Source organism: Streptomyces sp. NPDC085931 (assembly GCF_044540565.1).
GTDB lineage: Bacteria > Actinomycetota > Actinomycetes > Streptomycetales > Streptomycetaceae > Streptomyces.
In genome coordinates this window covers 1-54,407 of record NZ_JBITSK010000007.1, presented here as the reverse complement: position 1 = coordinate 54,407, position 54,407 = coordinate 1, and the positions used below count along the sequence as shown (strand labels likewise).

At 71.9% G+C, this 54,407-nt stretch carries 59 protein-coding genes and 1 rRNA gene (1 of these 60 running past the window's edge); 31 read left to right on the top strand and 29 right to left on the bottom strand.

Annotated features, from left to right (window positions below; all coding sequences use genetic code 11):
• The 3 genes in view from ACIGAN_RS16025 to ACIGAN_RS16015 are tightly spaced (at most 16 nt apart) and all read right to left on the bottom strand, a layout consistent with a single transcriptional unit that may run on beyond the window.
• Positions 1-871: the 5' portion of a CAF17-like 4Fe-4S cluster assembly/insertion protein YgfZ gene (locus tag ACIGAN_RS16025; protein ID WP_399857988.1), read on the bottom strand. The gene continues 95 nt to the left of window position 1, outside the view; only the first 871 of its 966 coding nucleotides appear in the window; its start codon is at positions 869-871; its stop codon lies beyond the left edge, outside the window.
• 10 nt (positions 872-881) lie between these two features.
• On the bottom strand, positions 882-1,319 hold the full coding sequence (locus tag ACIGAN_RS16020; RefSeq protein ID WP_399857986.1) for a Fur family transcriptional regulator: 438 nt from the start codon (positions 1,317-1,319) through the stop codon (positions 882-884).
• A 16-nt stretch (positions 1,320-1,335) separates the two neighbouring features.
• On the bottom strand, positions 1,336-1,911 hold the full coding sequence (locus ACIGAN_RS16015) for an FABP family protein (protein ID WP_309097649.1): 576 nt from the start codon (positions 1,909-1,911) through the stop codon (positions 1,336-1,338).
• Between the two features lie 203 nt (positions 1,912-2,114).
• On the opposite strand from ACIGAN_RS16015, the gene ACIGAN_RS16010 reads away from it, so the two are divergent.
• Positions 2,115-2,477 (top strand): DsrE family protein, encoded by a 363-nt coding sequence (locus tag ACIGAN_RS16010; RefSeq protein WP_309097648.1) that lies wholly within the window; start codon positions 2,115-2,117, stop codon positions 2,475-2,477.
• On the opposite strand, the gene ACIGAN_RS16005 is transcribed toward ACIGAN_RS16010, so the two are convergent.
• The 9 genes from ACIGAN_RS16005 to ACIGAN_RS15965 form a co-directional block, all read right to left on the bottom strand.
• Positions 2,471-2,857: a VOC family protein gene (locus tag ACIGAN_RS16005; RefSeq protein ID WP_365738031.1), complete on the bottom strand. Its 387-nt coding sequence runs from the start codon at positions 2,855-2,857 to the stop codon at positions 2,471-2,473. The two genes, ACIGAN_RS16010 and ACIGAN_RS16005, sit on opposite strands and share 7 nt — an antisense overlap.
• A gap of 35 nt (positions 2,858-2,892) precedes the next feature.
• Positions 2,893-3,192, bottom strand: a complete 300-nt coding sequence (locus tag ACIGAN_RS16000) for a DUF3099 domain-containing protein (RefSeq protein WP_365738028.1) — start codon at positions 3,190-3,192, stop codon at positions 2,893-2,895.
• Positions 3,193-3,279: 87 nt separating this feature from the next.
• Entirely contained in the window at positions 3,280-3,567 is a 288-nt protein-coding gene (locus ACIGAN_RS15995; RefSeq protein ID WP_003991226.1) for a DUF1416 domain-containing protein, read from the bottom strand.
• Positions 3,568-3,610: 43 nt separating this feature from the next.
• Positions 3,611-4,456: a sulfurtransferase gene (locus ACIGAN_RS15990; RefSeq protein ID WP_365090016.1), complete on the bottom strand. Its 846-nt coding sequence runs from the start codon at positions 4,454-4,456 to the stop codon at positions 3,611-3,613.
• Between the two features lie 137 nt (positions 4,457-4,593).
• Entirely contained in the window at positions 4,594-4,674 is an 81-nt protein-coding gene (locus ACIGAN_RS15985) for an Ms5788A family Cys-rich leader peptide (protein WP_350751515.1), read from the bottom strand.
• Positions 4,675-4,874: 200 nt separating this feature from the next.
• Complete coding sequence (locus ACIGAN_RS15980; protein WP_365738026.1) at positions 4,875-5,615, bottom strand: LmeA family phospholipid-binding protein; 741 nt, start codon at positions 5,613-5,615, stop codon at positions 4,875-4,877.
• A 140-nt stretch (positions 5,616-5,755) separates the two neighbouring features.
• The gene (locus ACIGAN_RS15975) at positions 5,756-6,865 is read right to left on the bottom strand and encodes a hypothetical protein (protein ID WP_399857981.1); all 1,110 of its coding nucleotides are present in this window, start codon (positions 6,863-6,865) and stop codon (positions 5,756-5,758) included.
• A gap of 3 nt (positions 6,866-6,868) precedes the next feature.
• Positions 6,869-7,123: a MoaD/ThiS family protein gene (locus ACIGAN_RS15970; protein ID WP_365090024.1), complete on the bottom strand. Its 255-nt coding sequence runs from the start codon at positions 7,121-7,123 to the stop codon at positions 6,869-6,871.
• Between the two features lie 89 nt (positions 7,124-7,212).
• Positions 7,213-8,064 (bottom strand): alpha/beta hydrolase family protein, encoded by an 852-nt coding sequence (locus ACIGAN_RS15965; RefSeq protein ID WP_365738022.1) that lies wholly within the window; start codon positions 8,062-8,064, stop codon positions 7,213-7,215.
• A 172-nt stretch (positions 8,065-8,236) separates the two neighbouring features.
• Between ACIGAN_RS15965 and ACIGAN_RS15960 the strand changes: the two genes are divergently transcribed.
• The 6 genes from ACIGAN_RS15960 (at position 8,237) to ACIGAN_RS15935 (ending at position 13,925) form a co-directional block, all read left to right on the top strand.
• The gene (locus ACIGAN_RS15960; protein ID WP_365090030.1) at positions 8,237-9,025 is read left to right on the top strand and encodes a response regulator transcription factor; all 789 of its coding nucleotides are present in this window, start codon (positions 8,237-8,239) and stop codon (positions 9,023-9,025) included.
• A 128-nt stretch (positions 9,026-9,153) separates the two neighbouring features.
• A complete protein-coding gene (locus tag ACIGAN_RS15955) occupies positions 9,154-10,176 on the top strand; it encodes a LacI family DNA-binding transcriptional regulator (protein ID WP_365090032.1) in 1,023 nt (340 codons plus the stop codon).
• A 111-nt stretch (positions 10,177-10,287) separates the two neighbouring features.
• Positions 10,288-11,289, top strand: coding sequence for a S1C family serine protease (locus ACIGAN_RS15950; protein WP_399857976.1), 1,002 nt, complete (start codon positions 10,288-10,290; stop codon positions 11,287-11,289).
• A gap of 32 nt (positions 11,290-11,321) precedes the next feature.
• A complete protein-coding gene (locus tag ACIGAN_RS15945; RefSeq protein ID WP_399857974.1) occupies positions 11,322-11,501 on the top strand; it encodes a hypothetical protein in 180 nt (59 codons plus the stop codon).
• A 217-nt stretch (positions 11,502-11,718) separates the two neighbouring features.
• Positions 11,719-12,456, top strand: coding sequence for a response regulator transcription factor (locus ACIGAN_RS15940; protein ID WP_365090040.1), 738 nt, complete (start codon positions 11,719-11,721; stop codon positions 12,454-12,456).
• Positions 12,453-13,925 carry a sensor histidine kinase gene (locus ACIGAN_RS15935; protein ID WP_399857971.1) on the top strand — a complete coding sequence of 491 codons (1,473 nt, stop codon included), beginning with the start codon at positions 12,453-12,455 and terminating at the stop codon, positions 13,923-13,925. The genes ACIGAN_RS15940 and ACIGAN_RS15935 overlap by 4 nt, the downstream gene beginning before the upstream one ends.
• Here the strand turns inward: ACIGAN_RS15935 and ACIGAN_RS15930 are convergent.
• Positions 13,915-14,112: a DUF397 domain-containing protein gene (locus tag ACIGAN_RS15930; protein WP_399857969.1), complete on the bottom strand. Its 198-nt coding sequence runs from the start codon at positions 14,110-14,112 to the stop codon at positions 13,915-13,917. The genes ACIGAN_RS15935 and ACIGAN_RS15930 overlap by 11 nt on opposite strands.
• Positions 14,109-14,927, bottom strand: coding sequence for a helix-turn-helix domain-containing protein (locus ACIGAN_RS15925; protein WP_399857967.1), 819 nt, complete (start codon positions 14,925-14,927; stop codon positions 14,109-14,111). The genes ACIGAN_RS15930 and ACIGAN_RS15925 overlap by 4 nt, the downstream gene beginning before the upstream one ends.
• Positions 14,928-15,072: 145 nt before the next feature.
• Between ACIGAN_RS15925 and ACIGAN_RS15920 the strand changes: the two genes are divergently transcribed.
• From ACIGAN_RS15920 to ACIGAN_RS15910, 3 genes are all read left to right on the top strand, one after another.
• On the top strand, positions 15,073-15,282 hold the full coding sequence (locus ACIGAN_RS15920; RefSeq protein ID WP_365090050.1) for a hypothetical protein: 210 nt from the start codon (positions 15,073-15,075) through the stop codon (positions 15,280-15,282).
• On the top strand, positions 15,279-15,539 hold the full coding sequence (locus tag ACIGAN_RS15915) for a hypothetical protein (RefSeq protein ID WP_399857965.1): 261 nt from the start codon (positions 15,279-15,281) through the stop codon (positions 15,537-15,539). Before ACIGAN_RS15920 ends, ACIGAN_RS15915 begins: the two co-directional genes overlap by 4 nt.
• A gap of 161 nt (positions 15,540-15,700) precedes the next feature.
• Positions 15,701-17,767: a pectinesterase family protein gene (locus ACIGAN_RS15910; protein ID WP_399857962.1), complete on the top strand. Its 2,067-nt coding sequence runs from the start codon at positions 15,701-15,703 to the stop codon at positions 17,765-17,767.
• Positions 17,768-17,873: 106 nt separating this feature from the next.
• Here the strand turns inward: ACIGAN_RS15910 and ACIGAN_RS15905 are convergent, their stop codons facing one another.
• Positions 17,874-19,691 carry a bifunctional metallophosphatase/5'-nucleotidase gene (locus ACIGAN_RS15905; RefSeq protein WP_399857959.1) on the bottom strand — a complete coding sequence of 606 codons (1,818 nt, stop codon included), beginning with the start codon at positions 19,689-19,691 and terminating at the stop codon, positions 17,874-17,876.
• A 145-nt stretch (positions 19,692-19,836) separates the two neighbouring features.
• Between ACIGAN_RS15905 and mshD the strand changes: the two genes are divergently transcribed.
• Complete coding sequence (gene mshD / locus ACIGAN_RS15900) at positions 19,837-20,763, top strand: mycothiol synthase (protein WP_399857956.1); 927 nt, start codon at positions 19,837-19,839, stop codon at positions 20,761-20,763.
• 25 nt (positions 20,764-20,788) lie between these two features.
• On the opposite strand, the gene ACIGAN_RS15895 is transcribed toward mshD, so the two are convergent.
• The 6 genes from ACIGAN_RS15895 to ACIGAN_RS15870 form a co-directional block, all read right to left on the bottom strand.
• Positions 20,789-21,766, bottom strand: coding sequence for a LysR family transcriptional regulator (locus ACIGAN_RS15895; RefSeq protein ID WP_399857953.1), 978 nt, complete (start codon positions 21,764-21,766; stop codon positions 20,789-20,791).
• A 77-nt stretch (positions 21,767-21,843) separates the two neighbouring features.
• Positions 21,844-22,512: an ABC transporter gene (locus ACIGAN_RS15890; RefSeq protein ID WP_399857951.1), complete on the bottom strand. Its 669-nt coding sequence runs from the start codon at positions 22,510-22,512 to the stop codon at positions 21,844-21,846.
• Positions 22,509-24,023, bottom strand: coding sequence for an ABC transporter permease (locus ACIGAN_RS15885; RefSeq protein WP_399857948.1), 1,515 nt, complete (start codon positions 24,021-24,023; stop codon positions 22,509-22,511). Before ACIGAN_RS15885 ends, ACIGAN_RS15890 begins: the two co-directional genes overlap by 4 nt.
• Positions 24,020-24,880, bottom strand: coding sequence for an ABC transporter ATP-binding protein (locus ACIGAN_RS15880; protein ID WP_399857945.1), 861 nt, complete (start codon positions 24,878-24,880; stop codon positions 24,020-24,022). The genes ACIGAN_RS15885 and ACIGAN_RS15880 overlap by 4 nt, the downstream gene beginning before the upstream one ends.
• A complete protein-coding gene (locus tag ACIGAN_RS15875; RefSeq protein WP_399857943.1) occupies positions 24,877-25,713 on the bottom strand; it encodes a zf-HC2 domain-containing protein in 837 nt (278 codons plus the stop codon). The genes ACIGAN_RS15880 and ACIGAN_RS15875 overlap by 4 nt, the downstream gene beginning before the upstream one ends.
• On the bottom strand, positions 25,710-26,261 hold the full coding sequence (locus ACIGAN_RS15870) for an RNA polymerase sigma factor (protein ID WP_399857941.1): 552 nt from the start codon (positions 26,259-26,261) through the stop codon (positions 25,710-25,712). The genes ACIGAN_RS15875 and ACIGAN_RS15870 overlap by 4 nt, the downstream gene beginning before the upstream one ends.
• Before the next feature lie 307 nt (positions 26,262-26,568).
• Here ACIGAN_RS15870 and ACIGAN_RS15865 point away from each other — a divergent pair, with 307 nt between their 5' ends.
• The 7 genes from ACIGAN_RS15865 to pstB all read left to right on the top strand — a co-directional run bounded on the left by ACIGAN_RS15865 (position 26,569) and on the right by pstB (position 34,705).
• The gene (locus ACIGAN_RS15865) at positions 26,569-28,800 is read left to right on the top strand and encodes an RNA degradosome polyphosphate kinase (protein ID WP_365737987.1); all 2,232 of its coding nucleotides are present in this window, start codon (positions 26,569-26,571) and stop codon (positions 28,798-28,800) included.
• Positions 28,781-29,872 (top strand): CHAD domain-containing protein, encoded by a 1,092-nt coding sequence (locus tag ACIGAN_RS15860; RefSeq protein ID WP_365737985.1) that lies wholly within the window; start codon positions 28,781-28,783, stop codon positions 29,870-29,872. The genes ACIGAN_RS15865 and ACIGAN_RS15860 overlap by 20 nt, the downstream gene beginning before the upstream one ends.
• Positions 29,873-29,904: 32 nt before the next feature.
• Entirely contained in the window at positions 29,905-30,348 is a 444-nt protein-coding gene (locus tag ACIGAN_RS15855) for an NUDIX hydrolase (RefSeq protein ID WP_399857937.1), read from the top strand.
• 247 nt (positions 30,349-30,595) lie between these two features.
• On the top strand, positions 30,596-31,720 hold the full coding sequence (gene pstS / locus ACIGAN_RS15850; RefSeq protein WP_365090083.1) for a phosphate ABC transporter substrate-binding protein PstS: 1,125 nt from the start codon (positions 30,596-30,598) through the stop codon (positions 31,718-31,720).
• Between the two features lie 104 nt (positions 31,721-31,824).
• Positions 31,825-32,829: a phosphate ABC transporter permease subunit PstC gene (pstC, locus tag ACIGAN_RS15845; RefSeq protein WP_365090086.1), complete on the top strand. Its 1,005-nt coding sequence runs from the start codon at positions 31,825-31,827 to the stop codon at positions 32,827-32,829.
• Positions 32,826-33,884 (top strand): phosphate ABC transporter permease PstA, encoded by a 1,059-nt coding sequence (gene pstA, locus ACIGAN_RS15840; protein WP_365737979.1) that lies wholly within the window; start codon positions 32,826-32,828, stop codon positions 33,882-33,884. Before pstC ends, pstA begins: the two co-directional genes overlap by 4 nt.
• Before the next feature lie 44 nt (positions 33,885-33,928).
• On the top strand, positions 33,929-34,705 hold the full coding sequence (pstB, locus tag ACIGAN_RS15835; protein WP_031105672.1) for a phosphate ABC transporter ATP-binding protein PstB: 777 nt from the start codon (positions 33,929-33,931) through the stop codon (positions 34,703-34,705).
• A gap of 127 nt (positions 34,706-34,832) precedes the next feature.
• Here the strand turns inward: pstB and ACIGAN_RS15830 are convergent, their stop codons facing one another.
• Complete coding sequence (locus ACIGAN_RS15830; RefSeq protein ID WP_365090092.1) at positions 34,833-35,831, bottom strand: inorganic phosphate transporter; 999 nt, start codon at positions 35,829-35,831, stop codon at positions 34,833-34,835.
• Positions 35,832-35,838: 7 nt separating this feature from the next.
• The gene (locus tag ACIGAN_RS15825) at positions 35,839-36,459 is read right to left on the bottom strand and encodes a DUF47 domain-containing protein (protein ID WP_020269925.1); all 621 of its coding nucleotides are present in this window, start codon (positions 36,457-36,459) and stop codon (positions 35,839-35,841) included.
• A gap of 203 nt (positions 36,460-36,662) precedes the next feature.
• Here ACIGAN_RS15825 and ACIGAN_RS15820 point away from each other — a divergent pair, with 203 nt between their 5' ends.
• Entirely contained in the window at positions 36,663-37,037 is a 375-nt protein-coding gene (locus tag ACIGAN_RS15820; RefSeq protein ID WP_365090094.1) for a metal-sensitive transcriptional regulator, read from the top strand.
• A 24-nt stretch (positions 37,038-37,061) separates the two neighbouring features.
• Here the strand turns inward: ACIGAN_RS15820 and ACIGAN_RS15815 are convergent, their stop codons facing one another.
• Positions 37,062-37,229, bottom strand: coding sequence for a hypothetical protein (locus ACIGAN_RS15815; RefSeq protein WP_365090138.1), 168 nt, complete (start codon positions 37,227-37,229; stop codon positions 37,062-37,064).
• Positions 37,230-37,320: 91 nt separating this feature from the next.
• Positions 37,321-38,172, bottom strand: coding sequence for a hypothetical protein (locus ACIGAN_RS15810; protein WP_365090097.1), 852 nt, complete (start codon positions 38,170-38,172; stop codon positions 37,321-37,323).
• Positions 38,173-38,309: 137 nt separating this feature from the next.
• On the opposite strand from ACIGAN_RS15810, the gene ACIGAN_RS15805 reads away from it, so the two are divergent.
• Together ACIGAN_RS15805 and ACIGAN_RS15800 are read left to right on the top strand one after the other, a co-directional pair.
• On the top strand, positions 38,310-38,480 hold the full coding sequence (locus ACIGAN_RS15805; protein WP_365090099.1) for a hypothetical protein: 171 nt from the start codon (positions 38,310-38,312) through the stop codon (positions 38,478-38,480).
• A gap of 67 nt (positions 38,481-38,547) precedes the next feature.
• Entirely contained in the window at positions 38,548-40,086 is a 1,539-nt protein-coding gene (locus ACIGAN_RS15800; RefSeq protein WP_399857931.1) for an FAD-binding oxidoreductase, read from the top strand.
• Positions 40,087-40,110: 24 nt separating this feature from the next.
• On the opposite strand, the gene ACIGAN_RS15795 is transcribed toward ACIGAN_RS15800, so the two are convergent.
• Both ACIGAN_RS15795 and ACIGAN_RS15790 read right to left on the bottom strand, forming a co-directional pair.
• Positions 40,111-40,812: a phosphatase PAP2 family protein gene (locus tag ACIGAN_RS15795; protein ID WP_365090104.1), complete on the bottom strand. Its 702-nt coding sequence runs from the start codon at positions 40,810-40,812 to the stop codon at positions 40,111-40,113.
• Between the two features lie 243 nt (positions 40,813-41,055).
• Positions 41,056-42,063, bottom strand: a complete 1,008-nt coding sequence (locus ACIGAN_RS15790) for an NlpC/P60 family protein (protein WP_365090107.1) — start codon at positions 42,061-42,063, stop codon at positions 41,056-41,058.
• 669 nt (positions 42,064-42,732) lie between these two features.
• On the opposite strand from ACIGAN_RS15790, the gene ACIGAN_RS15785 reads away from it, so the two are divergent.
• The 6 genes from ACIGAN_RS15785 (at position 42,733) to ACIGAN_RS15760 (ending at position 49,960) form a co-directional block, all read left to right on the top strand.
• Entirely contained in the window at positions 42,733-43,041 is a 309-nt protein-coding gene (locus tag ACIGAN_RS15785) for a hypothetical protein (RefSeq protein WP_004000049.1), read from the top strand.
• Positions 43,042-43,229: 188 nt separating this feature from the next.
• Complete coding sequence (locus tag ACIGAN_RS15780; RefSeq protein ID WP_399857928.1) at positions 43,230-44,063, top strand: hypothetical protein; 834 nt, start codon at positions 43,230-43,232, stop codon at positions 44,061-44,063.
• Positions 44,053-45,390, top strand: a complete 1,338-nt coding sequence (locus tag ACIGAN_RS15775; RefSeq protein WP_365090112.1) for a hypothetical protein — start codon at positions 44,053-44,055, stop codon at positions 45,388-45,390. The genes ACIGAN_RS15780 and ACIGAN_RS15775 overlap by 11 nt, the downstream gene beginning before the upstream one ends.
• Complete coding sequence (locus tag ACIGAN_RS15770; RefSeq protein WP_365090115.1) at positions 45,387-46,943, top strand: SCO6880 family protein; 1,557 nt, start codon at positions 45,387-45,389, stop codon at positions 46,941-46,943. Before ACIGAN_RS15775 ends, ACIGAN_RS15770 begins: the two co-directional genes overlap by 4 nt.
• 6 nt (positions 46,944-46,949) lie before the next feature.
• Positions 46,950-48,359 (top strand): ATP-binding protein, encoded by a 1,410-nt coding sequence (locus tag ACIGAN_RS15765; protein ID WP_365090117.1) that lies wholly within the window; start codon positions 46,950-46,952, stop codon positions 48,357-48,359.
• 17 nt (positions 48,360-48,376) lie between these two features.
• Complete coding sequence (locus ACIGAN_RS15760; RefSeq protein WP_399857925.1) at positions 48,377-49,960, top strand: type IV secretory system conjugative DNA transfer family protein; 1,584 nt, start codon at positions 48,377-48,379, stop codon at positions 49,958-49,960.
• Here the strand turns inward: ACIGAN_RS15760 and ACIGAN_RS15755 are convergent.
• Positions 49,949-50,518 (bottom strand): GNAT family N-acetyltransferase, encoded by a 570-nt coding sequence (locus tag ACIGAN_RS15755; RefSeq protein WP_365737965.1) that lies wholly within the window; start codon positions 50,516-50,518, stop codon positions 49,949-49,951. The genes ACIGAN_RS15760 and ACIGAN_RS15755 overlap by 12 nt on opposite strands.
• A gap of 94 nt (positions 50,519-50,612) precedes the next feature.
• Between ACIGAN_RS15755 and ACIGAN_RS15750 the strand changes: the two genes are divergently transcribed.
• Genes ACIGAN_RS15750 through ACIGAN_RS15735 form a run of 4 tightly spaced genes read left to right on the top strand, consistent with a single transcriptional unit; the run spans position 50,613 to position 54,246 of the window.
• The gene (locus ACIGAN_RS15750; RefSeq protein ID WP_365737963.1) at positions 50,613-51,533 is read left to right on the top strand and encodes an ATP-binding cassette domain-containing protein; all 921 of its coding nucleotides are present in this window, start codon (positions 50,613-50,615) and stop codon (positions 51,531-51,533) included.
• Positions 51,530-52,309, top strand: a complete 780-nt coding sequence (locus ACIGAN_RS15745) for an ABC transporter permease subunit (protein WP_365737961.1) — start codon at positions 51,530-51,532, stop codon at positions 52,307-52,309. The genes ACIGAN_RS15750 and ACIGAN_RS15745 overlap by 4 nt, the downstream gene beginning before the upstream one ends.
• Before the next feature lie 24 nt (positions 52,310-52,333).
• Positions 52,334-53,578, top strand: coding sequence for a sensor histidine kinase (locus ACIGAN_RS15740; RefSeq protein WP_399857922.1), 1,245 nt, complete (start codon positions 52,334-52,336; stop codon positions 53,576-53,578).
• On the top strand, positions 53,575-54,246 hold the full coding sequence (locus ACIGAN_RS15735) for a response regulator transcription factor (RefSeq protein ID WP_365737957.1): 672 nt from the start codon (positions 53,575-53,577) through the stop codon (positions 54,244-54,246). The genes ACIGAN_RS15740 and ACIGAN_RS15735 overlap by 4 nt, the downstream gene beginning before the upstream one ends.
• A gap of 77 nt (positions 54,247-54,323) precedes the next feature.
• Here the strand turns inward: ACIGAN_RS15735 and rrf are convergent.
• Positions 54,324-54,407: ribosomal RNA gene (gene rrf, locus ACIGAN_RS15730) — 5S ribosomal RNA — on the bottom strand; the annotation flags it as partial.

The window sequence follows — 54,407 nt, the reverse complement described above, 5'->3', positions numbered from 1 at the left end:
CCGGGCCCAGCTCGTGGTGGCGCGCGGAGGTCGTGATGAAGCCGATCTTCCGGCCGTCGGGCCCGTCCTGTGCGAGCCGCAGCTCGGTCCCGGCCACCGGCAGGTGCACCTCGCTGCCGTCCAGGTGCAGGAAGACCAGGCGGCGCGGCGGCTTGCCCAGGTTCTGCACCCGGGCGACCGTCTCCTGCCCCCGGTAGCAGCCCTTCTGCAGGTGCACCGCCGAGCCGATCCAGCCCAGCTCGTGCGGGATGGTGCGGTGGTCGGTCTCGAAACCGAGCCGGGGGCGGTGCTGCTCCACGCGCAGCGCCTCGTAGGCGAGGATCCCGGCGGGCGGCCCGGCCTGCGCGGCGTAGGCCTCCAGGTCGGCGCGCGGCAGGAACAGGTCCCGGCCGTGGGAGGTCTCCCGGACGACGACGCCCTCGGGGACCTCGGCGATGGAGCCGGCCGGGAGATGGACGACCGCGATGTCGGCGGTGCGGTCGGCGACCTCGACCCGGTAGAAGAACTTCATCGACTCCAGGTAGGCGATCAGCGCCTCCTCGGTGCCGGGCTCGACGTGGGCCCAGACCGTCGCGCCGTCGTCGACGAGGTACAGCGCGTGCTCGATGTGGCCGTTCGCGGAGAGGATCAGCGCCTCGGTGGCCTCGCCCGGCGGGAGCTCGCTGACGTGCTGGGTGAGCAGCAGGTGCAGCCAGGCCAGCCGGTCCTCGCCGGTGACGGTGACGACCCCCCGGTGGGAGAGGTCCACGAATCCGGCGCCGTCGGCGAGGGCGCGCTGCTCACGGAACAGATCGCCGTAGTGCGCCGCGACGCCTTCGTCCACGCCCTCGGCGGGGACGGCGCCGGGCAGGGTCAGCAGAGGGCTCTTCATGTCCCCAAGCCTACGACTCGGTAGTTGAAGCCTTGAGCGTGCAGTCCCGGCACCGGCCGAAGATCGCGAAGTGCTTCAGGTCCGTGTCGAACCCGAAGGCCTCGCGCAGCTTGGCCGTGAACTCGGCGGCCACGGAGACGTCCGCCTCGATCACGTTCTGGCAGTCCCGGCACACCAGGTGGAGGTGGTGGTGCCGGTCCGCGAGGTGGTACGTCGGTGCCCCGTGGCCCAGGTGCGCGTGGCTGACCAGGCCCAGCTCCTCCAGGAGTTCCAGCGTCCGGTACACCGTGGAAATGTTGACCCCCGACGCCGTCTTCCTCACTTCCACGAGGATGTCGTCGGGGGTCGCGTGTTCCAGGGTGTCCACGGCTTCGAGCACGAGTTGCCGCTGCGGGGTCAGCCGGTAGCCGCGCTGCCGCAGATCGCTCTTCCAGTCGGTGCTCACCACACGGACGAGTCTAGAACTACTTGAAGAAAGCGATGCCGTCGTCCGGCATGTCGTCGGGCAGGGCCTTGGCCCAGCGCTCGACCTCCTCCGGCGTGACGACCTTCTTCAGGTGGGCCGACATGTAGGGGCGCAGCTCGACGTCGGGGGTCTGCTTCTCGCCGACCCACATCAGGTCGCTCTTGACGTAGCCGTACAGGCGCTTGCCGCCGGTGTAGGGCCGCGAGGAGGCCGTGCGGGCCACCGCGTCGGTGACGAGGTCGATCTGCGGCTTCTTGTCCGCCAACTCGCCGTACCAGATCTCGATGACGCCGTCGTCGCGGGTCATCGTCACCTCGACCTTGCGGTCGGCGTCGATGCGCCAGTAGCCGTGCTCGGACTCCAGCGGGCGGACCTTGTTGCCGTCGTTGTCCAGCACCCACGTGTGGGACCGGTATTCCAGGAAGTCCCGGCCGTCGTGGGTGAAGGCGACCTCCTGCCCGAAGTTGCACTTCTCGGAGCCGGGGAAGTCGTGCACACCGGCGCCCGCCCAGTTGCCGAGCAGGAAGGCGAGCGGGACGAGGTCCTTGTGGAGGTCGGACGGGATCTCGATCATCAGAACTTCCTAGAGGTGGGTCAGCGCTGGCCCTGGTACAGCTTCTTCACGGTCAGTCCGGCGAACGCGAGGACGCCGACGGCGACCAGGACCAACAGGATTTCGAAGAAAAGCTCCACGGGGTGCTCCTTGAGCGGGGTGCGGATGTAAGCACAGGGCCGGCCCCAGCTTACGCGGGCCCCTGCGGCACTACGATTCCGGCTATGGCGAAGAAGCTGGTGATCAAGGTGACGGCCGGGGCGGACGCCCCCGAGCGGTGTTCCCAGGCGTTCACGGTCGCGGCGGTGGCCGTGGCCAGTGGCGTCGACGTCTCCCTGTGGCTGACCGGCGAGTCCGCCTGGTTCGCGCTGCCCGGCCGCGCCGCCGAGTTCGAGCTGCCGCACGCGGCGCCCCTGCCCGACCTGCTGGAGTCGGTCCTCGCGGCCGGCCGCGTCACCCTGTGCACGCAGTGCGCGGCCCGCCGCGAGATCACGGAGAAGGACGTCATCGAGGGCGTGCGCATCGCGGGCGCGCAGGTCTTCGTCCAGGAGGCGCTGGCGGACGGGACGCAGGCGCTCGTCTACTGAGACGCGCCCGTGGTTCCGGTGTAGAGGCAGAACGGATGCCCGGCCGGGTCCAGCAGCACCCGGACGTCCTCCTGCGGCTGGAAGTCCGCCAGCCGCGCCCCCTCGGCCACGGCCCGCGCGGTCTCCCGCTCCAGGTCGTCGACCTCGATGTCCAGGTGGAGCATCATCTGCTGCCGGTCCGGGCGGCCCGGCCAGACGGGCGGCACGTAGGCCGTCTCGGTCTGGAAGGCCAGGCCCGCGCCGCCGCCGGGCGGCCGGATCTCCATCCAGTCCGGATCGCCCTCGTCGCGCCACACGCTCCAGCCGGGCAGCAGCCGCAGGTAGAAGTCCGCCAGTTCCCGGGCGTCGGGTGCGTCCAGCACCGTCGCTGTCAGTCTCATGGGGCCGGGATACCCCGGGCGGGCGGGAGGACTCCTCACCGCGGCCGTTTCCGGCCGTCCAGCTCGTCCCACCACTCGTCGGACTGGGGGTCTCCGTGGGGGTCCCCCCTGCTCGAGCGAAGCCGAGAGCTCGGGGGAGGATCGTCCCACCAGCGGTCGTCGGGGCCCCGGCGGTTGGCGACGATGGCCGCGACGGGCGGGATGACCATCGCGACCACGCACATCCCGACGGCCACCGGGACGGACCACAGCCGCACGACGCCCCAGGCCAGGACGAACAGGCCGATGCACAGGCCCATCAGGGCGAAGTACCTGCGCCGCCGCCGTGCGTACATGTCTCCAGCGTAGGTCCGCACACGCCGCAGGGCCGCACCCCAGGCGTCCAACCCGGTGGGTGCGGCCCCGAAGAGGACCGGTCGCCGTCAGACGGCGATCGCGACCTCCGCCAGTCCGCCCTGCTGGGCGACGACCGTGCGGTCGGCGGTGGCGCCGGGCACGAGGGCACGGACGGTCCAGGTGCCCTCGGCCGCGTAGAAGCGGAACTGTCCGGTCGCCGAGGTCGGCACCTCGGCCGTGAACTCGCCGGTCGAGTCCAGCAGACGGACGTAGCCCACCACGGGCTCGCCGTCCTTGGTCACCTGACCCTGGATCGTGGTCTCACCGGGCTTGATCGTCGAGGCGTCGGGGCCGCCGGCCTTCGCACCGCACATGTCGTACTCCTGAGGGGGTTGGGAGAGGTCGGTCGGGGGTCTCTTACTTGCCGGCGCCGAGCTCGATCGGCACGCCCACCAGGGAGCCGTACTCGGTCCAGGAGCCGTCGTAGTTCTTGACGTTCTGGACGCCGAGCAGCTCGTGCAGGACGAACCAGGTCAGCGCGGAGCGCTCACCGATGCGGCAGTAGGCGATGGTGTCCTTCGCCAGGTCGACGTTCTCCTCCTCGTAGAGGGCCTTGAGCTCCTCGTCCGACTTGAAGGTGCCGTCGTCGTTGGCGTTCTTGGACCACGGGATGTTGCGGGCGCTGGGCACGTGGCCCGGGCGCTGCGACTGCTCCTGCGGCAGGTGGGCCGGGGCGAGGAGCTTGCCGGAGAACTCGTCGGGCGAGCGCACGTCGACCAGGTTCTGCGCGCCGATGGCGGCGACGACGTCGTCCCGGAAGGCGCGGATGGACGTGTCCTGGGCCTTGGCCTTGTAGTCCGTCTTCGGACGCTCCGGCACCTCGTCGCCCGGGACCAGCTCGCGGGCGTCGAGCTCCCACTTCTTGCGGCCGCCGTCGAGGAGCTTGACGCTCTCGTGGCCGTAGAGCTTGAAGTACCAGTACGCGTACGAGGCGAACCAGTTGTTGTTGCCGCCGTAGAGGACGACGGTGTGGTCGTTGGCGATGCCCTTCTCCGACAGGAGCTTCTCGAAGCCCTCCTGGTCGACGAAGTCACGGCGGACCGGGTCCTGCAGGTCCTTGGTCCAGTCGATGCGGATCGCGTTCCTGATGTGGTTCTTCTCGTAGGCGGACGTGTCCTCGTCCACCTCGACGATGGCGATGGTCGGGTCGTCCAGGTGCTCCTGGAGCCAGTCGGCGTCGACCAGGACGTCGCTGCGGCTCATGCGCTTTCTCCTCCGGGGCAGTTGCGGCGGGGCGTGCGAGTTCTGCGGGGCGCGCGCCCATGACGGGGCGGCACACGGGTGCCCTTGATGCAGGGCGGCGGGGATGCGCGCACCGGCTCACGGGCCGGCGCGGTCGCTCAGAAGGGGCGACAGAGCATGGCGGCGACGCGGCACAGGTCTACTGCCCGCCGCTTCGTGAGGTCCGCCTGTCGCTTCATGCCGTCGATCGTAGGGACGGTCGGGCGGGCGTGTCACCGGCGTGTCGCATAGTGAGACACGATGGTCCGCAGAGTGGGATCGGGAGCGCCTGGGGCCGTGCCGCGACCGGCCCGTGTCCGCCTGCGGCCGCCGTCACAGCTGCGCTGCGGACTCCGCCGTCTCGCCCACCGGACAGCCCGGGTGGCGGCCCGCGTCCGTCCTACCCGGCGAGCCGGACGTCGGAACCCTTCACCGTGATCTCCACGCCGTCCGGGGCGGCCTGCACCCGGTCGAGCTTGATGCCGCCGGGAAGGCCGTCGATCCGCTGCTGGAAGTCGGTGATCGTGCGGACCCGGTTCTCGGCGAGGTCGACACCGGCGAACTCGGGCAGGCCGTCGGCCTTGACCCGGACGGTGTCGCCGTCGACCACGGTCACGGTGCTCAGCACGGTGACCGGCTCGGGCAGCTTGGTGCCGAGGACGGTGGCCTCGACGGCCACCTTGATCTTGCCGTTGCCGCCGTCGGAGAGGCCGACGACGTTGGCGGTGACGCCCGGTGCGACCTGGGTGGGTTCCACCTTCGCCGTCTTCAGCAGCTCGTCGTAGGCGATGGTCGCGGTGCCGGTGGCCGTGGTGGCGGTGGCGGAGCTGTAGTCGCCGGAGAACTCGACGCCCCTCATGTCGGCCCGGAGGTCGTCGATCCGGATCTTCCGGCCGCCGTCACCGGCGGCGGCCTCGTAGTTCTCGATGCCGACCTCGACGTCGTCCAGGGAACCGCCGACGACCTGGGTGAGGAAGGGGAAGCCCTTGATCGAGACCTCGGGGGTGGTGGCGAGGTTCTCCGTGGACTTCAGGCGGTCGGCGACCTCGTCCTCGGCGAAGTTCACCGCGAGCCGGTCGGCCAGGACGAAGAGCCCGCCCAGGATCACGACGAAGATCAGCAGTATGCGCAGTGCTCGCATGCGGTGTTTCCCCCACCCGGTTGTGTTCGACGGCGATCCCCCTGCGCGAGGGTAACGCCGAGCAAGGTCCGGGCCCGAGGTTTGTCGATCACCTGTGACAGGCCGCGGGCCGGCATCGCGGAGAAGCAGGGCGCGTGGCCCTAGGCCACAGCCCGGCCCAGGACGTACACCGCCGGTGCCGCCGCGGCCAGGGGCAGCGCCACGCCCGCCGTGAAGTGGACGAAGCGCGAGGGGTAGTCGTAGCTCGCGACCCGGTGCCCGATCAGCGCGCACACCGCCGCGCCCACGCCCACCAGCGCGCCCGAGGTGCCCAGGCCCGTCAGCCAGCCGGCCGCCGCGCCCCCGCCCACCCCGGCGAGCAGCGCCACCACCACCGACGCCGCCGTCGGCAACGGCAGCGCGCGCACCAGGACCGCGACCGCCACGGCCACCGCGCCCACGGTCACGGCGTCCGCGTCCGCCGCCAGGTACCCGCTCGCCACGATCGCCAGCGCCGACGCCGCGACCGTCGCCATCAGGCCGTACATCCGCTCGTCCGGGTCGGCGTGCGAGCGCAGCTGGAGGACCAGCGCGAGCAGCACCCACACGCCCAGCGTCCCGAGGATCGCCGACGGCGACCGCCCCGACGCCAGCAGGGCCGCGTCCGCGGCGAGCGCCCCGGCGAACCCGAGCGCGATGCCCTGCCGCGCCGGCCACATGCCGTTGAGCCGGAACCATCCCGCCGCCGTGACGGCCTGCAGCACGACCAGCGGCACGAGCAGCGCGTACGTCCCGACCGCCGCCGCCCCGGCCAGCAGCAGCCCGAGCAGGGCCGTGAGCGCGGCCGGCTGCATCCCGGGCTCGATGACCGGCGACCGCCCCTCCGCCCGCGCCCGCTGCGCGTCGGTCATCCGCCTGTTCCCGGCGAGGGTGGCGGGACCGTACTCGGCGGAGGCGGCACCGTGCTCGGCGGAAGCGGCACCGTACGCGGCGGAAGCCGGTGCGGGCGTCTCGTTGCCCTGCTGCGGCAGATACGCCGTGTCCGCGGCGGCCGGCGCGGTGACCGGCTGGTGCGTCTGCGTCTCCCAGGTCTGCCCCTGCCACTGCTGGGTGTACTGCTGCGCGGCGTACGGGTCCTCGTACCCCTGGTGCCCCTGCCCGGGCCAGGCCTGCGACTGCTGCGGCTGTTGCTGCTGGTGCTGCTGCTGCGCCTGCTGCTGCCAGTACGGGTCGTAACCGTCCTGGTAGCCGTCATACGGCTGGTTGGTCATCGCTCATCCTCCTGCGAACGGCGGGAGCACCTCGACCGTGCCGCCGTCGGCCAGCCGTACCGTCTCATGCGGGCGGGTGCCCACGGGATCACCGTCCACGAGGAACGAGCACCGCCGCAGCACGCGCTCCAGTTCGCCCGGGTGCCGCGCGCGCACCCCGTCGAGCGCCTCGGCGAGCGTGGCCGCCTCCTGCGCCTCCTCGGCCACCCCGGCCGCGGCCTTCGCGGCGGCCCAGTAGCGCACCGTGACCTTTGGCATCTGCTTCCTCAATCGCACAGTCGCAGCGGACTCACGTCGGATTCACTCGGGACTCTCAACGGGCTCACCCGACGGTGAACCCCGTCAGGCTAGCCCGCCCGGGCGACGCCCCACTCCCCGATGCGGGCCAGCAGCCCGTCGCCCGCCGCGTGCTCGGCATGCCCCATGCCTGGCTCCAGCCAGAGTTCGCCCTGGTCACCGGCGGCCGCGGCCAGCATCCGGGGATGGTCGAGGGGGAAGTAGCCGTCGGAGTCGCCGTGCACGATCAGCAGCGGGGTCGGGGCGATCCTGGGCACCGCCTCCACCGGGGAGAGCGGGACCGGGTCCCAGTCCCGGTGGTGGATGCGGGTGCCGAACCCGTACCGGCCCAGCGCCCGTCCCTCGGGCCGCGTGACCAGCCAGTGCAGCCGCCGCATCGGCGCGGTGCCCCGGTAGTACCAGCGGGCCGGCGCGCTCACCGAGACGACCGCGTCCGTCCCGCCCGGGTGCAGCGCCGCGTGCCGCAGCACCACCGAGCCGCCCATGGAGAAGCCGACCGTCACCACGCGCGCGTGCCCGCGCTCCCGGGCCCACTCCACCGCCGCCGCCAGGTCCAGCACCTCGCGGTCGCCGACCGTGGAGCGCCCGCCGGACCGTCCGTGGCCGCGGAAGGAGAAGGTGACCACCGCGCCGTGGCGGGCGAACGCCCGGGCGATGCGCCGTACGTGCGGGCGGTCCACCGCGCCGGTGAAGCCGTGGGCGACGACGAACACGGGATGAGCGGAAGGTGTCTCCGGGGCGTCGTGCACGGCCGCGCCCGGCTCGTACACGGTGTCGATCGCCACCCCGTCGGACGTGCGGACAAACGTCCTCACCAGCGCCCGAACGGCCGTTCCCGCGGCCGTCTCGGAGTGCGGACGATCGGTGGAACGCGCCACATGACCTGCCGGAGAAGAGCTCATGTGGGCTATTGTGCTGGGCAGAGGACTCGGGCAGCGAAGCCCCCGGGTCCTTTTGTGCTTTCGGAAGCGTTGTATACGAAGCGGGAAACCGCAGGTGTACGGGGCCTTCGGGATCGCAGAGCGGTGCTGTGCCAACAAACGTCCTCGCAGGGACCGAGGAGGAACCAGACGTATGAGTTCTCTGCTGCTCCTGACCAACGCCCTCCAGCCGTCGACGGAGGTGCTCCCCGCCCTCGGACTGCTCCTGCACAACGTGCGCGTGGCCCCCGCCGAGGGCCCCGCCCTGGTCGACACCCCCGGTGCCGACGTCATCCTGGTCGACGGCCGGCGCGACCTGCCGCAGGTGCGCAGCCTGTGCCAGCTGCTGCGCTCCACCGGGCCGGGCTGTCCGCTGATCCTCGTCGTCACCGAGGGCGGTCTCGCGGCCGTCACGGCGGACTGGGGCATCGACGACGTCCTGCTCGACACCGCCGGACCCGCGGAGGTCGAGGCGCGGCTGCGGCTGGCCATGGGACGGCAGCAGATCGTCGGCGACGACTCCCCGATGGAGATCCGCAACGGCGACCTGTCGGTCGACGAGGCCACCTACTCCGCCAAGCTCAAGGGCCGGGTCCTGGACCTGACCTTCAAGGAGTTCGAGCTGCTGAAGTACCTCGCGCAGCACCCCGGCCGCGTCTTCACCCGCGCCCAGCTGCTGCAGGAGGTGTGGGGCTACGACTACTTCGGCGGCACCCGCACGGTCGACGTGCACGTGCGGCGGCTGCGCGCCAAGCTCGGCCCCGAGCACGAGTCGCTGATCGGCACCGTACGGAACGTCGGTTATCGATTCGTTACGCCGGAGAAACCGGAGAAGACGGAGCGCGCCGCCGACGAGGCGAAGACCAAGGCGGCCACGGCGAAGCCGGACAACGCGGACGAGTCGGCCGCCCTGGACGCCGTCGAGGTCCGCGCCAAGGCGTAGGAGGCGTGACCCGCCGCCGACCTGGGCATCCCTCTTCGCACCGGGGCGCCCCGGACGGCAGTCGGGATATCGTACGGAACCCCCTTTACGCCCTGCCCGGAGCGGGTATATCCGCGTAGACTCCGCGCGTGGCCAAGGTGACTCGGGATGACGTGGCGCGGCTGGCAGGGACTTCCACTGCCGTGGTCAGCTATGTCATCAACAACGGACCCCGGCCGGTCGCCCCGGCCACGCGCGAGCGTGTCCTCGCCGCGATCAAGGAACTGGGGTACCGGCCGGACCGGGTCGCCCAGGCGATGGCCTCCCGGCGCACCGACCTCATAGGGCTGATCATCCCGGACGCCCGCCAGCCCTTCTTCGGGGAGATGGCGCACGCGGTCGAGCAGGCCGCCTCCGAGCGCGGGAAGATGGTCCTCGTCGGCAACACGGACTACGTGGGCGAGCGCGAGGTCCACTACCTGCGGGCGTTCCTCGGGATGCGGGTCTCCGGGCTGATCCTGGTCAGCCACGCGCTCAACGACCTGGCCGCCGCCGAGATCGAGGCCTGGGACGCCCGGGTGGTGCTGCTGCACGAGCGCCCCGAGGCCATCGACGACGTCGCCGTCACCACGGACGACCTGGGCGGCGCCGAGCTGGCCGTGCGGCACCTGCTGGAGCATGGTTACGAGTACGTCGCCTGCATGGGCGGCATAGCCGAGACCCCCGCGGTCGGCGACCCGGTCTCCGACCACGTCGAGGGCTGGCGCCGCGCGATGGACGAGGCCGGGATCTCCACGGAGGGCCGCCTCTTCGAGGCCCTCTACAACCGCTACGACGCCTACCAGGCCGCCCTGAAGATCCTCTCCGGGCCCGAGCGGCCGCCGGCGATCTTCTGCTCCACCGACGACCAGGCGATCGGCCTGCTGCGGGCGGCACGCGAGCTGCGCATCGACGTGCCCGGCGAGCTGGCCGTGGCCGGCTTCGACGACATCAAGGAGGCGGCGCTGGCCGACCCGCCCCTGACGACGATCGCCTCCGACCGCTCGGCGATGGCCCGGGCCGCGGTGGACCTCGTCCTGGACGACGGCCTGCGGGTCGCGGGCTCCCGGCGCGAGCGGCTGAAGGTCTTCCCGTCGCGGCTGGTGGTCCGCCAGTCCTGCGGCTGCCCGTAGCCTGCCGGAGCCACCCGCGCGGGGCGCCTTTATATCGGGCATACGAGGTTCTGTCGGGCTTCTCAGCCGGCACTCAGGAAGCTCTCATGGTCGGGCGACAAGCTCGTTGCCATGACCGAGAGCTTCCACCGCAGTGGCGAGTACGACACCCCTCACGAGGGTCAGCAGCAGGCCCCGGTGAACCCCGAGTGGCCGCCCCCGCCGGCGTACGCCCCGGCGCATGCTCCGCATCCGAAGAAGCGCCGCCGTGGCCCCGTCGCCCTGATCGCCGCCGTGGCGATCGTGGCCGCGGCGATAGGCGGCGGCACCGCCTACGGCATCCAGGAGCTGACCGGCACCGACACGGTCGCCTCCAGCTCCACCAGCACCACCGTCGTGCCCGCCGGCCAGAAGGGCACGGTCGCCGGGGTCGCGAAGGCGGTCAGCCCCAGCATCGTCGAGATCAGCGCCGCCTCGAACGCCGGGTCCTCCACCGGCTCCGGCGTGATCATCACGAGCGACGGCGAGATCGTCACCAACAACCACGTCGTCTCCGGCGCCTCCCGGATCAAGGTGACGACCAGCGACGGCAGGTCCTACACCGCGAAGGTCGTCGGCACCGACAGCAAGAAGGACCTGGCCCTGATCAAGCTGGAGAACGCCTCCGGCCTGAAGGCGGCCACGCTCGGCGACTCCGCCGGTGTCCGGGTCGGCGACCAGGTCGTCGCGATCGGCTCCCCCGAGGGGCTGTCCGGCACGGTCACCAGCGGTATCATCTCCGCGCTCGACCGGGACGTGACGGTTCCGACCGAAGAGGACCAGGGGCAGCAGCAGGGGCAGCCGGAGGACGGGTGGCCGTTCGAGTTCGGCGGCCGGCAGTTCAACGGCGACACCGGCAGCGACACCACGACGTACAAGGCGCTGCAGACCGACGCGTCCCTCAACCCGGGCAACTCCGGCGGCGCGCTGATCGACATGAACGGCAACATCATCGGCATCAACTCCGCGATGTACTCGCCGGCCGGCAGCGCCTCCTCGTCCTCCGACGCGGGCAGCGTGGGCCTGGGCTTCGCCATCCCGATCAACACCGTCAAGGCCGACCTCGCGAAGCTGCGGGCCGGGGCGACCGACTGAGTCCGAGCAGCGCGCATCCGAGGAGTACGGCGATGATCCAGCAGGTGGCACACACGGAGCCGGGCGGGGACCCGGCGAAGGTCGGACTGGCCCTGGCGGTGGCGTACGCCCTGCACGCCCCTGCCGGGCGGGCGCCGGAGGTACCGATCACGCCGGCCCGGCACCCGGTCCGCCCGGCTTCGGCCCGGCGCCGCGCGACGATCCGAGGCTGATCCGGCGCCCGCGCGATCCGGGGCTGGCGCCGCTCCAGCCCGGTCCTGGGCAGACCCGGCGCCGCGCGATCCGGGACCGATCCGGCACCTGTGCACACGGGACTGACCCGGCAGCCGCGCGGGCCGGGGCTCGCTGCTCCCGGCGTCCGGTGGCGACGTGCGACGCTGAGAGCGTCAGACGCACCCCCGACCCCATCACCCCCGAGGACCCCGACCCATGAGCCCCGCAGACGGCGACCGTGAACCCCAGCGCATCCTGATCGTCGACGACGAGCCCGCGGTGCGCGAAGCACTCCAGCGCAGCCTCGCCTTCGAGGGGTACGGCACGCAGGTCGCGGTCGACGGCGCGGACGCCCTGGAGAAGGCCGCGGCCTACCGCCCCGACCTGGTCGTCCTCGACATCCAGATGCCGCGCATGGACGGCCTGACGGCGGCGCGCCGGATCCGCGCCGGCGGCGACACGACGCCGATCCTGATGCTCACGGCCCGCGACACGGTCGGCGACCGGGTCACCGGACTCGACGCGGGCGCCGACGACTACCTGGTCAAGCCGTTCGAACTCGACGAACTCTTCGCCCGGATCCGCGCCCTGCTGCGCCGCAGCTCCTACGCGGCGGCCGTGGGCGCGGGCGACCCGGCCGACGAGGACGCGCTCACCTTCGCCGACCTGCGCATGGACCTGGCCACGCGGGAGGTCACCCGGGGCGGCCGCCAAGTGGAGCTGACGCGCACGGAGTTCACGCTCCTGGAGATGTTCATGTCCCACCCGCGCCAGGTCCTCACGCGGGAGCAGATCCTCAAGGCGGTGTGGGGCTTCGACTTCGAGCCGTCGTCGAACTCCCTCGACGTCTACGTCATGTACCTGCGCCGCAAGACCGAGGCGGGCGGCGAACCGCGCCTGGTCCACACGGTGCGCGGCGTCGGCTACGTACTGCGGCAGGGCGGCGCCGAGTGAACAGGCTCGTACGCCGCTTCCGCTCGCTGCCGATCCGCTCGCGCCTGGCGCTGCTGGTCGCGGCGGCGGTGGCCTTCGCGGTGGCGGCGGTGTCGGTGACGTGCTGGTTCATCGTGCAGGGGAAGTTGTACGACCAGGTGGACGGGGACCTGAAGTCGTCCTACCGGACCATCCTGGAGGACGACTTCGAGGCGCTGGTCAGGACGTGCCCCCAGACGCCGTCCAGCACGCTCGGCGGCGGCGCTCCCCGTCCGCAGACGTACGCGCAGCTGGTTCGGGTCGACGGCCGGGTCTGCCTGTTCAGCAACAACATGCCGCAGGTGAAGGTCACGAGCGGCGACAAGGCGGTGGCACGGGACCCGGACTACCGGACGGCCCGGCTGCGCAACGGCAAGGACAGCGACGGCAACTCGGTGCGGGTGCTGACCACGGCGGTCATCGTCCAGCAGGGCCCGCTCGACAAGGCCGTCGCCGCCGACTACGCGCTGGTCATCGCCGTCCCCCTCAAGGGCACGGAGTCCACGCTCAACGAACTGGCGCTGATCCTGCTGCTGGTGTCGGGCATCGGGGTGATCGGCGCGGGAGCCGCCGGTCTCGCGGTGGCCAGGGCGGGGCTGCGCCCGGTCGACCGGCTGACGGAGGCGGTCGAGCACGTGGCCCGCACGGAGGATCTGGACGTCCGTATCCCGCTGGACGAGGACAGCGACGACGAGGTGGCCCGCCTCTCCCGCTCCTTCAACTCCATGACCTCCGCCCTGGCCAGCTCCCGCGAGCTGCAGCAGCAGCTCATCGCGGACGCCGGCCACGAACTGCGCACGCCCCTCACCTCGCTGCGCACCAACATCGAACTCCTCACCCGCAGCGAGGAGACGGGCCGCCCCATCCCGGAGGCGGACCGCAAGGCGCTGCTCGCGTCGGTGAAGGCCCAGATGACGGAACTGGCCGCGCTCATCGGCGACCTGCAGGAACTGTCCCGCCCGGACACCGGCCAGCACTCCGGCCGGACCCAGATCGTCGCCTGGCACGACACGGTCGAGTCGGCGCTGCGGCGGGCCCGGCTGCGCGGCCCGGAACTGACGATCACGGCGGACGTCGAGCCGTGGTTCGTCCGTGCGGAGCCCTCCGCGCTGGAACGGGCGGTGGTGAACATCCTCGACAACGCGGTGAAGTTCAGCCCGGAGGGCGGCACGATCGAGGTCAGGCTGACCGAGGGCGTCCTCACGGTCCGCGACCACGGCCCGGGCATTCCCCCGGACGAACTCCCGCACGTCTTCGACCGCTTCTGGCGCTCCCCGAGCGCACGGGCCCTGCCGGGCTCGGGCCTGGGCCTGTCGATCGTGGCCCGGACCGTCCAGCAGGCGGGCGGGGACGTGTCCCTGTCCCCGGCGGAGGCCGGCGGCACGGTCGCGACGATCCGGCTACCGGGGGCGTCGGTGCCTCCCCCGGAGACCCCGACGGCTACGTCCTGACGAACGTGAGGAACGACGCCCAGGGGCTCGCGCCGAACACGAGCACCGGACCGTCCGGAACCTTGCTGTCGCGGACCGGGATCATGTCCGGGTAGTCGTCGGCGACTTCGAGACAGTTCGAGGCGCCCCCGTCGCTGTAGGAGGACTTGCGCCACATCGCGGTGGTGAGGTCAGGCGTTCGGTTCATGGTCTGCACTCCTCCAGAAGGCGCTTGATGAACGTCGTCGACTCCGCTGGACTCAGCGCCGCATCCCTGACCAGATCGTAGGACAGGCGGTAGGACAGCACCCTGTCCGGCTCGTCGATCAACTGCCCGATGCCGTTGCCCTCCACGTAGGCGACCGGATCTCCGACGCGCTGCCACAACAGGATGAGGTCGCTGTTCATGAGATCGTGCACACCGGCCGCGTAGGGCAGCACCTGGATCGCGACGTTCGGTGACTCGGCGGCCTCCACAAGGTGTGACAACTGGTCCGCCCAGACCCTCGGGTCAGGCACGGGCCGCCGCACCGCGCCCTCGTCCAGGATCACCCGCACGCTCGGTGCGGGCACGCGATGCAGCAGTTCCTGACGGCCCATGCGTGCGGCGACCTGCTCCTCGACCTCTTCCCTGTTGCCGGCCGTTGTCTGGGCTCCAGACAACCCTGACAACACCACCCGGGCGTAGTCCTCGGTCTGCAGGAGGCCTGGCACCCGCAGTTGGAACATCCACATGACCCGTGCCGTCGCCTCCAGGTCCATAAAGGCCTTGTACTTGTCCTTGATGACCTCGCGGCGGGCTTCACGCCACTCCCGAACCAGCAGATCACCACTGCCGTAGTAGCTGTCCAGGTCTTCCATGACCGCCATCTTGGAGAGGCGCTCCCCCTTCTCCAGGCGGCTCAGGTAGCTCTTGTCGTAGCCGGTTTCCTCGGCCAGTTGCCCGAGCGACTTGCCCGCCTGTTCTCGGAGGAACCTCAGCGTCCGACCCAGCGAGACCCGCTCCGAGTCAACGACATCCACCCCGTCACCCCTCCCCGTTGCCTACGCGGCCAGGCAACACCTGGCCCCTTCCGCAGCGTAGGGGCAGTCGGTGACCATGAGGGCACGAACGGTGATCTCCGCTCGTCAGACCCCCTTTACCCCTGCCCTGAGAAGGGACGCCCCCGTGCGCCTGCGTATCGCCGAACTCTGCGAGTCCCTGCTGCTCGCCCTCGTACGGCTCCTGCTCCCCGCCCGGGGCCGGCACCGGGCCGTGGGGCCGGTCCTGGCCGTCGCCCATCCCCCACCGCCCGGGCGACGCCACCTCCCCGAGGAGCCGCTCGTGATGAACACCCGCCTCGTGCGGCCCTACCTCCCCGCCCTGGAGGTCTCATGAGACTGCTCCCCTGGACCGGCGCCGGTGGCAAGCCCTGTTACCTCAGCACCGACGATCCCCGCAGCCCGCTGTCCCGGCTCGCCGACGACATCGAGGCCCTGCAACTGGCCGACGCGGCAGGAGTCCTCGAAGGGGCACGAGCCGTGCTCGACGACCCCGGGGCCGGTGAGCACGCCGTCCGTTTCGCGCTGGCCAGGGCCGTGGAGTCGCTGGGTGACACACTCCGCGTCGCGGTCAGCCGGGGCGAGCGCGCGTGAACCACACCGCAGCCAGACCACCGCACCCTCCCCCACCCCTCCGGCTCCGCTTCAACCGAACGCGGCGAACGCGGCGAACGCGGCAACCTTCGTGCCGACCGCGGCGACTCCCCGGCGAACCACCCGCACCCCGTCCCCCCACCAGCAGAACGGATCGCCGCATGAGTGAGCTGTCCCCCCAGCCGCGTCAGCCTCGCAGAGCGCGTCACCGCCGCGGCCGTACCGCCCTCGCCGCCGGGATACCCCTGGCGCTCACCGCCGCCGGTGCCCTCGCCTACGGGGTCGCCCCGGGCACCCAGGTGCGCGCCTCCGCCGCCGCCCCCTCCTGGGCCTCCGACACCGCCGACGGGTTCGCGTCCGTCAACTCCCTCGGGCAGAACGGGACCTACGGCGGACGGGACGGCAAGACCGTCACGGTGAAGACGCAGGCCGAGCTGGAGAAGTACGCCACCGCCGCCGAGCCGTACGTCATCGTCGTCGCCGGCGCCATCACCATGAACCCCGTCGGGAAGGAGATCAAGGTCCAGTCCGACAAGACCATCGTCGGGGCCGGCACCTCCGGGCACATCGTCGGCGGCGGGTTCTTCCTCGGCCAGGGCGTGCACAACGTGATCATCCGGAACCTGACCATCCGGGACGCGTACCAGGGCGTCTGGAACGACAAGGACCACGACTTCGACGCGATCCAGCTGGACGGCGCCCATCACGTCTGGATCGACCACAACGACCTGCGGCGCATGGCCGACGGGCTCATCGACGTCCGCAAGGACAGCACGAACGTCACCGTCTCCTGGAACAAGCTGAGCGACAACAACAAGACCTTCGGCATCGGCTGGACCGAGAACGTCACGACCGACATCACGATCCACCACAACTGGATCCGCGAGACCGAGCAGCGCAACCCCTCCACCGACAACGCCGCCCGCGCCCACCTCTACAACAACTGGCTGGAGGACGTGCCGGGCACGAGCATCGCCTCGTCGTACGGGAACTACGCGCGCGGTGCGACGAAGATGGTCCTGGAGAACTCCTACTTCCAGGGCTTCAAGAACCCCGTCATCAAGGACAGCGGAGCCGCGATCGTGCAGCGCGGCAGCGTCTTCTCCGGGACCAGCGGGCGCAACGAGAGCGGCGGGACCGCCTTCGACCCGAAGGCGTTCTACCCGTACACCCTCGACAAGGCCGCCGACCTGCCGCCGGTCCTCACCGCCGGTGCCGGTCCCCGCGCCTCCATCGGCACGACCGCCGGCGCCGCCGCCAAGGCCGCCGCCGCGACCACCCTCACCGTCGCCAAGGACGGCAGCGGGCAGTACACCACCGTCCAGGCCGCCGTGAACGCCGTGCCGGCGAACAACCCCTCCCGGGTCGTCATCGCCGTCAAGCCGGGGACGTACCGGGAGCTGGTGAAGGTGCCGGCCGGCAAACCGCACGTCACCATCCAGGGCACCGGCGGCAGCCGCAAGGACACCACGATCGTCTACAACAACGCCTCGGGCACGCCCAAGCCCGGCGGCGGTACGTACGGCACGAGCGGCAGCGCCACCGTCGCCGTCGAGGCCGACGACTTCCAGGCGCGGAACCTGACCATCTCCAACGACTTCGACGAGAAGGCCAACCAGAACCTCAGCGGGCACCAGGCCGTGGCGCTGCGGACCGCCGCCGACCGGGTGTTCCTCGACGGGATCATCGTCAGCGGCGACCAGGACACCCTGCTGCTCGACACCGCCGCCAAGGACCGCCTGGGCCGGGTCTACCTGAGCGACAGCTATGTCATCGGCAACGTCGACTTCATCTTCGGCCGGGCCACGGCCGTCGTCGACAAGTCCGTCATCACGCTGAAGAAGCGCTGGGACGGCACCTCCGCCGGGTACGTCACCGCGCCGAGCACCGCCGCGAACCGCAGGGGCATCCTGATCGCCAACTCCACGGTGAACGGGGACGTGTCGAACGGCAGCTTCCACCTCGGCCGGCCCTGGCACGCGGGCGGGGACGCGTCCCTGGATCCGCAGACCACCGTCCGCAACACCAGCCTGAGTGCCGCGGTCAAGTCCACCCCGTGGACCGACATGAGCGGCTTCTCCTGGAAGGACGACCGGTTCGCCGAGTACCGGAACACCGGGGCGGGCGCCGGTCCGGCGGGTGCGAACCGGCCGCAGCTGACCGACGCGCAGGCCGCGGACCAGGAGGTCGCGGACTGGCTCGCGGGCTGGACGCCCACGGCGTCCTGACGGCTCCCTTCCGGGTTCGGCTGACCATCGCCGCCGAGCCCGGAAGGGGCACCAGATCGCTCACCCCAGGTCGTGGGCGATCACCCGGCGACCCCGGGTGTGCGCTCTAGTTCACCACGGTGATGCGGTCGGCCTTCGGCGGGGCGATCGGGTTCGCCGCCGAGGAGTTGGCCGTCAGGTACTGCTCCAGCGCGGTCAGGTCGTCGGCGCCGACGACGTCGTTCGTGCCCTGGCCGAGCGTGGTGAAGCCGTCGCCGCCGCCCGCGAGGAAGCTGTTCGTCGCGACGCGGTAGGTGGCGGCGGGGTCGATGGCCGACCCGTTCAGCCTGATGCTGTCGGTGACCACCCGGTCGGCACCGGACTTGGTGAGGTCCAGCGTGTACGTCAGGCCGGACGAGACCTGGAGGATCTTCGGCGCCGCCGCGTTCGGGCCGGACGCCTGCTCCTTGAGCGCCTGGATCAGCTGCGCGCCCGTGAAGTCCTGCAGGTTCACGGTGTTGGCGAACGGCTGGACGGTGAAGCCCTCGGCGTAGGTGACGACGCCGTCGCCCTCACCGGCCTTGGCCGCGTAGGTGAGCGGGGCCCGGATGCCGCCCGGGTTCATCAGCGCCAGGTCCGTCTCCGGGTCCAGCTGCCTGCCGTGCGCGAGCTGGGCGTCGGCGATCAGGTCGCCGAGCGGGGACTCGGTGCCGGTGTTGCCGATGTCGCCGGAGATCCAGCCGATGGGCCGGTTGCCGATGGGCGCGGCCAGGGTGTTCCACTTGCCGATCAGCTCGGTCATGTCGGGCGCCTTGGGGACGTCCCGGGTGACCACGCGGTTGGCGGACTTGACGGCCGTACGGGCGATGTCGCCCGTCCTGCGGTCGTAGGTCAGCGTGGTGTCGGTGTAGAGGCGGCCGAAGGACGCGGCCGAGGTGACCATGCGCGGGTTGCCCGCCGGGTCGGCGATGCTGCACACGTACGCGTTGTGCGTGTGGCCGGTGACCAGCGCGTCCACCTGCGGCGTGACGTTCTTGGCGATGTCGACGATCGGGCCGGATATGCCGTCGCCCGCACCCGGGGAGTCACAGTCGTAGTTGTACGACGTCGACGCCGGGAAGCCGCCCTCGTGGACGAGCGCGACGATCGACTTCACGCCCTTGCGCTGCAGCTCCTTGGCGTACTTGTTGATCGTCTCGACCTCGTCCTTGAAGGTGAGGCCCTTGACGCCGTCGGCGGAGACGATGTCCGGGGTGCCCTCCAGGGTCACGCCGATGAAGCCGACCTTGACACCGTTCTTCTTCCACACCCAGTAGGGCTTGAGGATCGGCTTCTTCGTCTTCTCGTCGAGGACGTTGGCCGCCAGGTAGGGGAAGTCGGCGCCCTCGAACTCCTCGTCCGTGTAGCAGCCGTCCTTGGGGTGGCAGCCGCCGTTCTGCAGGCGGCCCAGCTCCCTGGCGCCCTCGTCGAACTCGTGGTTGCCGACGGAGGTGACGTCGAGGTCGAGCTTGTTCAGCGCCTCGATGGTCGGCTCGTCGTGGAAGAGGCCGGAGATCAGCGGGGAGGCGCCGACCATGTCGCCGCCGGCCGCGGTGATGGAGTACTTCTCGCCCTTGCGGGCCTGCCGCAGATGCGTGGCGAGGTACTCGACGCCGCCCGCGTCGATGGTCTTCGTCGTGCCGTCGGGCTGCTTCTCGGTGACCCGGCCCGAGGAGCCCGCCGGCGGCTCCAGGTTGCCGTGCAGGTCGTTGAAGGACAGCAGCTGCACGTCCTGGTAGCGGCCGGACCAGTGCCCGCCCGGGCGCTGGTCCTCACCGGCGGTCGCCGCCCCGGGCAGCGCGGCGGCGGCCAGCGCGCCGACGGTGACGACTCCGGCGGCGAGGGCGAGGAAACGGTTCGTACGGCGTCTCCGGCGCTCCGGATGCGCCGGTGAAGTGGCTGGCATACGCCCCCCTGAGGGTCTGCTGGGACAGTGATGTCGTCCGGCGCAGCCTAGAGTCAACGCGCGTAGCGCGACAGGTGTTTCATGGTTACAGCTGGGTTGCTTCTTTGCCGCCGATTTGCCGGTGCCTCCCCGTACCCTCGTACGCATGACCAGCGACGACACCGTACGGCCCGGCCACCCCCGCTCGATCGAGACCCTTGCCGCCCTCTCCCCGGAGCAGACCGAGGCCGTGCTCGGACTGCTCGACGAGGCCGCCCGGACCGACGGGCAGCAGGCGGTGTCCGAACAGGGCCGGTTGCAGCTGCGCGGCGGGGAGCGCGAGGGCGTGTCCCATCTGCTGCTCACCGCCGGCGGGGAACTTGTCGGATATGCCCAGTTGGAGGACACGGACGAGGTGGAGCCGCCGGCCGCCGAGCTGGTGGTGCATCCCGGGCATCGCGGACACGGGCACGGCCGGGCGCTCGGCTCGGCCCTGCTGGCCGCCTCCGGCAAGCGACTTCGGGTGTGGGCGCACGGCGGGCACTCCGCCGCCCGGCACCTCGCCCAGGTGCTGGGGTTGACGCTGTTCCGGGAACTGCGCCAGATGCGCCGCCCGTTGACCGGCTTCGACGCGCCCGAGCCGGTGCTGCCCGAGGGCGTCACGGTCCGCGCGTTCGTGCCCGGCCGGGACGACGCGGCCTGGCTCGCGGTGAACGCCGCCGCCTTCGCCCACCACCCCGAGCAGGGCTCCCTCACCCAGCGCGACCTCGACGACCGCAAGGCCGAGCCGTGGTTCGACCCGGCAGGCTTCTTCCTCGCCTTCCGCGGTGACGAACTCGTCGGCTTCCACTGGACGAAGGTGCACGCCGAGGAGGGCCTGGGCGAGGTGTACGTGGTGGGGGTCGCCCCGGGCGCGCAGGGCGGCGGCCTCGGCAAGGCCCTCACCACGATCGGCCTGCGCCACCTGGCCGGCCGGGGCCTGCCGACGGCGATGCTGTACGTCGACGCCGACAACAAGGCGGCGGTGTCGGTCTACGAGCGGCTGGGCTTCAGCACGCACGAGGTGGACCTGATGTACCGGACGGAGACCTGAGCGTCCCGGCCGGCCCCACGGTTCCTCATGCCGCCGGCCCAGCGGCCCGGCCCCGCGGGGGCCGCCCCCGCTGGGGTCGCGCCCACGCCGGCCGCCACAGCTCGCCCCGCGGCGGCCGGGGCCGGGTCGCCGCCAGGTGGTCGCGCAGCGCCGCCAGGCCGGGATGCGGGTTGCCGGCGCGCCAGAGCAGGAAGTGCGGGTAGACCGGGGTCGGGTCCCGGAGCGGGACCAGCCGCAGGTCGTGGCCCACGGGCCAGACGTGCGGGGTCCGTTCGCTGAGGAACGTGGCGACGGTCGAGGAACCGGCGACCGTGTCCAGCAGCGCTTCGAGGCCGAAGTTGGGCCCGACGGTGTCGATGGCCGGGCCGAACGCGGCGGCGAAGGCCTCGTAGTAGGCGTGCCACTCGGTGCCCGGCACGTTGCCCGGCATCCGGATCCGGTGCCCGGCGAGCTGCGCGGGCGTCACGGACGCGGCCCGGGCGAAGGGGTGGCCGGGGCCGACGCACAGGCTGAGCGGCTCGTCCAGGACGGGCAGCGCCGCGATGCCGTCGGGGAGGCGGTGCCCGGGCATGGTGACGGCGCGGAAGGTGGCGTCGACGGACCCGTCGCACACGGCGGTCACGGCCGTGTCGGCGTCGAACAGCGTGACGACGTCCAGCGGGATCTCTGGATGCGCCCGGTGGAAGTCCTGCACCAGTCCACCGGTGGCGACCCGGCGCCCCACGACGTCCACCCGCAGGGCCCGGTCGCCCGGCCGCACGGCGGCCACCGCCCGTTCCTCCGCGCTCAGCAGGACCCGGGCGTGCGGCAGCAGCGCCTGCCCGTCGATGGTCGGCTCCGCGCCGTGCGGCGTACGCACGAACAGCCGCACCCCGAGGTCCTTCTCCAGCGCGGCGATCCGCTTGGACACGGCCTGCTGGGTCAGCGCCAGGTCCACGGCGGCCTTCCGGAACTGCCCGGCGTCGGCGACCGCGACGAAGGCCCGCACGGCGTTGAGATCCACACCGCCAGCCTATTGCCCACCCGCCTGTGCGACACGAGACCCGGAGCCCTCCGCACCTCCCGGGGTGCAGGGCGCGCCTAGGCCGTGTCCGTAAAGTCCCGCCGGGCACGGGTCCGCACGGCCCGGCCCCGCACGAGCCGTCTGCGCAGTGGTTCCGTCGTGCAGAGCGCGGCCGTCACAGCCGCCCCGGTCAGCACCACCGCCCACCGGTCGTGCGCCGCCGGCCAGCGCTCGTCCTCCACGGGGACGAACAGCGCCCAGCGGTCGGGCCACAGCAGCACCGCCAGCACCGCGGTGGTCAGAAACCCGCCGGCCACCGGCAGCCCGGGCCGGGCCGTCTCGGTGCGGCGGATCAGGGCCGCCGCACCGGTCACCGCCAGGACGGACGCCGCCCCGGCCTCCAGGGTCAGGTCGCCGACGGGGGGCCGTACGCCCGGCGGCACGAGCAGCAGCGCCACCGTCCACCAGGCCGCCGCGGCCGGGGCCACGAGCGCCACCCGCAGGGCGACGCGCAGCGGGTGTGGCGTCGGCACGGTGGCCGTGGTGTGCCGGGCCGGGTCGTCCAGCAGGAACGCCAGCCCCAGCGCGAAGGCCAGGACCGCGGCCCGCAGCAGGGGCAGCGCGAGCCGCTCCCCGGTCTCCCCGGACCGGGTCAGCGCGGCGAGCAGCAGCCCCGCCGCAGCCGACGCGCCCACCGCGCCCCACGGCATCGCCCGGAAGACGGGAACCACCAGCTGCCGGGTCACCGGCACGTGTCCTCCCCCTCGGGCGCGGGCAGGCCGAGGAGCTTCGCCGCCCCGGCCGCGGTGACCTTCGGCGTGGTCAGCGCGGCCCAGTGCTCCTTGACCCGTGCGGTGGCCTCGGCGCGGGGCAGGTCCAGCAGCCCCCGCAGCACCTCCGTCTGGGCCTCGGTCATGAACAGGACGTTCGTGGGCTGCAGCACGGTGTCGGAGCCGGTGACCGTGTCGCCGAGGCGGACGCGCCGCAGGGCGGAGAGCGGATCGGACTCCCAGCCGACGGCCAGCCACATGAGGGGGACGACGCGCCCGTCGCAGATCGACGTCGCGGCCTCCTCGTCACCCGCGATCAGCACCCCGGCGACGGCGGCCGCGAACTCGGGGACGCGATTGCCGCCCCACTGGGTGCTCACGGTCACCTCGTACGGACGCGTCAGGGCCGGCAGCGCGCCGTCACCGGTGAGGCCGTAGCGCGCGTCGATGCGCTGCCGTACGACGACGTCCCGCTCGTGGGCCGCGCCCCCGGCCAGGGACCGCACCCGGTCCACGACCCGGGCCCACTCCCCGGTCCAGGGCTCCCAGTCGGGGAACGCGCAGTACGTGGAGCCGTCCCGCCGGACGCAGGAGTGCACCCGCTCCGGGTGCAGGGTGGCCCGCTCCCGCGCCTCGGTCAGCGCACGGGAGTCGCCGCCCGACTGGGCCACCGCGCCCAGCACCGTCAGGGCCAGCGCCGCCGCCGTGCCCGCGAGGACGGCCGGTCTGCGGCCGCCCGCGACGAGCACCGCCAGCAGCCCGAGGCTCAGCCCCAGCCCCGCCAGGTACAGGGCGTGCCAGGCGGCGGGCCGGCCGATCAGCTCGACGGGCAGGCTGTTGCCGGTCGCCGCGCCGACGGCGGGCACGAGCCACTGCTCCCAGCCGTCCCCGACGCCCGTACTGCCCAGGAACAGGAAGAGGCAGAACACGATCAGCAGCGGCGCGACGAGCGCCGACCGCACCAGGCTCGCCGCCAGCAGCCCGAACAGTCCCAGCAGCAGGACCGTCAGCGGCCCGACGAGCAGTTCGGCCACCGAACCCCGGCCCACCGCCCCGGGGCGCAGCGCCTCCCGCCCGAACTGCGCGGCCACGCAGACCGCGGTGACCAGCACCGGGGCCAGGACCGACAGGGCGTGCGCGGCCGTGCGGCGCCAGGGCGGCAGGACCAGCACCGTCAGGACCTGTTCGGTGCCGTGCCGCCGGGAGCGCAGCGCGGCCTGGTTGACGGACAGCATGACGGCGAGGCCGACGAGTATCGGCGCGCTCTGCGTGGCGCGGTCGGCGTCCTGGAGGACGGGGAAGTCGCCCCAGGCCCGGCCCGCGCGCCACGCGGTCCAGCCGGCGTACACGGCGAAGGCCACGAGCACGGGGACACGGGTCAGCAGCCGCCGCGCCTCGAACAGGGCCAGGGTCCCCACGGCCGCCCGGGGCCCGCCCGCAGGGCTCCGCGTCCCGGGCGCGGCCGGCTGCTCCACGGTCGTGGTCACGCGGCCACCTCCGCACCGGCGCCGTCGAGGGTCAGCAGGTAGCCGTCCTCCAGGGTGGGTTCCAGCAGCTCGGCACCGGCCGGCGGGTCGCCGACGTTGCGGAAGGAGCCGGTCCCGGTGCGCCAGCCGGCCCGCGCGCCCGGGTCGCGCTCCGTGCTGCTCCACACCCGTCCGGCCGCCCGCGCGGTCAGCTCGGCCGGGGTGCCCTCGAAGCGGATCCGGCCGCCGGCCATGACCAGCACCCGGTGACAGAGCATCGCCACGTCCTCCGTCTGGTGGGTGGACAGCAGCACCGTGCGCCCCTGCCCGGCCTCGGCGATCAACTCCCGGAAGCGCATGCGCTGTTCGGGGTCGAGCCCGACGGTGGGTTCGTCCAGCACCAGGAACCCGGGGTCGCCGACCAGGGCGGCCGCGAGGGCGACCCGCTGGCGCATGCCCCCGGACAGCTTGCGGATCCGCTTGCCCCGCACGTCCGCCAGGCCCACCTCGTCGAGCACCCGCCGCACCTCCCGGTGGCGCACGCCCCGGTCGGTCATCTCCTTCAGGATCGCCACGTAGTCGACGAACTCGAAGGCCGTGAAGTCCGGGTGGAACCCGGGCGTCTGCGGCAGATACCCCAGCCGGCGCCGCACCTCCTGCCTCCCCCCGGTGGTCGCGGGGTCGTGGCCGAGCACGGTGAAGGCGCCCCGGTCGGCGGGCAGGGCGGTGGCCAGCACCCGCAACAGGGTGGTCTTCCCGGCGCCGTTGGGCCCGAGCAGCCCGGTGACACCACCGGTCAGGCGCAGCGACACCTCGTCGAGGGCCCGGGTCCCGCCGTAGCGGAGGCCGATCCCGGAGGCGGACACGGTCGGAGTCATACGGCACGTCCCTGCAAGAGGTCGAAGCGGTCACGGAGGAGGTACAGCAGCCCGGCGGCGAGGACGGCGACGGCCGCCGCCACGCCCTGCCCGGCCGGGGTGAACGGGGCCGGCGGCACATCGCCCCCGGCCCCCACCGCGTCGGCCGTCACCAGCAGGACGATCCAGGCGCCGCCGACCAGCGACGGCGCGAGCACCGGCCCGAACCGGGGGGTGAGCGCGAGCCCGGTCGCGGTGAGCGCCAGCGCGGGCAGCAGCCAGGCCAGGGCGCGCAGCCCGTGAGCGGGCAGGGCGAGGCTCGCCAGCAGGTTCAGCCCGAGCACGACGGTCAGCACGGCCACGGTCCGGATCATCAGCAGCCGGAACCCGTGCAGCGGCGCGACGACGGCCATCTCGTACGTCGGGTCCAGCGCGGGCCCGTACGACAGCGCCACCCCGGCCAGCGGCAGCAGCGGCGCCAGGGCGAGGAACGGCGTGGGGAACTCCCCGCCGCCCACGGTGTGCCCGGCCCCCACGCCGAGCAGCAGCACGGCGACGACGGCCCCCAGCCAGGAGCGCCGCAGCACCGGTGCCGCGGCCAGCAGCCGGGCGGTGTGCCCGGCCACCCCGAACCGCACCAGCAGCCCCTCCAGCAGGCCCGGGCGCGGCACGTCCAGCTCGGCGTCCAGCCGCTCCCACCCCGCGTCGAGCGCGGCCGGGTCACCGACCCCGGCCAGCGCGCCGCGGCACCGGTCGCAGGCGGCCAGGTGCGCGTCGGCGGACCAGAGCGCGGGCGCCGCCAGCTCGCCCCGCGCGTAGGCGCGCAGCTCGTCCTCGGGTACGTGCCAGGTCATGCCAGTGCCTCCCGCAACTGCTTGCGGGCGCGCATCGCCCGCGTCTTGACCGTCCCCGGGGGGATCCCCAGCAGGACGGCGGCCTCGCGGGTGGTCAGCCCGTCGATGACGGTCGCCTGCAGCACCGCCCGCAGCTCCGGCGACAGCCGCACCAGGGCCCCGGCGAGGTCCCCGTGCTCCACCCCCGCGAGCACGCGCTCCTCCGCCGACACCTCGTCCCGGTGCCGCAGCCGCGCCAGGGCCTGCCGCAGCCGGCCCCGCGCCCCGTCGCCCCGCAGGGCGTCCACCAGCCGCCGCGACCCGATGCGCCACAGCCATCCGGCGACGTCCGCCGAGGGGCCGTCCTCCCGGTAGCGGGCCTTGCCCCGCCACACCGCGAGGAACGTCTCCTGCACGACGTCGTCGACGACGGCCGCATCGGCGCACCGCCCCCGCAGCCGGGCCCGGAGCCACGGCGCGTAGCGCCGGTACAGCTCCTCGAAGGCGCGCCGGTCGGCGTCCGCCGCGACGGCCCGCAGCAGCTCCCCGTCGCTTCTCGTCTCGCTCACGTCTCCTCATCGGACCGGCCGGGCCGAACGGTTCACGCCGGCCCGCCCGGCTTCCGGCCGGGGCCGCCGGGACGCCCGGACGGGTCCGCGGACCCCCGCGGGCCGCCGCCCGCTATCCCGCACGTCATGTCTCCGTAACCATTGATTCAGACGAGCTTGCGACGCTCGGCCAATGAATCCCGCCGTGCCAGAGCCTCCCCCGCCCCGCGAGGGTCCCGAGGGAAACGGGAGCACTCATGTGACACCTCCGCTCCCGCCCGCGCTGTCCGACGCGCCCGTGATGCTCGCGGCGCGGAAGAATGGGTCCATGAGCCAGCCGAAGCACCAGGCACAGGTCCAGCACGCGCAGCCCTCCGTGGGCTCCATCGCAGCCCACCGCCCGCACACGGTGGCGGCGGTGGTCTCCGATCTGGAACCCGACATCGACGCCGACCTCGACGGCTACGAGGAGTCGCCGTACGACGGGCCCGAGCTGCCGCAGGGCCGCTTCCTCGACCGGGAGCGCAGCTGGCTGGCGTTCAACGAGCGCGTGCTCGAACTCGCCGAGGACCCGAACACGCCGCTGCTGGAGCGGGCCAACTTCCTGGCGATCTTCGCCAGCAACCTGGACGAGTTCTTCATGGTCCGGGTGGCCGGCCTGAAGCGCCGCATCGCCACCGGCGTGGCCACCCGCTCCGCCTCCGGCCTGCAGCCCCGTGACGTGCTGGAGATGATCTGGGCCCGCTCCCGCGAGCTGATGGCCCGGCACGCCGCCTGCTACCACGAGGACGTCGCCCCCGCACTCGCGGAGGAGGGCATCCACCTGGTCCGCTGGAGCGAGCTGCAGGAGAAGGAGCAGGCCCGCCTGTTCACCCTGTTCCGGCACCAGATCTTCCCCGTGCTGACCCCGCTGGCGGTCGACCCGGCGCACCCCTTCCCGTACATCTCCGGCCTGTCGCTGAACCTGGCCGTCGTCGTGCGCAACCCGGTCACCGGCCACAAGCACTTCGCGCGGGTCAAGGTCCCGCCGCTGCTGTCCCGCTTCCTGGAGAGCTCCCCGGGCCGCTACGTCCCCATCGAGGACGTCATCGCCGCCCACCTGGAGGAGCTGTTCCCGGGCATGGAGGTACTGGAGCACCACGCCTTCCGGCTCACCCGCAACGAGGACCTGGAGGTCGAGGAGGACGACGCGGAGAACCTGCTGCAGGCCCTGGAGAAGGAGCTCATGCGGCGCCGCTTCGGCCCGCCGGTGCGCCTGGAGGTCGAGGAGTCCATCGACCGCGAGGTCCTGGACCTGCTGGTGCGCGAGCTGAAGATCAGCGAGGCCGAGGTGTACCCGCTGCCGGGCCCGCTGGACCTCACCGGCCTGTTCCGCATCGCCTCCCTGGACCGGCCCGAGCTGAAGTACCGCAAGTTCGTCGCCGGCACCCACCGCGACCTCGCCGAGGTCGAGTCGGCGTCCGCGCCGGACATCTTCGCCGCGCTGCGCGAGCGGGACGTGCTGCTGCACCACCCGTACGACTCGTTCTCCACCTCCGTCCAGGCCTTCCTGGAGCAGGCGGCCGGCGACCCGGACGTCCTCGCGATCAAGCAGACCCTGTACCGCACCTCCGGCGACTCCCCGATAGTCGACGCGCTCATCGAGGCCGCCGAGTCCGGCAAGCAGGTCCTGGTCCTGGTCGAGATCAAGGCCCGCTTCGACGAGCACGCCAACATCAAGTGGGCCCGCAAGCTGGAGGAGGCCGGCTGCCACGTGGTCTACGGCCTGGTCGGGCTGAAGACCCACTGCAAGCTGTCGCTGGTGGTCCGCCAGGAGGGCGAGACGCTGCGCCGCTACAGCCACGTCGGCACCGGCAACTACCACCCGAAGACGGCCCGCCTCTACGAGGACCTCGGCCTGCTCACGGCCGACCCGCAGGTCGGCGCGGACCTGTCGGACCTGTTCAACCGCCTGTCCGGCTACTCGCGCCGGGAGACGTACCGCCGGCTGCTGGTGGCCCCGAAGTCGCTGCGCGACGGACTGGTCTCGCGGATCACCAAGGAGATACAGCACCACCGCGCGGGACGGCCCGCCTACGTCCGCATCAAGGTCAACTCGATGGTCGACGAGGCCGTCATCGACGCCTGCTACCGGGCCGCCCAGGCGGGCGTGCCGGTGGACATCTGGGTGCGCGGCATCTGCGCGGTGCGCCCCGGCGTGGCCGGCCTGTCGGAGAACATCCGGGTCCGCTCGATCCTCGGCCGCTTCCTGGAGCACTCCCGGGTGTTCGCCTTCGGCAACGGCGGCGAGCCCGAGGTGTGGTTCGGCAGCGCCGACATGATGCACCGCAACCTCGACCGCCGGATAGAGGCCCTGGTCCGGGTCACCGACCCGGCCCACCGCGCGGCCCTGAACCGGCTGCTGGAGACCGGTATGTCCGACTCCACCGCCTCCTGGCACCTCGGCCCGGACGGCGAGTGGACCCGGCATGCGACCGACGCGGACGGCCAGCCCCTGCGCAACGTCCAGGAGATGCTCATAGACGCCCGGAGGCGCCGGCGTGGCACAGCGACACCTTGACCCGACGGATCCCCGGCTCAGGCCCGTCGGGACCGCCCCCACCGGTGAGGCCCTCGCGGGCTACCTGCGGGGCCAGGCCACGGAGTTCCTCCGGGCGCTGCGCCTGCACCGGGAGACGGGCTCGGGGGCGAACGGCTCGGAGGCGGCCGCCGAGGCGGCCCGCGCCCTGCGCCGCTCGGCCCGCCGCATCAGCGCCAGCCTGCACACGTTCCAGCCGCTGCTGGACTCGGACTGGTGCGAGACCATGCGCCCGGAGCTGGCCTGGGTCTCCGGCACCCTGGCCATGGAGCACGCGTACACGGCCCGCCTGGAACGCCTGCTGACGGCCCTGCACCGCCTGTCGGGGTCGACGGCGTTCCCGGCCCAGGTCACGGGCCCGGACACGACGGCGGGCGCCCGCGCCGGCGACACCGGGCCGCGCACGCCGGCGGCACCGGACCGCGGCAACCTGACCGTCGGAGCGGCCAAGGCGGGCGCGCTGCTGGACCGCCAGCTCACCCTCGCCCGCACCCGGGCCCACTCCACCGCCCTGCAGGCCCTCGGCAGCAGCCGCTTCCACGCCGTCGCCGACAAGGTCGCGGTCCTGGCCAGCGAGGTCCCCCTGCTCGCCACGGCCGCCGCCACCGACCTGCGCCCGCACGCCACCGCCGCGGAGGAACGCCTCACCGACGCCGTGACCGCCCTGCCCCTGGTCACCGCGGGCAACCCGTACAACGCCGCGGCCCTCGTCCACGGCCTGTCCCCCGACACGGTCCCGCATCCGCAGGACGCCCCCTGGCACCAGGTCCGCCTGCTGCTGCGCCTGCACCGCTACGCCCGCGAGGCCCTCACCGGGCCCAAGGGCAACGCCGTGGTCGACCTGCGCCTGCTCGACGCCGGCCAGGCACTCAACCGGCACCGGGACGCCTCCGAGGCGGCAGCGGCGGCGGCCCAGGCGGCCCGCACGCCCAGGATCGCCCCGGCCACGGCGTACGCGCTCGGGGTGCTCCACGCCGACCAGCGGCACGAGGTGGAGGCGGCACGTTTCGCGTTCCAGCAGGCCTGGCAGAAGGAGACGGTCGGCGCGTCGTGACCGGCGGGCACCCGGAAGGCGGTGAAGACCAGGTGAGCTCACCCGAGGACCCCACCGTTCAGGCCGCGGGCTGCGTCCTGTGGCGCCGCTCGCCCGGCTCCGGCGAGCTGGAGCTGTGTCTGGTGCACCGGCCGAAATACGACGACTGGTCGTGGCCGAAGGGCAAACTCAAGCGCGCCGAGGACGCCCTGGCGGGTGCCCTGCGCGAGGTGGCGGAGGAGACGGGCTGCCGGGCCGTGCCGGGCGCCGAGCTGCCCACCCTGCGCTACCTGGCGGGCGGCCGCCCCAAGCAGGTCCGCTACTGGGCCGCCGAGGCCGTGAGCTGCGCCTTCGTCCCGAACGACGAGGTCGACCGCGTGCTGTGGCTGTCCCCGGAACAGGCCCGCGCCCGGCTGACGGAGCCCCACGACCGCCCCCTGATCGACGCGCTGCTCACCGCGCTGCGCCGGGCCCGCACCGCCGGCGGCCCGGACTGACGAAGTCCGCTGTTGTCCAGCGGGAACCGCGCGGAAAGCGGAATCCTCACGTGCTCTCCCCGTGAGCATTCCGTGACCTAACCACACCGTCGGCAGGGGTTCACCCGTCGTTCATGTGTGGCCATCGGCGGCTTCACCTGATCTGCCTAATTTCGGCCGTACCAGATGCGAGACGCGCCTGCCGCGTCCGCATCGGTCAGTCTTCGCACGCCGCCGATCAGGACGGCGGCTCCTGGAAGGAACTCAAGTGAAGCTTCAGCGCATGAACCGGCGGGCCCTCGCTCTCGGTGCTCTCGCCGTCTCCGGCGCCCTGGCCCTCACGGCGTGCGGCTCCGACGACACCGGAGGTGCCAGCGGCGGCTCCTCGTCCAACGCCGCCGCGCCCAGCAACATCAAGTGTGACGACGCCTCGGGCCAGGTGCTCGCCGACGGCTCCTCGGCGCAGAAGAACGCCGTCGACGCGTGGGTCAAGCAGTTCTCGGCGGCCTGCAAGGTGGAGATCAACTACAAGGCCGGCGGCTCCGGCGCCGGTGTCACCGCCTTCACCCAGGGCCAGGTCCCGTGGGCCGGTTCGGACTCGGCTCTGAAGCCCGACGAGGTCGAGGCCTCCAAGAAGGTCTGCTCCGGCGGCCAGGGCATCGACCTGCCCATGGTCGGCGGCCCGATCGCCGTCGGTTACAACGTCCCGGGCGTCGACAAGCTCGTCCTGGACGCCTCGACGATCGCCAAGATCTTCGACAGCAAGATCACCAACTGGAACGACCCGGCCATCGCGAAGCTGAACCCCGACGCGAAGCTGCCCAACCTCAAGATCCAGGCCTTCCACCGCTCGGACGAGTCCGGCACCACGGACAACTTCACCAAGTACCTGATCGCCACCGCCAAGAAGGACTTCCCCTACGAGGGCGGCAAGGCCTGGCAGGCCAAGGGCGGCCAGTCCGCTCCGCAGTCCTCCGGCGTGGCCGCGCAGGTCAAGCAGACCGCCGGCGCGATCGGCTACTTCGAGCTGTCGTACGCCAAGGACGGCATCAAGACCGTCGCCATCGACACGGGCGCGGCCGAGCCGGTCGAGGCCAACGTCGAGAACGCCACCAAGGCCATCGCGGACGCCAAGGTCGTCGGCACCGGCAAGGACCTGGCGCTGGAGCTGAACTACGCCACCAAGGCCGACGGCGCCTACCCGATGGTCCTCGTGACGTACGAGATCGTCTGCGACAAGGGCAACAAGGCCGACACCCTGCCCGCGGTCAAGGCGTTCCTGCGCTACGCGGCCTCGGAGGACGGCCAGAAGATCCTCGCGGAGAACGACTACGCGCCGATGCCCGAGGACATCATCGCCAAGGTCCGGACCACCGTCGAGACCCTGAGCTGACCTGAGCGTGCGGTCCGGCCCCTCCGCGGGGCCGGGCCGCACCGTCCGGTGCACCGCCGCCAAGAGCCGCACAGCCGTTGCGGCTCCGCAGACCGGAGAACCCGATGGACACCACACAGATAGCTGACGCACCTCCCCCCACTCCCCCGCTGCCCACGGCCGAGCAGAAGCGCGCCGCCCGTGGCGCCACCCGCCCCGGGGACCGGATCTTCCTCGGCCTCTCGCGCGGCTCGGGCATCCTGCTGCTGGTCATCATGGCCGCCATCGCGGGCTTCCTCACCTACCGCGCGGTCCTCGCCATCAGCGAGGACGAAGGCAACTTCCTCACCACCTTCGAATGGAACACCGGCGTCAACCCGCCGGTCTTCGGCATCGCGGTCCTGGCCTACGGCACGATCGTCTCCTCGATCATCGCCATGATCATCGCGGTTCCGATCGCCGTCGCCATCGCCCTGTTCCTCACGCACTACGCCCCGCGCCGGCTGAGCGGCCCCATCGCCTACGTGATCGACCTGCTCGCCGCCGTGCCGTCCATCGTCTACGGCCTGTGGGGCGCGCTCGTCCTCGTGCCGTACATGAACGGCCTCTTCGGCTGGCTGAACGACTACCTCGGCTGGACCGGCATCTTCTCCTGGCAGAACGGCGCCCCGCGCTCGATGCTCACCGTGGGCATCCTGCTCGCGATCATGATCCTGCCGATCATCACCAACGTGAGCCGCGAGGTCTTCCGCCAGGTCCCGCAGATGCACGAGGAGGCGGCCCTGGCGCTCGGCGCCACCCGCTGGGAGGTGATCCGCATGTCGGTCCTGCCCTTCGGCCGCTCCGGCGTGATCTCCGCCTCCATGCTCGGTCTCGGCCGCGCCCTCGGCGAGACGATGGCCGTCGCCACCGTGCTCTCCCCGGACTTCCTGATCCACACCAGCCTGCTCGACCCGGGCGGCGGCACCTTCGCCCAGAACATCGCCAGCAAGTTCAGCGAGGCCACCGAGTTCGGCCGGGACGCGCTGATCGCCTCGGGTCTGGTCCTGTTCGTCATCACCCTGCTGGTCAACGGCGCGGCCCGCGCGATCATCGCCCGCCGCAAGGAGTACTCGGGGGCCAACGCATGAGCACCGCAACCACCGCCCCGAAGAAGGCGCCCAGCACCCTGCGCGGCGCCCGGCTGCCCAAGTGGGCCCCGTGGGCCATCGCCGCCGGCTCCGTCGCCGCCGGCCTCGGCATCAGCGCGGCCGCCGGACTGCACAGCGACATCCAGTGGGCGCTGATCGCCGCGCTCCTGCACATCCTGGGCACGTACGTCATCGCGGCCAAGGTGGAGAACCGCCGCCAGGCCAAGGACCGCGTGGTCACCTCGCTGGTCTGGGTCGCGTTCCTGCTCGCCGTGGTGCCGCTGGCGTCCCTGGTGTGGTCGACCGTGCAGCGCGGCACCAAGGTCCTCGACGTCTACTTCCTGACCCACTCCATGGGCGTGGTCGCCGACTCGGAGGCGGGCGGCGGCATCTACCACGCCATCCTCGGCACGCTGCAGCAGGTCGGCCTCGCCACCCTGATCGCCGCGCCGGTCGGCGTGCTCACCGCGATCTACCTGGTGGAGTACGGGCGCGGCAACCTCGCCCGGGCCGTCACCTTCTTCGTCGACGTCATGACCGGCATCCCGTCGATCGTCGCGGGCCTGTTCATCCTCAGCCTGATGCTGATGTTCGACATGCAGCCCTTCGGCTTCGCCGGCTCGCTCGCCCTGGCGATCCTGATGATGCCGGTCGTGGTCCGCTCCACGGAGGAGATGCTCAAGCTCGTCCCGAACGAGCTGCGCGAGGCCTCCCTGGCGCTCGGCGTGCCCAAGTGGCGCACCATCCTGAAGGTGGTCCTGCCGACCTCGATCGGCGGCATCACCACCGGCATCATGCTGGCCATCGCCCGTATCGCCGGTGAGACGGCGCCCGTGCTGCTGCTGGTCTTCGGCAGCAAGTTCATCAACGCCAACCCCTTCGAGGGCGCGCAGGCGTCGCTGCCGCTGTACATCTACCAACAGTACGGCTCCGGCGAGGTCACGGCCTACGACCGCGCCTGGGCGGCGTCGCTCACCCTGATCGCCTTCGTGATGATCCTCAACCTGGTGGCCCGCGGCATCGCCCGCTGGAAGGCCCCGAGCACCGGTCGCTGACGCGGCCACTCAGCGACCGACCGAAGTCTGGAAGTGAAGTAGTCATGGCCAAGCGAATCGACGTAAGCGGACTGACCGCCTACTACGGCTCCCACAAGGCGATCGAGGACATCTCGATGACCGTCGAGCCGCGTTCGGTGACGGCGTTCATCGGCCCGTCCGGCTGCGGCAAGTCGACGTTCCTGCGCACCCTGAACCGCATGCACGAGGTCACCTCGGGCGGCCGGGTCGAGGGCAAGGTGCTGCTGGACGACGAGGACCTCTACGGCACGGGCATCGACCCGGTGTCGGTGCGCCGCGAGGTCGGCATGGTGTTCCAGCGGCCGAACCCGTTCCCGACGATGTCGATCTTCGACAACGTGGCGGCGGGCCTGCGGCTGAACGGCAACTACAAGAAGAGCGAGCTGGCGGACATCGTCGAGCGCTCGCTCAAGGGCGCCAACCTCTGGAACGAGGTCAAGGACCGCCTGAACAAGCCCGGCTCGGGCCTGTCCGGCGGTCAGCAGCAGCGTCTGTGCATCGCGCGGGCGATCGCCGTGGAGCCGAACGTCCTGCTGATGGACGAGCCCTGCTCGGCGCTCGACCCGATCTCGACCCTGGCGATCGAGGACCTGATCGGGGAGCTGAAGGAGCGCTTCACGATCGTCATCGTGACGCACAACATGCAGCAGGCGGCGCGGGTCTCCGACCGCACGGCCTTCTTCAACCTCGCGGCGGTCGGCCAGCCCGGCAAGCTCATCGAGATCGACGACACGGAGCGGATCTTCTCCAACCCGTCGGTCCAGGCCACGGAGGACTACATCTCCGGCCGCTTCGGCTGAGCCGCCCTTCGCCGAGACTCCTCGCGGTGCTGCATGGCGGTGCCACCGCGAGGCCGAAAAGGGCCCGCCCCTGGCTCCCGGGGGCGGGCCCGTTCGTGTACCGGCCGGTCCCCGGCCGCGGCTGCCGCTACAGGAAGGCCAGGTTCACGAGGCCGAACGAGGCCGCGGCCACCGTCGCCGCCGCCGGCATCGTGATGAACCACCCCAGGATGATGTTCTTGGCGACGCCCCAGCGCACGGCATTCACGCGCTTGGTCGCGCCCACGCCCATGATCGCCGAGGTGATCACGTGCGTCGTCGAGATCGGCGCCTTGAACAGGAACGCCGTGGCGAACATGATCGACGCGCCCGTCGTCTCGGCCGCGAAGCCCTGCGGCGGGTCCAGTTCGATGATCTTCCGGCCCAGCGTCCGCATGATCCGCCAGCCACCGGCATAGGTGCCCAGCGACAGCATCACCGCACAGGCGATCTTCACCCACACCGGGATCGGGTCGCCGTAGTCCTCGACATCGGCGATGACGAGCGCCATCACCACGATGCCCATCGTCTTCTGCGCGTCCTGCAGACCGTGCCCCAGCGCCATACCGGCCGCCGAGACGGTCTGGGCTATGCGGAAGCCGCGCTTGGCCTTGTGCGGGTTGGCCTTGCGGAACATCCACATGATCGCGGTCATCACCAGGTAACCGGCCAGCAGACCGACCACCGGGGAGATGAACATGGGGATGACGACCTTCTCCAGCACCCCGTGCCAGTAGACCGTCGTCCCACCGGCCAGCGCCGCGCCGACCATGCCGCCGAACAGCGCGTGCGAGGACGACGAGGGCAGCCCGAAGTACCAGGTGATCAGGTTCCAGACGATCGCGCCGACCAGCGCGGCGAAGAGGATGCCCATCCCCTTCGACCCCTCCGGTGTCTGGATCAGGCCCTCACTGACCGTCTTGGCGACCCCGGAGCCCATGAACGCGCCGACGAGGTTCATCACCGCGGCCATCGCCAGCGCGGCCCGCGGCGTCAGGGCCCGGGTCGACACGGACGTGGCGATCGCGTTCGCCGAATCGTGGAAGCCGTTGGTGTACGTGAAGAAGAGCGCGACCCCGATGGTCACGACCAGAGCGAAGGTGTCCATGAAGGGCTCAGGACTCCTTGACGGCGATGGTCTCCACCGTGTTCGCCACGTGCTCGAACGCGTCCGCCGCTTCCTCCAGCACGTCCACGATCTGCTTGAGCTTCAGCACCTCGATGGCGTCGTACTTGCCGTTGAAGAGGTGGGCCAGCAGCTTGCGGTGGATCTGGTCGGCCTGGTTCTCCAGCCGGTTGACCTCGATCCAGTACTCGGTGAGGTTCTCCATCGTCCGCAGGTGCGGCATGGCCTCGGCCGTCAGTTCGGCGGCGCGCGCCAGGACCTCGATCTGCTGCTCGACGCCCTTGGGCAGTTCCTCGACGTTGTAGAGGACGACCAGGTCGACGGCCTCCTCCATGAAGTCCATGATGTCGTCGAGGGACGAGGCGAGGGAGTAGATGTCCTCGCGGTCGAACGGCGTGATGAACGAGGAGTTCAGCTGGTGGAAGATCGCGTGCGTGGCGTCGTCACCTGCGTGTTCCGCTGCCCGCATACGCTCTGCGATCTCGGCCCGGGCGGATGCGTCCGCCCCGAGCAGTTCCATCAGGAGCTTGGAGCCCGTGACGATGTTGTCCGCGGAGGCGGCGAACATGTCGTAGAAGCTCGTCTCCCTGGGGGTCAGACGAAAGCGCACGTGGGGTCCTCGGGGTGCTTCGGTTTCGGTCAGGCTGATGCTAGGCGCATCATCCGGCCACGGCTATCGGGCCGCCCACCAGTGTCGCCCATCAGGCACAGTGATGAGCACGGGGGCGGCCCGAGGGGGCGTCTACCCGGCAAAGTTCGGTACCATATACCCACCAGGGGTATATATCCGCCCACTGTCACCAGGAGGACGCGATGACGGACGTGACCGGCACCACAGATGTCGCGCATGTCACCACCGGCACCGCGGCCGCCGGCGCGGAAGCCGTCACGGACCACGACCACGGCGTGCACGGCTACCACAAGCAGAAGGACGAGCACCTCAAACGGCTCCGCCGGATCGAGGGCCAGATCCGCGGCCTGCAGCGCATGGTCGACGAGGACGTCTACTGCATCGACATACTCACGCAGGTCTCCGCCTCCACGAAGGCCCTGCAGTCCTTCGCCCTGCAGCTGCTGGAGGAGCACCTGCGCCACTGCGTGGCCGACGCCGCCGTCAAGGGCGGCGACGAGGTCGAGGCGAAGGTCAAGGAGGCGACCCAGGCGATCGCCCGCATGCTGCGGACCTGACCGGACCGGCCGCCGGGCCCGGCCTCAGCCGCCGGAGGCGTCCCGCTCCTCGGCCACTCTCAGCACCTCGTCGATGCTCTCCAGGCTGAGCCGCTCCTGGGCCGCCGAGGCCGCGATGATGAGCTCTCCGCACAGTTCGATCTCGGCGAGGGCCACGTGGTCCTGAACTGCCGTACCGCCGACCGGAGCCACGTGCGTCACCTCGTCTCTGCCGTCACCGGCTTCCTAGAGTAGGGAGCGGCCTACACACCGCGCATGGCACGGACGGGCTAGTTCCCGCCGGTCACTCCTCGGCGATCTTGCCCGCGTAGATGTCGTCGTCGTCCGGCAGCCGCACCCGCGCCGGGGCCCCGAAATCGTAGAGCAGGGTCGTCGAGGCGACGGCGACGGGGCTCTTGCGCTGCCCGTTCACGAAGCTGAAGCGGTGGCGGACCTTGCGGATGCGCCCCTCGTCGTCGAGGTAGGCGTCGAACGGGACTTCGGCCGTGGCGAACCCTTTCGCCGCCGCCCGCAGGGCCTCCTCGTTCCCGTCGGACGCCCGCCGCGCGGCGTCCGAGAGGTCCGCCGTGCCCCGGTAGTGCCGCACGCCGGTGCCCGCGACCTCCGTGCGGCCCAGGTAGGTCGCCGTCCGCGTGCCGCGCAGCACCTCCGCCGCGGTGAACGGGTCGGTGGCCCCGCCGGTGACGAGGTTGCCGTCGGACAGCGTCCGGGTGTCCACCCGCACCCACTTGTCCGGGGGCACACCGGCACCCCGGTTCTTCATGAACAGCGCGCCCGGCGCGAGCAGTTCCGTGACGGTCCGGCGCTCGGCGGCCGCCGCGGGGTCCTGCGGCAGCAGCACCCGCAGCTCCCCCAGCCGCTTGCGGTAGTCGTACACCCCGGCGCCCCGGATGGTCACCCGGGTGCCCCCGGCCGCCATCTCCATCGACGTACGGGCCTTCGAACTGCCCGCGTCCACCAGCCGGTCGGCGGCCCGGTGCAGCAGCACCACCGCGTCCCCGCCCCGGGAGTCGCCGGCGACGGCGTCACCGCCCGCGCACCCTCCCGCTCCCAGACCCGCCCCGGCCACGACCCCGGCGGCTAGGACCGCCGCACCCGTTCGCCCGCGCCGCCGTTCCCGCTGCCGCCCAGTCATCGCCTGCCTACCCCCAGCCGGTACGTCCGTCACGGGCCCCCATGTCGTTCCGCTTAACGACCGGTTTGTGCCCCCGTCACGCGAGCCACGCCGTCCGGCATACGAACCCTTTACCCGCGCTGGGTAACGTTGTCGTCGTGGCGCAGCAGGACGGGCTGGACCTTCCCCCCGACCCCCCGGAACACCGCACGACGACCATGGAGCGAGGCCGCTTCTGCCTGGCCGAGTGCTCCTGCGGCTGGCGCGGCCCGGCCCGGCGCGCCAGAAGCCAGGCCCGCACGGACGCGCAGCGGCACACCGCGGGCTGACCGCGTCCCGGTGGAACCCGCACCGCCGGCAACCCGTCTGTCCAGGCGGAACCCACCGGGAGGCCCCATGGAACGGCGCACCGTCCTCACCGCCGGCACAGCGGCACTCGCCGCGGCGGCGACCCCCTTCGCCGCCGCCTGCACGCACGCGAGCCCTCGCACCACGGCCACGGCGGCCACCACGCGCACCCGCGCCGCCGCCGCGGACTGGGCGGCCCTGGCCCGGGACCTCGACGGCCCCCTCGTCCGCCCGGGCGACGCCGCCTGGGCGACCGCGCGGCAGCTGTACAACACCCGCTTCGACGGCCTGAAGCCCGCCGCCGTCGCCTACGTGGCCCACCCCGAGGACATCCGCACGGCCCTCGCCTACGCCCGCGCCCGCTCCCTGCGGGTGGCCATCCGCAACGGCGGCCACTCCTACGCCGGCTGGTCCTCCGGCGACGGCCGCCTGATCGTCGACGTCTCGAAGCTCGACCGGGTCCGCGCCTCCGGCACCACCGCGGTGGTCGGCGCCGGCGCCAGACTCATCGACGTCTACCGCGCCCTGGCCGCCAAGGGCGTCACGATCCCGGCCGGCTCCTGCCCCACCGTCGGCGTCTCCGGCCTCACCCTGGGCGGCGGGCACGGCGTGGTCTCCCGCGCCTACGGACTGACCTGCGACAGCCTCACCGGCGCCACCCTGATCACGGCCGACGGCAAGCAGCTCACCGCCGACGCCAAGGAGAACAAGGACCTCTTCTGGGCCCTGCGCGGCGCCGGCAACGGCAACTTCGGCGTGGTGACGGAACTGCGCTTCCGCACCCACCCGGCACCGCAGGGCGTCTCGGCGTACCTGTCCTGGCCGTGGTCGAAGGCGGCGGCGGTGGTGAAGGCCTGGCAGGAGTGGGGCCCGTCCCAGCCCGACGAGATCTGGTCGTCGCTGCACCTGGCGAGCGCGGCCGGCAGCACCCCGACCGTCTCCGTGGCGGCCTTCTCCCTGGGCACGTACGGCGAGCTGAAGAACGCCGTGGACCGCCTCGCCGACCGCGTCGGCGCCCCGGCCCGCAGCGTCTCCCTCAAGCGCCGCTCGTACGAGGAGTCGATGGAGGTGTACGCGGGCTGCTCCTCGTTCCCGACGGACGCCCAGTGCCATCTGCCCGGCTCGACACCGGGCCGCTCACCCAAGGGCGCCCTGGGCCGGGAGACGTACGCGGCGGCCTCGGACTTCTTCGACCGCTCCCTGTCCCCCGCCGGCATCCACACGCTGCTGGCGCAGATCGGCTCGGTGCGCGGCGGCACGGGCAGCATCGCGCTCACCGCCCTCGGCGGAGCCGTCAACCGCGTCGCCCCCACGTCCACGGCCTTCGTGCACCGCCGCTCGCGCATGCTGGCCCAGTACATCGGCGCCTGGCGCGCGGGCACCAGCGGTACGACGGCCCGGGACTGGCTGGCCTCGGCCCACCGGGCCATGCGTCCCCACGCCTCGGGCGCGGCCTACCAGAACTACACGGACCCGACCCTGACGAACTGGCGCAAGGCCTACTACGGGGACGCGGCGGCGCGTCTGACGAAGCTGAAGAACCAGTACGACCCGGACCGCTTCTTCACGTTCCCGCAGGCGCTCTGACCGGGCCGCGCGTCCCGCCGGACGTCAGGCGGCCAGGTCCCGCTCGGACGCGCGCTCGGCGCGGGACTCCGGGACCACGGCGTCCCGCCCGCCGGGCGCCCGCCCGCCGGCCCGCACCAGCCACCCCGCCCGGGGCGACCGCTCCACCGCCTTCACCACCGGCGTCAGCAGGGCCATGGCGAGCGGGGACAGCAGCAGCGCCACGGCCGTGCCCAGCGCGAACCCGCCGATCACGTCCGTCGGGTAGTGCACGCCCATGTAGACCCGGATGAACCCGCCGAACAGGGCCAGCACGATCCCGAACAGCCCGAACTTCCGGTTGGCGACGAACAGTCCGACCGCCATCGCCATGACGAGCGTCGCGTGGTCGCTGACGAACGAGTAGTCGGTCTTGCCCTTGACGAGGACTTCGAGCCCCTGGTGGTCGAGGAACGGCCGGGGTCGCTCCACGAAGCCCCGTATCGGCACGTTCACCAGGACGGCGACACCGGCCGCCAGGGGCGCCCAGATCAGCGCCGCGACCGTGGACGCCGCGTCCTCCTCGCCCCGGCGCCGGACGGACCACCAGCACCACACCACGAGCAGGACGACGGCGAGCAGCAGGCCGTACTCGCCCACGTACTCCATGACGCGGTCGAACCAGCCCGGCGCGTCCTTGGCCAGGCCATTGATGTCGTACAGCAGGTCGACGTCGGGGTTCGACCCGGAATCGGCGAGTCCAGCCATGGTGCTGCGGCCCCTTCGTCGTCTCTCCCGGCGCACGAGTGTGCGCCGCTCCTGCCACCCCCGTGGTGGTAGATCCGCTTCCGCCGCACGCGTGCGTGACACGTGCGTGTTGACGTCTGCTCGGCTACGTCACCAGGAACGCACGGTCCCCGTTGATACGTTCCACACTCCACCGAATGATCACGCAGACGTTATCGAAGAGAGACACGTCGTCGCAGCTCAGGGGGTGGGTTCACGCTCGGTTCACACCGTCGTGGGGAGCGCTTTCGCGCCATCTTCGGTGACTCTCGTGGCTCCGAAGTAGTCGGGGGTGTCGATCGGGTCGAACCGGATGACGGCACCCGTGCGCGGCGCGTCGATCATGTACCCACCTCCGACATAAATGCCGACATGCCGGATGGCACGGGAATTGGTGAGGTCGTCCGAGAAGAACACCAGGTCTCCCGGCAGCAGTTCGTCCCGGGAGGGGTGCGGTCCCGCGTTGTACTGGTCGTTGGCGACGCGCGGCAGCGTGATGCCCACGCTCTTGTACGCGGCCTGGGTCAGACCGGAGCAGTCGAAGCGTCCGCCCTGCTCAGGGGTGCCGGTGCCGCCCCACAGATAGAGCGTGCCGAGCTTCTTCTGCGCGTACTCGATCGCGCCGGCCGCCTGCCGGGAGGGATCGACCCGGCCCACGGGCGCGGCGAAGCTCTCGGAGAGGGTGGTGATCCGCTTCACGTAGTTCTGCGTCTCGCTGTACGGCGGCACGCCCCCGTACTTGATCACCGCGTACGCGCCCGCGTTGTAGGCGGCCAGCATGTTTTCGGTCAGGTTCCCGCCCACCTTCTTCACGTACGACGCGAGTTCGCAGTCGTAGGAGGCGGCGGAGGGGATCGCGTCCTTCGGGTCCCACACATCGCGGTCGCCGTCGCCGTCGCCGTCGATGCCGTGGGTGGCCCAGGTGCCGGGGATGAACTGCGCTATGCCCTGCGCGGCGGCGTGGCTCTGGGCCCTCGGGTTGAAGCCGCTCTCCTGGTAGAGCTGGGCGGCGAGCAGGGCCGGGCTGATGGCGGGGCAGAGATTGCCCCACTTCGCGACGAGCGACGCGTACGCCGCGGGCACCGAGCCCTTGGCCAGCGCCTTGGCCCCGCCGCTCACCCCGTTGACGAGGTTCCCGGCGACGAGGTAGACGCCCACGACCAGCAGCATCACGAACGCCAGCGCCGAGCTGATCGCAACACCCGCCACGATCCACGCCTTACGCACCGTCAACCGCCCCTCGCCGCCCAGGAGTCCGTCGCTCAGTGTAGAGGCGCCGGTCGCACACCGGAATGATCACGCCGAGGAGAGTCGGAGCGGCCGGAGGAGCAGACGGCGGACCCCCGGGGACACGCCGGGCACACCAGGGGCACGACGGGCACACGGCGGGCACGAGGGGCACGGGGGGCGCGACGACAGCGAGGTTCCGGATTCCCCCACGCGAACACCGGACGGCTACGGCGGCCCCACCGGACGGGACCCGGGTCCCCCAGGGGAGGCACGGGCCGCCGCCGTCCCCCCGCGGCCCGTTCGCCGTGCCGGGTAGCCTTCACCCGGAGAACACGGGCGCGACCGCTCACCCGACCAGCCGTCAGAAACCGTTCGGAAAGGTGAGAAAGGTCGCAGGAGGGCACAACGACGGAACCGCACACCAGGTTTCGCTCAGGCCTCATTGCCCGGCGTGACCTGCCGTGATACACAGAGTGACCATACGATCCTTCGTACACCGTCCGGCGTCTCCCCTTAGGCTCCGGAGCGGAACGGTGGCAAGGTATTCGTACGAAACCCGCCAATCAATGACGCCAAGTCGACATACGACAGCGTCATCGTCGGCGAGAATGAGGCCTGACCTCTGCACGACCGCAGAGGATGCGGAACTACCCAACAGGGGCGGTGACTTACATGCTCTTTGCGGCCGATAAGGGAGACATCAACACCATCATCGGCGGGATCGCTCCGGACTGGGGCCCCTTCGGCAGCCTGGGCAACGAGGCCAAGGTGATGATCGAGGTGGTGATGGCGGTGGCCATCCTGATCTGCCTCGGCATCGCCATCTGGGGCGCCGCCAAGCAGCGCATCGGTGCCACGGCCCTGCGGGACACCTTCAGCGCCGAACAGGGCAAGGGCCTCATCATCGCCGGCCTCACCGGAGTCTTCATCATCGGCTCCCTCGGCACGCTGTTCACCATCGTGTACGGCATGGCCGTGTAGGCCGGGCACCGTCCGCCCCGGCCGGACACGCCCGGCTCCCCTCCATCCCACCCGCCCGTCGTGCCCACCGGCTGAGGTTGCGTTTCCCTGATGTCGAGTCACCACACCGCGCCCGCGCGGGAACCAGCACGGCTACCGTCGTACGAGGAGTACGTGTATCCGTACGACGGCGAGGGGGCGTACGCGGCATGAGTCTCGGTGACGAGCGCGAAACCTCCGGCGGCTACGGCGGCACGGGCCAGACCCGCACCCGCCTGCCCGACACCGACACCGACCCCTACGGCGCCCCACGCCGCGCCCCCCGCTCCTCGTCCCGCAGCCTGGTGACGGTGGTCGGAGTGGTGGTCCTCCTCATCGCAGCGATCGCCTTCGCGAACCGGGGGGACGGCGGTGCCGAGAGCAGCGACCCCGGTGGCGACAAGGCCCAGAGTTCGGCGACGGCACCCTCGGGGAAGCGCCCGGTGGGAGCCAAGACGAGCGGCATTCCCACGGGCTACTCCCAGGACGAGCAAGGCGCCCAGTCCGCAGCCACCAACTACGGCATCGCCCTCGGCTCGGCCGACATGTACAACACGAAGAAGCGCCACGCGATCGTCAACACCGTCTACGCACCCGACGTCGCTGCCACCCAGCTCTCAGCGTTCGACCAGGTGTACTCCCGCCGGAGCTTCCTCGAGAAGCTCGGGCTGAACGAGGACGGCGTCGCGCCGAGCGGTCAGACGTTCGTCTCGCGCGTCATCCCGGTCGGCACCAAGGTCACGTCCTTCGGCGGCAGTACTGCCACGGTCGCTCTTTGGTACACCTCCCTCTTCGGCCTGTCGGGTGAGGGCTCGACGAACCCCGTGACCGAGAGTTGGTACACGACGACCTACCAGCTGAAGTGGGTCGCCGGTGACTGGAAGATCACCGATTTCACCCAGGAGGACGGTCCGGTCCCGGTCGGACGTGACCAGAGAGCCTCCACCGCAGAGGACATGACCAAGGCTGTCGAGGAGTACGGAGGGTTCACCTATGCCCGGTAGGCACCACGTACTCAGGCTCGGCGCCGCGGTCGCGGCGGTGCAGACGGCCACGGTCCTACTGGCCACTCGCGCCTTCGCCGCACCCACACCGTCCCCGTCCCCGTCCCCGAGCAACAACGCGTGCGATCTGCTCAGGGGCGAGGCCAGGGACATCTGCGAGGGCGACACCGGCAGCGGAAGCGGTACGGGCGGAGGAAACCCGTCCCTCGACCCCACCTCCACCCTCGACCCCCTCTCCTCCCTCGCCAAGGGCTGTGCCGACGCCGCCGCCTGGACCGTCGACAAGCTCAGCGACGCCGTGAAGGAGACCGCCAACGTCGACTTCACCAACCCCAAGTTCCTCCAGCAGTACGCTGTCGTCTTCGCCGCCTCGACGATCCTCACGCTCCTGCTGTGGCTCCTGGCCGTCGCCAAGCGGGCCGTCCGCGGCGTGCCCCTGACCACCGCCCTGTCCGAGGCCATCGGCTTCCTCTGGCTGACCGTCCTCGCCTCCGCCTTCACCCCCCTGATCCTCTACACCGTCGTCTCGGCGACCGACGGCATCACCGAGGTCCTCGCCAAAGCCACCGGCGACCAGACCGACACCTTCTTCGGCACCTTCTCCGAGGCCCTCAAGAAGGGCGAGGACATCGGCGGCGGCCCCATCATGCTGATCGTCGTCTCCCTGGTCAGCATCCTCGCCGCCGGCGTCCTCTGGCTGGAACTCGTCATCCGCGCCGCCCTGCTCTACGTCGGCGCCCTCCTCGGCACCGTCGTCTACGCCGGCCTCGTCGACAAGAACCTCTGGGGCCACGTCCGCCGCTGGGCGGGCATCATGATCGCCGTCATCCTCATCAAGCCGGTCATCGTCATCGTGCTCGGCCTCGCCGGCGCCCTGTCCGCCGACGACGGCCCGGACGCCTTCTCCGCCGTCGTCTCCGGCCTCGCCATCATCCTGCTCGCCATCTTCGCCAGCGCGATGATCTACCGCTTCGTCCCCGGCTTCGGCGACGAGATCGCCGGCTCCCGCAACAACCGCATCATGCAGGGCGCCGAGAGCAAGGCCGCGGCCGTCATCAGCTCCCCGGCCTCCCTGGTCGCGCAGGGCATCAAGACGCACAGCACCCGCGCCGACCACAACGGCGGAGGCGGCCAGTCCTCCGCCCCCCGCCCCAGCAACCCCGCATCCGGCGGGGTCGCCGCGCACAGCGCGCGCACCTCGAACGGCGGCGGCGGATCTGTCCCCTCCGCCGCACCCGCCCCCCGTTCGAGCAGCCCCGTCAACACCCCGCACGCCAGCAGCACCCGCAACAGCAGTACCAACCGCACGGGAGGTGAAGGGCGTTGACGACCGAGTCCCACGTGTCCCATCCGGTCACGCCCCGCCGGACATATCTGATCGGCCGCGCCCGGCCGAACGCGATCATCGGCCGCAACCGCGAGACCGGCGAGATCGCCCTGATCGTCGTGGGCGCGTTCCTCGGCATGATGTGCGGACTCCTCGTCCCGGTGCTGTCCCTGCGCATCGTGCTGCTCGCCGGGTTCCCGATGCTGGCGCTGGCCGCGGTCTACGTGCCCTACAAGCACCGCACCTTCTACAAGTGGTTCGAGATCAACCGCAGCTACAAGCGCACCCTGAAGCGGGGCGCCACCTACCGCTCCACCGCCGTCGAGGCCGGCACCCGGCTCGACGGCCGCGAGGTCGAGGTCGGCCCGCCCCCCGGCATCGGCCGCATCACCTGGCTCTCCGCCCCCTTCGGGCCCGACGAGATCGCCGTCCTGCTGCACGCCGACCGCAAGACCGTCACCGCCGCCATCGAGATCGAGGGCCCCGGTGTCGGCCTGCGCGACAGCGAGGACCAGGAGGCCCTGGTCGACCGCTTCGGCACGCTGCTCAAGCACGTGGCCAACGGCGACGGCTTCGTCACCCGCCTGCAGATGCTCGCCCGCACCCTGCCCGCCGACCCCGACGCCCACGCCAAGGACGTCGCCGTCCGCGGCGACGACAGGGCCCTGCCCTGGCTGCAGGAGTCCTACGACCAGCTCCAGTCGATGGTGTCGACCAGCAGCGAGCAGCACCGCGCCTACCTCGTCGCCTGCATGCACTACACCCGCGACCTCGCCGCCGAGGCCAACGCCATGGCCCGGGCCGCCCGCGCCCACGGCGGCAAGGTCGACCGCGACGCCGGACTCGCCGTCGTCATGGCCCGCGAGCTCACCGACATCTGCTCGCGCCTGCAGGAGGCCGACATCCGCGTCCGCCAGCCGCTCGGCCAGAGCCGGCTGTCCTCGCTGATCCACTCCATGTACGACCCGGACCACCCGATCGACCACATCCAGGCGATGACCAAGCGCAACGCCTGGCCGGCCGAGCTGGACGCCATGGAGCCCACCTACCTCCAGGCCAAGACCCGCGAGTCCTCCACCCGCGCCCCCTGGTGCCACGCCACGGCCTGGGTGAAGGAGTGGCCGATGACCCCCGTCGGCGTCAACTTCCTCGCCCCGCTCCTCGTCCACACCCCGGACGTCATCCGCACGGTCGCCGTCACCATGGACCTCGAACCCACCGAGGTCGCCATCGAGCGCATGCTCACCGAGAAGACCAACGACGAGGCCGAGGCGTCCCGCGCCGCCAAGATGAACCGCACGGTCGACCCCCGCGACGTGGCCGCCCACTCCCGGCTCGACCAGCGCGGCGAGGACCTCGCCAGCGGCGCCGCCGGCGTCAACCTCGTCGGCTACATCACCGTCAGCTCCCGCAACCCCGACGCCCTCGCCCGCGACAAGCGCACGATAAGGGCCTCGGCCGGCAAGTCGTACCTCAAGCTCGAATGGTGCGACCGCGAGCACCACCGCGCCTTCGTGAACACCCTTCCCTTCGCCACCGGCATCCGGAGGTAGGACCTGATGCGGGATCCGCTGTCCGTCCTCACCGAGGCCTTCACGTCCTTCCTCTTCGGGAAGGTCGAGACGACCCGGCTCCCGGTGCGCACGTCCACGGGCCAGGCCCAGGCCGTCTACCTCCCGACCGCCGCCCCGGGCCTCGGCGACTCGGGCGTCATCATCGGCCGCGAGGTGTACTCCGGCAAGGGCTACATCTACGACCCCTTCCAGCTCTACGGCCAGCAGCTCCCCGCCCCCCACTGGCTGGTCCTCGGCGAGTCCGGCAACGGCAAGTCGGCGCTGGAGAAGACGTACGTCCTGCGCCAGCTCCGCTTCAAGGACCGCCAGGTCGTCGTCCTGGACGCCCAGGGCGAGGACGGCGTCGGCGAGTGGAACCTCATCGCGCAGGAGCTGGGCATAACTCCCATCCGCCTGGACCCCATGGCCGCCCTGGACATGGGGATCCGCCTCAACCCGCTCGACCCCGCGATCACCACGACCGGCCAGCTCGCGCTGCTGCGCACGATCATCGAGGTCGCGATGGGCCACGGCCTGGACGAGCGGTCCGGCTTCGCGCTCAAGGTCGCGCACGCCTACGTCAACGCGACGATCACCGACCGCCAGCCGGTCCTCACCGACATCGTCGAGCAGCTGCGCCACCCCGAGCCCGAGTCGGCCGAGGCGATGAACGTCGCCATAGACGACGTCCGCGCCTGGGGCCTGGACGTCGCCCTGGTCCTGGACCGCCTGGTCGACGGTGACCTGCGCGGCATGTTCGACGGCCCGACGACGGTGGGCATCGACCTCGACGCCCCGCTCATCGTCTTCGACCTGTCCCACATCGACCGCAACTCCATCGCCATGCCCATCCTCATGGCGATCGTCGGCGTGTGGCTGGAGCACACCTGGATCCGCCCCGACCGGAAGAAGCGCATCTTCCTCGTCGAGGAGGCCTGGCACATCATCAACAGCCCCTTCGTCGCGCAGCTCTTCCAGCGCCTGCTGAAGTTCGGCCGACGCCTGGGCCTGTCGTTCGTGGCGGTGGTCCACCACCTCTCCGACGTCGTCGACGGCGCGGCCGCCAAGGAGGCCGCGGCGATCCTGAAGATGGCCTCGACCAGGACGATCTACGCCCAGAAAGCCGACGAGGCGAGGGCCACGGGCCGGGTCCTCGGCCTGCCCCGCTGGGCGGTCGAGATCATCCCCACCCTCACCCCCGGCATCGCCGTCTGGGACGTCAACGGCAACGTCCAGGTCGTCAAACACCTGGTCACGGAGACCGAACGCCCGCTGGTCTTCACCGACCGCGCGATGACGGAGTCCTCCGCCGACCTGACGGACGACGCCCTGCACGCCGCCGAGATCGAGGCGGAGGAGAGGGCCGCGGCCTTCGTGGAGCACCACATGGGCGACTCCGAATCGACGGTGGCGTAGGCGCAGGGGAGAAACGCGTGAGACCGGACGACCGCCGCACCCCGCGGGACACCCAGGGAGGCATCCCCGACGGCCTGCTCGTCGGCATACTCGCCTTCCTCCTCGGGACGACCCTGCTGGCGTGGACGGCCACGGGCCTGGCCGGCCTGTTCGCCCACGGCGCCTGGCCGTCCGGCGTCACCTTCGTCCGCACGCCCCTGGCCATGCGCCACCTCATCGCCCGGCCCCACGACATCCCCGGCGCCTGGCCCGGGACGCCCCCCGGCGACCTCTCCGGCTACGGCCTGTTCTGGGGCCTGTTCATCGGCCAGCTGATGATCCTGATCGTCCTGACCGTGTTCGTGATGGGCACGCTGGCCAGGTGGCGGGCGGTCCGCGCACGACGCCGCCTGGAACAGACGACGCCCCCGGAAACCCGGCAGCACGGGTCACCGGCCCAGGGCCCGACGCACCACGACGCCCCGGCCCCGCATCCGGCACCGGGCGCGACACACCACGACGCCCCCGCCCCGGCCCAGTCCGCCTCGGCGCGGCCTCACACCGTCCGGACTCCGGCCGCGGCCGCGCACGACGTGCCCACCCCCCGCCGCGCCGCCCCCGAAGCCACCCACCCCCTGGAGCCGACCGCGCCCCTGGCCCCCACGCCCCCGGCGTTCGGCCGAGAACGGGTGAACGGGTGGGAGAAAGTCCTCGTGGCCCCGAGGGAGACCCGCCAGACCACCGCCATCCAGGCCGTACGCGACGCGGAGGGCCCCGCCCTGGTCGTCACCTCCAACTCCGCCCTCTGGCTGGAGACGAAGGACCCCCGCGCCAAACTCGGCCCCACCCACCTCTACGACCCCACCCACCTCTGCACCACCCCGTCCCGCCTCCACTGGTCCCCCATCACCGGCTGCGAGGACCCCCACACCGCGGCGACCAGAGCCACCGCCCTGCTCACCCCCGTACGCCCCACCGCCAAGCTCGACCAGGCCGTCACCGACACGGCCCTCACGCTCCTGCGCAGCTACCTGCACGCCGCCGCCGTCGACGGCCGCACCATCCGCCACGTCCACCGCTGGTCCCAGGGCACCCAGATCCAGGACGCCGTCCGCATCCTGCGCACCAACCCCAAGGCCGCCCCCGGCTCCGCGGGCGAACTCGAAGGCGCCCTCACGGCCCACCCGGAACGCCGCGACGTGGCCCAGCAGTTGACCACCCGCGCCCTCGCCGCGCTCTCCACCGTCAACATCCGCGAGGCCTGCACACCCAACCGAACTGATGCCCTCGCCCTGGATTCCTTCGTCCACGAAGGGGGCACGCTTTATGTGGTCGGTGAATCCATCGAGGACCCCAGGACCAACCCGGGCGCGATGCCCTTCCTGACGGCCCTCGTCTCCAGCGTGGTCGAGCGCGGCCGGCGCATGGCCGAACGGTCATCCTCCGGTCGCCTCGACCCACCACTGACCCTCGTCCTTGACGACGTCGCGGCCGTGGCCCCGCTGCCCCAGCTCCCCGAGCTGCTGGCCACCGGAGCGGACCGGGGCCTGCCCACCCTGGCCCTGCTCCGCTCCCGCGAGCAGGGCCGCGCCCGCTGGCCGCACGACGAACTACCCGTCTGACAGCGGCGCCCCCACACCGTCCCGCTCCAGCACGAACTCCAGCTCCCGCTCCCCCGAATCCCCGAGCGGCACCGTCACCCCGCTGGGCACGAACCCCACCCGCCGGTAGAACCGCTGCGCCCGCCCGTTCTCCTCGTGCACGATGAGCCGCACCCGCTCCAGGCCCCGCCCCCACGCCCACTCCAGGGCCGCGTCGAACAGCACCTCGGTCAGCCCGCTCCCGCGCTCCTCGGGCCGCACGAACACACCGACCAGGTGCCCCTGCTTCCGCTCCACCGGAAACCCGGCCCAGTCGGTCGTCCCCGGCTCCTCCACGAGCACGGTCACCGTCGCCACCCACCGCCCGTCCGGCCCCTCGGCGATGATCTGCTGCCGCGCGTCCACCCCCTCGGCGGCACCGGCCGTCCGCTCCCGCCAGTAGGACTCCGGCCGGGCCACGGCCTCCTCGTACGTCTCCAGGAAGGCCAGGTGCGCCACCGGATCCCGCAGCGCGTCCAACCGCAGTTCCCTCGCCGCGGCCCACTCCTCGGCACGGACGGACCGGATCACATAGCTCATGCGGGCCACCGTAGTACCCGGGTACGACACCCCTCACCCCGATAACCACCGCCGGTCCGACGCCCGCCGCCCCCGCGCACAGCAGCATCGAACCATGCTGACCGCACACGAACTCACCAAACGCTACGGCGACCGGACGGTCGTCACGGACCTGTCCTTCGCCGTCCGCCCCGGCACCGTCACCGGCTTCCTCGGCCCCAACGGCGCCGGCAAGTCCACGACCATGCGCATGCTCCTCGGCCTGGACACCCCCACCCGCGGCCACGCCACCGTCGGCGGCCGCTCCTACGCCGCCCACCCCGCGCCCCTGACCGAGGTCGGCGCCCTCCTGGAGGCCCGCTCGGTCCACCCCGGCCGCACCGCCCACCACCATCTGCGCGCCCTCGCCCACACCCACGGCATCCCCCGCGCCCGCGTCGACCACGTCCTCGGCCTCACCGGCCTGACCGACGTGGCCCACCGCCGCGTCAAGGGCTTCTCCCTGGGCATGGGACAGCGCCTGGGCATCGCCGCCGCCCTCCTCGGCGACCCGGCCGTCCTCCTCCTCGACGAGCCCGTCAACGGCCTCGACCCCGAGGGCGTCCTGTGGATCCGCAACCTGCTCAAGTCCCTCGCCGCGGAGGGCCGCACGGTCTTCGTCTCCTCGCACCTGATGAGCGAGATGGCCCTCACCGCCGAGCACCTCGTCATCATCGGCCGCGGCCGCCTCCTCGCCGACACCACGGTCACCGACTTCGTCCGCGACTCCGGCGCCGGCGCCGTCAAGGTCGTCACCCCCCGCGCCCCCGACCTCGCCCGCCTCCTCACCGCCCCCGGCGTCGACATCACCACCGACACCCCCGGCACCCTCCACGTCCGCGGCACCGACGCCCGGCACATCGGCGACACGGCAGCCGCCCACGGCATCCCCCTGTACGAACTCACCCCGCACGCCGCCTCCCTGGAGGAGGCGTTCATGGACCTCACCCGCGACGCGCTGGAGTACCCGGCCACCCTCGAAGGAGCAGCGGCATGACCACGGCGACCCTCCCCTACCGCGTGACGCCCGCCCGCGTCCTGCGCTCCGAGTGGCACAAGCTCCGCACCCTGCGCTCCACCTGGATCAACCTCGCCGTCACGAGCCTGCTGACCGCCGCCATGGGCGCGGGCCTCGGCGCCGCCTACGACGGCTCCGGCGAAGGCGGCATGGACCCCGTCATGTTCGCCCTCCTCGGCACCCAGTTCGCCACGATCAACCTCGGCGTGCTCGGCATCCTGGCCACCGCCGGCGAGTACTCCACCGGCCAGATCCGCGCCACGATGACCGCCGTGCCGCGCCGCCTGCCCGTTTTGTGGTCCAAGGCCGCCGTCCTGATGGCGATCGCCCTCCCCCTCACCCTGGCGACCAACCTGGTCACCTTCCCCCTCGCCCAGTCCTTCCTCACCGGCACCGACCTGTCCGCCTCCCTCGGCGACCCCGGCGTCCTGCGCGCCCTCGCGGGCAACGCGGCCGGCCTCACCCTCCTCGCCGTCCTCGCCCTTGCCATCGGCGCCCTGCTCCGCTCGGTCCCGACGGCCATCGGCGTCTTCATCGGCCTGATCATGATCCTCCCGGAGGTCCTGGCGATGCTCCCGTACGACGCCGTCCGCGACGCCGTCCGCTACTTCCCGGGCAAGGCCCTGGAGGCCCTCACCACGGCCCAGCCCACACCCGGCACGGCCTCCCCGGGCGGCGCCCTGCTCGCCATGCTCCTGTGGACGGCGGCGACCCTGGCCCTGGCCGCCTGGGCCCTGCGCCGCCGGGACGTCTGACACCCGGCCCGCGCAAGGCTCACCATGGACCCCGTGACGACGGAAGACCGGGCGCCGGAGCCCCTCACCGAGTACGCCCACCGCCTCACCCGCCGGGTGCGCGCCTTCGACCGCCGCCACCCGCTGCTGTGGGACCTGCACTTCGCCGGCTTCTGGGTGACGGCCGCCCTGATCGACTACCTCGGTGACGGCTGGCGGCACAACGCCCACAGCCAGGACGTCCCCGGCTGGCTCCTGCTGACCCTCAGCCTCGGCTTCTCGCTGCCGCTGCTCTGGCGCCGTACCCACCCGGGCACGGTCCTCGCCGCCCTGGCGCCCCTGGCCCTCGCCAACGCCTGGACCGGCGCCGCCCTCCAGGCCTCCCTGCTCCAGCTGGTCCTCGTCTACCACCTGGCCCTGCGCCGCCCCCTGCGCCACCTGTGGTGGGCCACCGCCCTGTTCCTCGCCCCGGTCCTCGTGTCGATCCTGCGCCACGGCGAGGGCAGTTGGGACCAGCAGATCGGCTCGCAGCTGATGTCCGTCACGGTGGCCGCGCTCATCGGCGTCACGGTCCGCACCCGCCGCAACCACACCGAGGCCCTGGAGGACCGCGCCCGCCGCCTGGAGCGGGAGCGCGACCAGCAGGCCCAGCTCGCCACCGCCGCCGAACGCGCCCGCATCGCCCGCGAGATGCACGACATCATCGGCCACAACCTCTCCGTCATCACCGGCCTCGCCGACGGCGGCCGGTACGCGGCCGGCAAGTCCCCGGAACGCGCCGCCCAGGCTCTCGACGCCATCGCCACGACCAGCCGCCAGGCCCTCACCGAACTCCGCCGCCTGCTGGATGTCCTGCGCGAGGAGGAGAGACAGCAGGCCGACCTGACCCCCCAGCCCGGCCTCACCGACCTCGCCCCCCTCCTCGACGGCGTCCGCTCCGCGGGCCTGCCCGTCCGCCTCACGAGCCACGGCACCCCCACCCTCCCCCCGGGCCGCCAGCTCACCGTCTACCGCGTCGTCCAGGAAGCCCTCACCAACACCCTCAAGCACGCCGGCCCGGGCGCGACGGCGGAGATAGACCTCGCCTACGGCGACAAGGCCGCCGTCACCGCCACCATCACGGACACGGGCACCGGCGGCCCCCCGGACCCCCGGCCCGCGGGCCGCGGCCTCCCGGGAATGCGCGAGCGAACCACCCTCTACGGCGGCACACTTGAGGCCGGCCTCCGCCCCCACCCGGAACGCGGCTGGCGCGTCCGCCTACACCTCCCGGAGGAGACCCCGCAGTGACCACGGTCCTCATCGCCGACGACCAGCCCCTGCAGCGCTTCGGCTCCCGCATGCTCCTGGAGAGCCAGGACGACATGACGGTCGTGGGCGAGGCGGCCAACGGCAGCGAAGCCGTCCGCATGGCGGCCGAGCTCCACCCCGACGTCGTCCTCATGGACATCCGCATGCCCGGCCTGGACGGCATCGAGGCGACCCGCCGCATCACAGCGGCCGGCGACCGCACCCGCATCCTGATCGTCACCACCTTCGACCTGGACGAGTACGCCTATGCGGGCCTCCGCGCCGGCGCCTCCGGTTTCCTCGTCAAGGACGCCCAGCCGGAGGAACTCCTGTCCGGCATCCGCGCGGTCGCCACGGGTGACGCGGTCGTCGCCCCCAGCCTCACCCGCCGCCTCCTCGACGCCTACGTCCACCACCTGCCGGCGGACCCGGCCAGTGAGACGGCACCGCGGCAGGACCCTCGCCTCGCCTCCCTGACGGACCGGGAACGCGAGATCCTCACGGTCATCGGCCAGGGCTGGACGAACACCGAAATAGCCACACGGCTGCACCTGGCCGAGTCGACGGTGAAGACCCACGTGGGCCGCATCCTCGCGAAGACCGGCTGCCGCGACCGCATCCAGGCGGTCATCCTGGCGTACGACACGAAGCTCGTGCAGCCGTCATAAAGGGAAAGCCGCCGGGGAAAAGCCGCCAGGGAAAAGAAAAAGGCCCACACCATAAGGTGTGGGCCTTTTCAATGATTGTTCGGCGGCGTCCTACTCTCCCACAGGGTCCCCCCTGCAGTACCATCGGCGCTGTAAGGCTTAGCTTCCGGGTTCGGAATGTA

Coding starts and splice junctions, on each gene's coding strand:
- ACIGAN_RS15990 (WP_365090016.1), bottom strand. CDS start 4,456: ATGAGCCGCAGCGACGTCCTGGTCGACGCCGACTGGCTCCAGGAGCAC.
- ACIGAN_RS15775 (WP_365090112.1), top strand. CDS start 44,053: ATGCCCGGTAGGCACCACGTACTCAGGCTCGGCGCCGCGGTCGCGGCG.
- ACIGAN_RS15800 (WP_399857931.1), top strand. CDS start 38,548: ATGGAACGGCGCACCGTCCTCACCGCCGGCACAGCGGCACTCGCCGCG.
- ACIGAN_RS15765 (WP_365090117.1), top strand. CDS start 46,950: ATGCGGGATCCGCTGTCCGTCCTCACCGAGGCCTTCACGTCCTTCCTC.
- ACIGAN_RS15915 (WP_399857965.1), top strand. CDS start 15,279: ATGAGACTGCTCCCCTGGACCGGCGCCGGTGGCAAGCCCTGTTACCTC.
- pstC (WP_365090086.1), top strand. CDS start 31,825: ATGGACACCACACAGATAGCTGACGCACCTCCCCCCACTCCCCCGCTG.
- ACIGAN_RS15965 (WP_365738022.1), bottom strand. CDS start 8,064: ATGAGCTCTTCTCCGGCAGGTCATGTGGCGCGTTCCACCGATCGTCCG.
- ACIGAN_RS15780 (WP_399857928.1), top strand. CDS start 43,230: ATGAGTCTCGGTGACGAGCGCGAAACCTCCGGCGGCTACGGCGGCACG.
- ACIGAN_RS15985 (WP_350751515.1), bottom strand. CDS start 4,674: ATGAAGCGACAGGCGGACCTCACGAAGCGGCGGGCAGTAGACCTGTGC.
- ACIGAN_RS15960 (WP_365090030.1), top strand. CDS start 8,237: ATGAGTTCTCTGCTGCTCCTGACCAACGCCCTCCAGCCGTCGACGGAG.
- ACIGAN_RS15970 (WP_365090024.1), bottom strand. CDS start 7,123: ATGCCAAAGGTCACGGTGCGCTACTGGGCCGCCGCGAAGGCCGCGGCC.
- mshD (WP_399857956.1), top strand. CDS start 19,837: ATGACCAGCGACGACACCGTACGGCCCGGCCACCCCCGCTCGATCGAG.
- ACIGAN_RS15975 (WP_399857981.1), bottom strand. CDS start 6,865: ATGACCAACCAGCCGTATGACGGCTACCAGGACGGTTACGACCCGTAC.
- ACIGAN_RS15820 (WP_365090094.1), top strand. CDS start 36,663: ATGACGGACGTGACCGGCACCACAGATGTCGCGCATGTCACCACCGGC.
- ACIGAN_RS15795 (WP_365090104.1), bottom strand. CDS start 40,812: ATGGCTGGACTCGCCGATTCCGGGTCGAACCCCGACGTCGACCTGCTG.
- ACIGAN_RS15830 (WP_365090092.1), bottom strand. CDS start 35,831: ATGGACACCTTCGCTCTGGTCGTGACCATCGGGGTCGCGCTCTTCTTC.
- ACIGAN_RS15785 (WP_004000049.1), top strand. CDS start 42,733: ATGCTCTTTGCGGCCGATAAGGGAGACATCAACACCATCATCGGCGGG.
- ACIGAN_RS15930 (WP_399857969.1), bottom strand. CDS start 14,112: ATGAACCGAACGCCTGACCTCACCACCGCGATGTGGCGCAAGTCCTCC.
- ACIGAN_RS15740 (WP_399857922.1), top strand. CDS start 52,334: ATGGACCCCGTGACGACGGAAGACCGGGCGCCGGAGCCCCTCACCGAG.
- ACIGAN_RS16000 (WP_365738028.1), bottom strand. CDS start 3,192: ATGTACGCACGGCGGCGGCGCAGGTACTTCGCCCTGATGGGCCTGTGC.
- ACIGAN_RS15910 (WP_399857962.1), top strand. CDS start 15,701: ATGAGTGAGCTGTCCCCCCAGCCGCGTCAGCCTCGCAGAGCGCGTCAC.
- pstA (WP_365737979.1), top strand. CDS start 32,826: ATGAGCACCGCAACCACCGCCCCGAAGAAGGCGCCCAGCACCCTGCGC.
- ACIGAN_RS15745 (WP_365737961.1), top strand. CDS start 51,530: ATGACCACGGCGACCCTCCCCTACCGCGTGACGCCCGCCCGCGTCCTG.
- ACIGAN_RS15950 (WP_399857976.1), top strand. CDS start 10,288: ATGACCGAGAGCTTCCACCGCAGTGGCGAGTACGACACCCCTCACGAG.
- ACIGAN_RS15995 (WP_003991226.1), bottom strand. CDS start 3,567: ATGTGCGGTGCGAAGGCCGGCGGCCCCGACGCCTCGACGATCAAGCCC.
- ACIGAN_RS15940 (WP_365090040.1), top strand. CDS start 11,719: ATGAGCCCCGCAGACGGCGACCGTGAACCCCAGCGCATCCTGATCGTC.
- ACIGAN_RS15980 (WP_365738026.1), bottom strand. CDS start 5,615: ATGCGAGCACTGCGCATACTGCTGATCTTCGTCGTGATCCTGGGCGGG.
- ACIGAN_RS15755 (WP_365737965.1), bottom strand. CDS start 50,518: ATGAGCTATGTGATCCGGTCCGTCCGTGCCGAGGAGTGGGCCGCGGCG.
- ACIGAN_RS16015 (WP_309097649.1), bottom strand. CDS start 1,911: ATGATCGAGATCCCGTCCGACCTCCACAAGGACCTCGTCCCGCTCGCC.
- ACIGAN_RS16005 (WP_365738031.1), bottom strand. CDS start 2,857: ATGAGACTGACAGCGACGGTGCTGGACGCACCCGACGCCCGGGAACTG.
- ACIGAN_RS15810 (WP_365090097.1), bottom strand. CDS start 38,172: ATGACTGGGCGGCAGCGGGAACGGCGGCGCGGGCGAACGGGTGCGGCG.
- ACIGAN_RS15875 (WP_399857943.1), bottom strand. CDS start 25,713: ATGACCTGGCACGTACCCGAGGACGAGCTGCGCGCCTACGCGCGGGGC.
- ACIGAN_RS16010 (WP_309097648.1), top strand. CDS start 2,115: ATGGCGAAGAAGCTGGTGATCAAGGTGACGGCCGGGGCGGACGCCCCC.
- ACIGAN_RS15880 (WP_399857945.1), bottom strand. CDS start 24,880: ATGACTCCGACCGTGTCCGCCTCCGGGATCGGCCTCCGCTACGGCGGG.
- ACIGAN_RS15750 (WP_365737963.1), top strand. CDS start 50,613: ATGCTGACCGCACACGAACTCACCAAACGCTACGGCGACCGGACGGTC.
- pstB (WP_031105672.1), top strand. CDS start 33,929: ATGGCCAAGCGAATCGACGTAAGCGGACTGACCGCCTACTACGGCTCC.
- ACIGAN_RS15865 (WP_365737987.1), top strand. CDS start 26,569: ATGAGCCAGCCGAAGCACCAGGCACAGGTCCAGCACGCGCAGCCCTCC.
- ACIGAN_RS15905 (WP_399857959.1), bottom strand. CDS start 19,691: ATGCCAGCCACTTCACCGGCGCATCCGGAGCGCCGGAGACGCCGTACG.
- ACIGAN_RS15945 (WP_399857974.1), top strand. CDS start 11,322: ATGATCCAGCAGGTGGCACACACGGAGCCGGGCGGGGACCCGGCGAAG.